The following is a 57,671-nucleotide window of genomic DNA, read 5'->3' on the forward strand; positions in this document are numbered from 1 at the left end:
GACCTAGAACAGAGTATCTATCGGGCTGACCCGCCCAAACTCTCCGGTGCTCGGCGCGGCATAGAGGAATAACCTCGCGCCTTGAAAACTAAAGGCGACAGATAATTTTCTATGTTTGGATAGGTGTTCGGCTGTAGGATGCTGCCGACGTTAGGAGGCGCATCATTCGCGACCGATGCGCTTCACTTTGTTCAGCACATCCTACGGTCCTAAATTAATAAACTTATATGTTTAATTCTCTGGTTGCAATTGTTAATAACCCAAAAGTTAATGCTGCTATTACAATAATTGGTCTTGTTATTGGGGGTATCGGTCTACTTTTAACATTTTATTACACTAAGAAAACCGATATAGTATATCAATTAATTTCAGATAGCTATGTAATAGAAATAAAGGAAAAAATTAGTAAACTTGATGTTTTGTATGATGGAAGAAGCTTGAAAGCGAGCAATCAAACGTTAAGGATGATTGTTTTTAGCGTAACCAACTCAGGGGAGAATACAATTCGCATTGGGGATTACGATCAAAAACTTCCGTTAGGAGTTTCTTTCGACAATGGAGAAATACTTGAGGAACCGAAAATTTCTGGAAGCAAAGAGTATTTTTCTGAAAAATTAGAGCCGCACTTTTTATCAAAGTCTTCGGTATCATTTTCACCAATAATTTTGGAGCCTAGTGACTACTTCACCGTTACAGTCCTGGTGTTGGCTTCAGACAACAACCCCGTGAAAATTATCCCAACAGGTGTTATTGCTGGTCTTGAATCGGGAAGCCCTAGATTGCTTGATAATATTAAAAAAGAAGAATCGTTTTTTAATAAAGCAGTTAATGGAGGCTTCCTTGTTCAGGTCGCTAGGATGCCCATTTATACAATTGCATTTTTTGTTGCCTTAATTACTTTAAGCGGGTTAGTAAGCTTTCCACAAAGCATTGCTTTTTATCGAGAAGATAAAAGGTTTAGATGCGAAAGAATTGGCGTTGTAAATAAATATATTTCTGTCAATAAAATAAAGTATAGCGCGGCGCTGGAATACATTTTTTTAGAGTATTCCGATAGAAGATTGTTTTATTTTTCCGATACAGGGGATAAGCCTGGCAGTTTGTTTGATTTACGAGATTTGACTAATAAAATGACTGATTTATATTCAGGAATCGAACAAGTGCCCAACCCTGTAAAAGAAAAATTGGTTTCCCTTGTAGAGAGCCGAGGAGTTTGGCAAGCAGTGCTAAGGTTATGTAATGTACCTACACAGTTTAATGATCAAATCGCATTTGTTAAGGAGTTACAATTTGAATTAAATAAGTTTGTTGAATATTTGATTCAGAATGATTATCCAATTTTATATTCAATGCGGGATGAGAGCGGGGTTCGGTTTTTAGAGCCGTATAGTGGAAAGCCGGACTTTAATTGGGAGTCATAGCAAGTAGCCTGGTTGAAGATTACCGGAATCCGGGATGGTTTACTCCCCCTATGCCGCGCCGAGCACCGGAGGGTTTGGACGGATTAGCCCGAAAGGGGCGACGCAGGGATGCGTCGCGTTGCATGCAGGGGCTGGGAAGCCCCTTTCAAACCCTTCGGAGCGCAGGATATAAGCGGCATCGGGGTGGCTTTTTCTTTGGGTACTTTCTTTTGGCCAAGCAAAAGAAAGTACCTCGGCTGTCGGGCCGAGACCCGACCTCTAATTAACCCGTCGCGTTAGCGACACAAACTAAACAAGAACCATGACCGATACACCAGACATCCTAAAAACCATCCTAACCAAAAAAGCCGAAGAAGTAGCCCGCCGCAAAAGCAATACGCCGTTGTCGATGTTGCAAGAACTCGCCGGCACCGTGCAAGGCCCGCGCGGCTTTTATTCGGCATTGCGCAGCAAGGCCGACCAGAAAAAGCCGGCGATCATCGCCGAAATCAAGAAGGCTTCGCCCAGCCAGGGCGTGATCCGCGAGAACTTCAAACCGGTGGAAATTGCCGTCGATTATGCGTTTAGCGGCGCGACCTGTTTGTCGGTGCTTACCGACAAAGAGTTTTTCCAAGGTTCGGAAGCCAATCTGCAAATGGTGCGGCAAAATTGCCCGCTGCCGGCGATTCGTAAGGATTTCATGATCGATCCGTATCAAATCCATGAATCCCGCGCACTCGGTGCCGATTGCATCCTGCTGATCGTCGCCGCACTGGATGATGCGATGCTGAAAGAACTGGCCGACACCGCGACCGGCTTGGGCATGGACGTGTTGACCGAAGTACATGATGCGGAGGAACTGGAACGAGCGCTAAAGTTGAACACCAATATGATCGGCATCAACAACCGCAATCTGCGTACCTTTGACGTGTCCTTGCAAACCACACTGGATTTGAAAAACACCATTCCGGCCGACAAACTGATCGTCACCGAAAGCGGTATTCATACTCCTGCGGATGTGAAATTGATGCAGGACAACGGTATTTACACCTTCCTGGTTGGTGAAGCGTTTATGCGCGCTGAGTCGCCGGGGCAAAAAATGCGCGAGTTGTTTTTTTAGGGACGCTCTGATTAAGTCTTTCGACAGGACTACTCATAGCATCTCTGGCTGCGTTCCTACGCGGAACGTGGAAACGATGAAAAATCTTGTCTCGTCGTTCCCGCGAAGGCGGGGACCCAGGAAAATCAAAAGCGTGGTTCCCCGCTTTCGCGGGGAAGACGGATGTTTATCAGTACAACAGCAAATCTGTACCCGGTTAGAGATTACCCGCCCAATTCAATCTCACCAAAATACCGCGCCAAATCAATCCGAATCGGCATGAAATAGACGTTCAAGCCATTCGCCGCCGCCGAGGCGATTACGTCGTTGGCAAATTGGACGTTCCAGTCGTAATCAGGCCGAAAACTCTTCGGAAACTTGACCTTATTTTTGACTTCCCAGTAATTCATGGAGGCCTTGCTGGTGATCGGGCTGATGCCGATGTAAGTTTCCAGGTCTTGCATATGCTCGGCGTAGATGTCGATCATGCGGCTGTCGTAGAACGGCTGAGAGAAAAACCCGCCGGCACCGGCATCGACCTTGCGTTGGATGTAATCGCATTCGTCCTGAACACCGCTGCGGTGCGGATCGAAGCCGGCATAAATATGTAAGCTTGGGAAACGCTGACGCACGGCCCGAATCAAATCGACCACATCGGTATTGTAAAACGACCGTTTCAAACCCTCGGGTGGATCGCCAGATACCAAAAGGACGCTGTCTAGCGCATATTCTTCGATGATGCGGTAGAGATCACCGCTTTCGATTTTAAAATCAATCGCGCGAAAATGCGGAATAAAGCGGTATTTGCTTCGATCGACGCGGGTCGCTAATTCCCAGCTGCGGGTATCGAAGCGCTGGATGTCCGGGACATTGATGATGTTGATACCTTTGTCCAGAGTTTGCACAAAGCCGTATTGCTGGTCGAAGGCCTCTAAGCTGCGAGGGACGATTTCAAACGAAATATTCATCGTGTGGCTGGGTAGTTAAAAGAATTGACTGGAAACGAGCGCCATGCGCAAAGTATGGATTGTAACGCAGTAAAAACAAATCCCGGTGGGAATGACGGACTTCTTTGGTTTAGCTGAAACAGCTACCTGCAAAGAGGTCGAGTCAGTTTGCTCCAGCGGGTTCGCTGAATAGTTAGGTTGGCTCTAAGCCTTTGCTGCCAGTCAAATGCCGTGCGGTATTTTGCCCCAATTATTTTTCGGTTGCGGTGGGGATTTCGCCGCTTTGAACGTCTTAATCAATAGCCACCCCTATTCATCAGATTTATTTAGCCATTCCCGCCCCATCCCGACCTAATGCCCGCCAAACCCTACCACCCGATGTTATGGATTCTTTCAGCCCTATCGGCGGTATGGACCGTTGGCTGTGAATCGCCCGAGCCTCGGGACGCGCATACTTTGGCTTTTCAGGCACCGCAAAACTGGAGCAGTAACCGCCATTTTGCCGAACCGGCCGCGACTGGCTGGTTGGCAACCTTCAATGATGAGCAGTTGACAGTGTTGGTACGCGGCGGCCTGGCCGATAATTTTGATTTGAAAAGCGCTGCGGCTCGCGTCGATGCGGCGCGTGAACAGGCAGTCATCGCCGGCTCCGGACGCTGGCCGCAACTGTACTTAACCCCCAGCTATCAACGCGCAAAAACCAATATTGGAGGCGAAAGCAGCGAATACGGCGAGTTTATGGCAATGTTCAATCTTAGCTGGGAGCTGGATGTCTGGGGGCGGATCAAGGCCGGACAACAAGCTGCGGAAACCGAAGCCGAGGCGACTGGCGACGATTATCGCGCCGCGCAACTATCGTTGGCGGCACGGATTGCTCAAGCTTATTTCGAATTCAGCGAAGCGCAACTGCAAGCGGCGGTAGCGGCGCAGTCGGTCAAGGACCGAGGTGTGATCGTCGACTTGGTGCGCGGCCGCTTCAATAAGGGCTTGACTCGCGGCCTGGATTTACGTCTGGTCCTAACCGATCTGGCGAATGCCGAAGCACAGCTGGCGCAGGCTAGAAACGATGTGCAATTGATAGGCAAGCGCCTACAAACTTTGCTGGGCCGGTATCCGGGCAACGATCCAGCAAAGCAAGACGGGGCAAACGAATTCGATTCGGAGCTATCGTTGCCTCAGCCGCCAACCGCCTTGAGCGCCGGCTTGCCGGCCGAGCTGTTGGATCGCCGCCCGGATGTAATCGCCGCCTTCAAGCGTTTGCGGGCCGCCGACTCACGTTTGGAAAGCGCCGAAAAAGCCTTGCTGCCGCGCGTCACCTTGACCGGTGCCGGCGGTACCAGCAGCGCGGCCTTGACCGAGATCATCGATCCGCGCGCGGCAGCCTGGAATCTGGCCGCCGGCCTGGCCCAGCCGCTGTTTACCGGCGGTCGCTTGCAAGGGGAGATTCGTTTGAACGAAGCCAAAGTCCGGGAAGCGTTTAACCAATACCAAAGCGTGGCCTTGAACGCCTTTCGCGAAGTGGAGCAAGCATTGGCCGCCGAAGCCTGGCTGCGCACCCAGGAGCAGGCCTTGCGCGAAGCGGTGACGCAAACCGAGGCCAGCCGCAAGCTGGCCGTATATTCCTACCGGCAAGGCTTGATCGAAATCCTGACTTTACTCGACAGCTATCGCAGCACCCTCAATGCGCAAAGCGCGCATCTGGCCGTGCAGCGGCAACTATTGAACAATCGTATCAATCTCTATTTGGCATTGGGTGGTGCCGTTTGAATCCGCAAGTACTCAATTTAAAAATTCTGTTACCGATCCTGGTCTTGCTGGCGGCGGCCGGCGCGGCTTGGGCGATTATCGCCGCCAAGCCGCAAACCGTTCAGCAGAGCGCCGAACTGACTATTCCCAAGGTCAACGTGGTCCGCGTCGAGCCGCAAAGTTTGCGGCTGAACGTGATGTCACAAGGCGTGGTGGCGCCGCGCGAGACCATCGATTTAGTGAGCGAAGTCGGCGGTAAAGTGGCGCAGGTACATCCGGCCATGGTTGCCGGCGGGTTCTTTGCCGCCAACGAATTGCTGCTGACCATCGACCCGCGAGATTTCGATTACGCCATCGTCGCCGCCGAAGCGCAACTGGCCGAGGCCCAGCGGGTGCTGATCAACGAACAAGCGCAAGTCGAACAGGCACAGAGCGAATGGCAGGCGCTGGGCGAAGGCGAACCCAGCCCGCTGGCGCTGCGCAAGCCGCAACTGGCCGAAGCACAAGCCAAGCTCAAGGCCGCCGAGGCCGATCTGGCCGAGGCCAAACTCAATCGCAGCCGTTGCGAATTGCGGGCACCGTTTGCCGGCCGGGTGCTGAGCAAGCAAGCCGGTTTGGGGCAATACATCCCGTCCGGTGCGGTGGTGGCGCGGATTTACGCCAGCGACATCGCCGAAATCCGTCTGCCGATCAGCACCGAACAACTGGCGTTTCTGGAACTGCCTTTAGGGCAAAATGCCAAGACAGGCCGCTGGCCGGCGGTGACGCTGAGTGCGGAATTGGCCGGCAAGCCGCAAAGCTGGCAAGGCCGTATCGTCCGCAGTGAAGCGGCGCTGGACGACAACAGCGGCCAACTGTATCTGGTTGCCCAAGTGGTCGATCCGTTCCGGGAAACCCCGGATCGTCCGCCCTTGCTAAGCGGCTTGTTCGTGCAAGCCGAGATCGAAGGCGTGCGCCACGACGGCCTGTTTACCTTGCCGCGCACCGCATTGAACGGTTTGCAACAAGCCAAGCTGGTCGATGCCGAGCAGCGTTTGGATATTCGCCAGCTGCAAGTGCTGCGCCACGACGCCGAGCGCGTCATCGTCAAGGCCGGTTTAAATCCCGGCGACCGCGTGGTGGTGTCGGAACTGCCGGTACCGGTGGCGGGAATGAAAGTCAACGCAGTCGAAGCTCAGCCTGAAGCCGCCCAATGACGCCTGCCAATCAGCGTTTAGGTTTATTGGCCTGGTTCGCCGGCAATCCGGTTGCGGCCAATCTATTGATGCTATTGATTCTGACCGGCGGCGTGCTCGGCATCGTCGGTGTCGATAAAGAAGTCTTTCCGCGCTTCAGCCCCAATAAAATCCTGATCGAAGCGGTATTTCCAGGCGCAGGCCCCTCGGAAGTCGAGGAGTCGGTGTGCGTACCGATTGAGGAAGCCATCCACGACGTGCCGGGTGTTAAGCATCTGCATGGCGAGATCAGGGGCGACAACTGCAAGATCGGCGTGGAAATTCTGCCGGACCATGACCGAATTCAGATGATGGCAACACTGCAAAGCCGGGTGCAAGCCATTCCGCGCTTGCCGAAACAGCTGGAAAAAATCCAGGTGTTGCAAGCCGATCGCGAGGACGACGACGGCGTGATCTGGCTGGCTTTGCACGGCGCCACCGACGCCGCCACCTTGCAGCGCTACGGCGACCGGATTCAGGAACAACTGGCGGCGATTCCGGGTGTCAGTCGCGCCCGCAACTACGGAGAGCTGGCCTACGAAATCGACATCGAAGTGTTGCCGCAACAATTGCGCAAATATCAGCTGACGCTGGACGAGGTGGCGCAAGCGGTACGCAAGGCCTCGGTCGATCTGCCGGGCGGGCTGATCAAGAATCCGGACGGCGAGTTGTTGCTGCGCGTTAGTGGCCGCGCCCGCGATGCCGAGGCGGTCGGCGCCTTGATCGTCAAGACCTTGCCGGATGGCAACCGGGTGCGCTTGGAGCAGATCGCCACCATCAAGGACGGCCTGGAAGAACGCTTGTGGGCCTGGCATCACAACGGCCAGACCGCGCAGGGTTGGGAAATTCACGCCGAACAGGACAGCGTGGCAGTGGCGCGGCGAGTGAAGGCGTATGTCGAAGAGATGCGCGCGCAATTGCCGGAAGGCTTGCGCCTGATTACCTGGTGGGACGATTCGCAAGCTTACGACGAGCGCATCGGCACACTGCTGGAAGACGGTTTGAGCGGTTTCGTGCTGGTCTGTCTGGTGCTGACCTTGTTCCTGCGACTGCGGGTGGCGCTGTGGGCCGGCGTCGGCATCTTCACCTCGGTGCTGGGCGCGTTCTGGCTGATGCCGGCCCTGGATATTTCCTTGAACATGCTGTCCTTATTCGGCTTTTTGTTGGCGATGGGCATCTTGGTGGACGATGCCATCATCATCGGCGAAAGCGTGCATAGCCGGCAAATCGAAGGCCGGCAATCGCCGCTGCAAGCCACTATTAGCGGCGTGCGGGAAGTGGCACTGCCGGTCAGCCTGTCGGTGTTGATCGTGCTGGTAGCGTTTTTACCCGGCCTGTTTTTGCCCGGCTGGGCCGGGCAGATGATGCGGCCGATTTGCCTGGTGATGATATTGACACTGGTGTTCTCGCTGGTCGAGGCGCTGTTGATTCTGCCGTCGCATCTGGTCGGCGACATCGACACCGAGGCCAAACCCGGCTATTTACAAGGCTTGCGCGAGCGGATGAATCGAGGATTGGATCGTTTCGTCGCGCGTATTTATCGGCCGCTGCTGGAAACTGCACTGGCCTGGCGCTATTTGACCGTGGCCTTGTTCATCGCGCTGCTGGCAATTTGCGCTGCGCTGGTCCTTAGCGACCGGGTGCGGCAATCGATTAATCCGGATGTCACCAAGGACAGTTTTTGGGTATCGATGCAGTTGCCGCAGAGCGCGCCTTACAGCGAGACTCAGGCACTGGCGACCCAGGTGGAAAAAGCCTTATTTGCTTTGCGCGACGAACTGGATGGTATGGATCAGGCAGGCGTTAACAGTGTGCAAGCCGCTGATGCCAACGAGCAAAGCGTTATCGTCGGTGTGGAAACCATTATTTGGGAGCATGGCGCCGGTATCTGGCTGGAGTTCTCGGCCGAGGGTCGCCGGCGCTTGAGAGTCGAAGAATTCATCCGCGATTGGCGGCAACACATCGGCGATATTGGTCGGGGCAAGGTCGATTTTATTTATAAAGAAGGCGACGTGCCTTACGACATCGAGTTGCTGCTGGGGGCTGGCGATCCGAGTTTGCTGCCACCCGCCGCTGAGCAACTCAAGAGGCTGCTGCACGAATTTCCGGGCGTTTATGATGTGATCGACTCCGCCGAACCCGGCAAACCCGAAGTACGGCTGGCTTTGAAGCCGGAAGCCGAGCGCCTGGGTTTGCGGCTCGAGCAGTTGGCCGAGCAAGTTCGGCAAGGCTATTACGGTGCGGAAGTACACCGATTCCTGCGCGGCCGTCGCGAAGTAAAAGTGATGGTGCGCTATCCCTTGGAGCAGCGGCAATCGTTGGATGCGTTGAAGGCTCAACCGGTGCGTTTGCCGAACGGCAGCAGCGTACCGCTTAACGATCTGGCCGAGATCAAGCTGGTGCAAGGCTATTCCCGATTGAATCGCGAGGACCGGCACCGGGTTTTGAAAGTGCAGGCCCGCGTCGATCCGACCAAAGCTGACGTCAATGGCATTTACGCCGCGCTGGAAAGCGGCGCCTTGCCGCGCCTGGAACAGGCTTTTCCAGGCTTGAATGTGCAAATCGGCCAGCAGCGCCAGGAACAGGAAGCTATGTTGGCAGCCTTCGGTAAAAACACCTTGATCGCGCTGCTGGTGATCTATGCTTTGATCGCGGTGCCGTTTAAATCTTACAGCAAACCGCTGATCTTTCTGTTGGCGGCGCCGGTGGCCTGGAGCGGCGCGGTATTGGCGCATTGGGCGGCCGGCCTGCCCTTGTCGATGGAGTCGCTGGTGGGCATGATCGCCGCCAGCGGTGTGGTGGTGAACGACAGCTTGGTGCTGCTGGATTACATTCGCCAACACGGCGGTGAAGATACCTCGGTGGAACACCTGATCAGCGCCGCCTGCATCGCGCGTTTTCGGCCGATTTTGCTGGCTTTTCTGACCAACTTTGCCGGATTTTTGCCGACGCTGCTGGAGACCAGTCAGCAAGCGCAATTCCTGATTCCGATGACTTTATCGCTGTCGGCCGGCCTGTTGATCGGCATGGCCGCCAGCTTGATTTTGACGCCGGTCTGTTATGCGATTTTGGGAAATAGCCGGCCGCCGAACCGATAAGGGCATTGGGGCGCTGGCCTCGTTGCTTGAGCCTATCTGTAAAACGCTGCTTGTGGCTCGATACGATCAAAAATCGTGAATAGCAGCTATCTTTAGAATTTCATCTCCTGCCGTTTTGGAAATCGGATCGATTAGCGGCCACGCTTTGCACGTTTGGCGGCGATATTAGTGATGGCGCAGTTGAACCATGACAGGAAATATCCTTAATTTAACGGTGTTGCGACATGCGGCTGCGGTTTAAGAATCCCTTCTCGTTCGGTATGGTGAACGCCGCCGGTTTGGTCGGCGTGCTCGGTTTTGCGCTATTGATGGCGGTGAGTTTGTGGCAGGAACGCGAGCAGAGAATCGCTCATGCCCAAGTGGAAACCGAGAATATCTCGATGGTGCTGGAAGGCCATGCCCAGGCCACCGTCGACAAAATCGACCTGATCCTGACCGACGTGTTGGGGCGCTTGCATGCCGAGGATTTACGCGCCGCGCCCGCTCGCCATGCCGAGATCCGGGCCATGCTCAAGGAAAAAGCCGCTAATTTGCCGGAAACGGTCGCGGTGGAAATCGGCGGGATAGCCGTCTTCGACGCCAACGGCGATAGCCTGTACGACTCGGTGGATGCCCAGCCGCCGATCAATATTGCCGACCGCGAATACTTTCGCGCGCACCGCGAGGGCCGTAGCCGCGGCCTGGCCATTTCGGCGCCTATCCAGATACGGCCGTCCGGCGCCTGGGCAATCACGCTGAGCCGGCGCGCAAACTTTTCGGACGGTCGTTTCGCCGGTATCGTCAGAGTATTCGTGGAATTGGCCGAATTCGAAAATTTTTACCGGACGCTGAATTTAGGCCGCCACGGGGCCGTGGCCTTGCGCGACGCCGAGATGCGTTTATTGGCGCGTCATCCGAGCTTGCCTGCCAATCAAGGTCAGGCCTTGGAAGCGCATCCGATTCTAGCGTTTCTAGCCAAGGGCAACGAACGCGGCGTTTATATCGAGGTCAGTCCGGCGGACGGCGTCAAGCGGCTCTACAGCTTTCGCCGCGTCGGCAACTATCCGCTTTACGTGTTGGCGGCCATCGCCGAGCAGGATTATCTGGAGGAATGGCGCAAGCACTTGTTTTGGTATGGCGGCGCCGGTCTGGTTATCGTGTTGCTGTCGCTGAAGTTGATGCAGGTCGCACGCTACGGCTTGCTGAAATGGCGGAGCAACGAGCGCAAATACCGCTATATCGTCGAAAACGCACCGATAGGTGTGTTCCAGTGCGACGCACTGGGTAAGCATTTCTTCACGAATTCGACACTGGCACGCCAGTTCGATTGCGATTCGGTCGATGATTTCTTGGCTAAGTACGGCACTCCGGAACGGCGGTTTGCCGATCCGGCCAAATTAGCCGAATTCAGCGATTTGTTGCGCAACCAGAAAGAAGTCCGCGAATTCGAAGCCCGAGCGCTGCTGGATGACGGCACCGTCAAATGGTTTTCGCTCTCGGCCAGGAAGGACGAGCGTAGCGGCCTGATCAACGGCTTCACGCTGGATATTACCGGCCGCAAGCAAACCGAGGAGAAGCTACGCATTTCCGAGGAGCGTTTACGCTTGACGCTGGAGGTGGCGCAAATCGGCATCTTCGATTGGGATGTCAGGCGTGATAGCTTCGTGGTTTCGCCGATGTACTACAGCATGCTCGGTTATCGGCCCAAGGATGGCCCGGGAGATCGGGAGGAATGGCTGGACCGGCTGCACCCCGCCGACCGGGAAATGGTCGCGGAGAAAATCGGCAGCGTGCTGGCCAAACGGGCCGACGCCTACAGTTACGAGGCTAGAATGCGCCACGCCGACGGCGACTACCGCTGGCTAAGCGTCAAAGCTTTCAATGTCGAATGCGGCGACGACGGTTCGGTCAGCCGGATCTTGGGCATTCGCCTGGACATCACCGAGCGCAAGCGCAACGAAGAGGAATTGGAGCGCTACAAAAACGATCTGGAACGTCTGGTCGACGAACGCACCGCCGAATTGCGGGAGGCCAGACAACAGGCTGATGCCGCCAACCAAGCGAAGTCGGATTTTTTAGCCAATATGAGCCATGAGATTCGCACGCCGATGAACGCCATACTCGGGCTGACTCGGCTGGCCCTGGATACCGATCTGGACGAACGGCAACAAGATTACTTGCGTAAGGTGTTGAACGCTTCGCAGGCCTTGTTGGGTATTCTTAACGATATCCTCGATTACTCGAAAATAGAGGCCGGGCGCATCGATATCGAAGCCGTCGATTTTTGCCTGGAGGACATCTTGCGCGCGACCGGGGATTTGTTCTCCTTTCGCGCCGAGGAAAAAGGCATCGAGTTGTTCGTCGATATGGCACCGGACGTGCCGGAATGCCTGATCGGCGATCCGTTGCGGCTCAGCCAAATCGTCGACAATCTGGTCGGCAATGCCATCAAGTTTACCGAGCAAGGCGAAGTGCATGTGCGGATCGAAAAACGCGATGCGACGGCCGATTCGGTGTGCTTGCGTTTCGCGGTGCGCGACACCGGCATCGGATTAACCCCCGAGCAAAGCAGCCGATTATTTCAGCCTTTCGTGCAGGCCGATGCCGGCATCACTCGCAGATTCGGCGGCTCCGGACTGGGACTGACCATCTGTAAACGCTTGGTGGAAATGATGAACGGTCAAATCGCCTTGTCCAGCGAGCCGGGCCGCGGCAGTACTTTCGCGTTCACCGTCTGGTTGGGTCTGCCCGACTCCCAGCACCGCGAACGTAAAATCGGCCCGGGTTTGCAGGATTTACGGGCGATGCGCACGCTGGTTGTCGACGATCAGGACACTTCGCTGCTGATTTTGCGTTCGATACTGGAGAACTGGCGCTTTCCGGTGGTTACCGCCAATAAAGGCGAGCTTGGTTTGCGTTTGTTTGAGGCCGCCGAACAGCGTGGCGAACCCTTCGAATTGCTGCTGCTGGATTGGAAAATGCCGGGGATGAGCGGATTGGACTTCGCCAGGGCTATCGCCGGCCTCAAGCCCGACAACCGGCCGCCGATTACCGTGATGGTGACCGCTTACGGCCGCGACGAACTGGCCGGCGCGGCGCGGGAAGCCGAAATAGACGCACTGATCGGCAAACCGGTGACGCCGTCCGACCTGTTCGATGTGTTGCTCGGATTGCAGCGCCACGAAACTCGCCGTACCCTGCCGGTGGCGGCGGTGTTCAAAACCGCCCACGCCTTGCTCGACGGTATTCGCGGTGCGCATATCCTGCTGGTCGAGGATAACGAATTGAATCAGCAAGTTGCCAGCGAGTTTTTGCAGAAGGGCGGATTGCGGGTGACGGTGGCCAATCACGGCCGGGAAGCCTTGGCTAAACTCGAAAACCAGCGCTTCGACGCAATCTTGATGGACTTGCATATGCCGGTGATGGACGGGTTGGAAGCCACGCGCCGGATTCGCGCGCTGCCGGTCGGCAAGGATTTGCCGATCATTGCGATGACGGCGGCGGCAATGGCGCAGGATCGCGCGGCCAGCGCGGCTGCGGGCATGAACGATCACGTCGCCAAGCCAGTCGAGCCGCGCGAGTTGGCCGAAGCCTTGGCGCGCTGGATCCGGCCGGTCGGCGACAGACCTAGTTCGGAACCGGCCGCTATCGAAACGGCGGCCGATGCCGGCGCGGCGGATGGCGAGGCGCTGGCGCGCTTGTTGCCGGGCGTATCGGTGTCGGCAACGTTGTTGCGCATGGGCGGCAACGCCGATTTTTACCGGCGCTTGTTGTTGAAATTTGCCGACCGCCGCGCCGCCGCCGGCAGCGAATTTCGCCGTCTGGCCCAGGCCGGCGAGCTCGATTCGCTGTATCAGCTGGCGCATAATTTAAAGGGCGAAGCCGGTAATTTGGGGCTGGACGCCATCGCGGCTTTGGCCGGCCACCTGGAGCAATTGCTCAAATCCGGCACGACGGCCGGTTTATCCGAGGCTGTCGAGGAATTGGCTCGACAATGCGACGCAATACCGGCGCTACTGGGGGGATTGACGGCGGTCGAGCGGACGGTCGCGCCCGAACCCTCCAAAAGTAGGCACGACGCCGATTGGTTTTGGTCGCGCTTGACTTTGCTGGAACAGCAATTGCGGGCCAAGAGTCTGGACGCCCGCCGCTTGGCGTCCGAATTGGAAAGCGGCATCGCCGACCGCGAACTGCTCGGCGAATTCGCGCCTATCGCTCTATCGATCGGACAATTGCGGTACGATGAGGCATTGAGCGACTTGTCTCGGCTAATCGAGCGTTATCAATCCAGGAACTGAATATGACTACCAATCCCAACCGGCATCGGGTGTTGATCGTCGACGATTCGCTAAGCAATATCGAATTGTTGGATAACATCCTGGGCAAACAGTACGATACCAGCTTCGCGACCAACGGCGCCGAAGCACTGGGTTTGATTGGTCGCTGTCCGCCGAATCTGGTGTTGCTCGATGTGGTGATGCCGGGTATCGATGGTTACGAAGTCTGCCGACGCTTGAAAGCCGATATCGCCAGCCGGGAAATTCCGGTCATTTTTCTGACCAGCCTGGACAGTCCGGTCGACGAGGAATATGGTTTGTCGCTGGGCGCGGCGGATTTCATCCATAAGCCGGTGTCGCCGCCGGTGGTTTCGGCGCGGGTGCGCAGCCATCTGGCGCTGGCCGACAGTAGCCGGGAACTGCGCCGGCATAACGAGGGCCTGGAACTGTTGGTGGCCGAGCGTACCGAAGAGTTGATCAGGCGCAATCGGCAACTGATAGCGGCTCAGGGCTCGATCATTTCGGCGTTTTGCGCGCTGGCCGAAGTGCGCGATAACGAAACCGGTAACCATATCCGCCGCACCCAGCACTATGTTCGCGAATTGGCCGAGGCTTTGCGCACGCATCCGCGCTTTTGCGATTGCCTGAACGACGAATCCATCGAATACATGTACAAAACCGCCCCGCTGCACGACATCGGCAAGGTGGCAATTCCCGATGCGATTCTGCTCAAACCCGGCAAATTGACCGAGGACGAGTGGGTGATCATGAAACGCCATTGCGAGGCCGGCAAAAATGCCATCGTCTCGGCGGCCAAAGAGTTTGGCGAAAACGAAGGCGCTTTTTTAGGATATGCCGCCGATATCGCCTATTGTCACCACGAACGCTGGGACGGTACTGGCTATCCCCAGGGCTTGCGCGGCGACGAGATTCCGGTCAGCGCCCGATTGATGGCGGTAGCGGACGTGTACGATGCCTTGACCACCAAGCGGGTTTACAAACCCGCCTTTAGCCATGAAGAATCGGTGGCATTGATGATGGAAGGCCGCAGCAGGCATTTCGACCCGGACATGGTCGACGCCATGCAGTCGATAGTCGCCCGGTTTCAAGCTATCGCCAACCGTTACCGGGACGATGCCGCTTGATATGGTATTTGATTAACCCGGTTTCACCGGAATCTATACAGTGCCGTTTGACTTGCGGCCAAACGCGCGAACTTAATCGGTGCTGCTGAACGCCGTTAGCACTCCCGCTGAAAATCTTGGAGTGTGCCACAGGCACACAAACTGAAGCTGTAAGGAAATAGCGATCAGATGTGTATAAGCTCATTGGAAGATGATGGTAGGCCCATCAAAGTCTGTTGTCGGAAACCGGCTTTAAGCCACCTCAAGCTGCTTGTATTAAGAGTGCAGGTAGTGAGCGTTGAGGAAAAGCTAATTCATAATTAGTAGGTAGGGTACAGAGAGACGAGTTAAACCGAACCTATGTTGACGCGTCGTTATTCAGAGATTTGACATCAAAACCAGGGGCGTCCAAGACTCTTGGGATGAGTCTGCAAGCGAATCCGAAGGCTGTGCAGGCGGTGTCCGGCGTATAGTGGGCGTGACTCTGTACTGGGCTTTCAATGGGAACTGTGGGAACCAGTCATCATGATGTTAAGGGAGAAATGCAAATAACTCAATTTATGAGCATGAGAGTACCGATGCGTGATACTGGGGCGGAGTTGCCCGTAGTAGCGAGGAAACGTTTGTAATGAACGTGGAGCGAAGGAGCAACATCAGGCTGCCTTTGTTGATGTCACAACTGTCATATGGCAGGAGGATGAGGTGAGCAAGGCAAAGCCATTTGTCATTTCGAAAGGACAGGTCATGCGCGCATTTGAATTGGTGAAAGCCAATGTCGGTGCCGCAGGGGTTGATAAGCAATCGTTGGCAGATTTTGAAAGAAATCTGAAAGCCAATCTTTACAAGTTATGGAATCGGCTGTCGTCCGGCAGTTACTTCCCGCCGCCTGTGAAAGCGGTAGCTATACCGAAGAAAGCGGGCGGCGAACGGATTTTGGGCATTCCCACGGTGAGTGATCGTATTGCTCAAATGGTCGTCAAACTTGAGTTTGAACCCCAGGTTGAACCGCACTTTTTAGCTGACTCTTATGGCTACAGGCCGAACAAATCAGCATTGGATGCGGTGGGCGTTACGCGAGAACGTTGTTGGCGTTACGACTGGGTGCTTGAGTTTGATATTAAAGGGTTGTTCGACAATATACCGCACGATTTATTATTGAAAGCGGTCTATAAACATACGGATACCCCTTGGGTGAGGTTATATATTAAACGTTGGTTGACGGCGCCGATGCAGATGCCAAATGGAGAGTTGATCAGTCGGGGAAAAGGCACGCCACAAGGTGGGGTTGTCAGTCCCGTGCTCAGTAATCTGTTTCTGCACTATGTATTCGACAAATGGTTGCAAAATCATTACCCGAATACAGTCTGGTGTCGTTATGCCGATGATGGTCTGGTGCACTGCCGTAGCGAGGCGGAAGCCCAACACATGCTGGAAGTATTGAAACAACGCTTTCAGTCCTGTGGACTTGAACTTCATCCGGTGAAAACCAAGATCGTTTACTGTAAAGACGGTAGTCGCAAAGGGCAATATGAGCATACATCCTTTGATTTTCTGGGGTATACGTTCAGACGGCGGCTCTGTAGAAATCGCAAGAGAAACAGCGTGTTTGTAAACTTTACGCCCGCAGTAAGTAAAGCGGCGCTGAAGGCAATGCGGCAAAAGATTAGAACGTTACGGGTGCGAACACGTACCGAGTTGAGCTTGGGAGAGATCGCTAAATGGTTGAATCCCATCATCAGGGGGTGGCTAGCCTATTATGGTTGTTATACCCGCTCAGCGTTGTACGGACTATGTCGCCACGTAAATATGACTCTGGTGAGGTGGGCGAGGCGTAAGTTCAAGCCGCTCCGCCAGCACAAGATCAAGGCTATGCTGTTTCTGGAGAAGATGGCAGATCAATATCCAAACTTGTTCGCTCATTGGCGAGCAGGAATGATAGGTGCGTTTGTCTGATGGGAGCGGTATGAATCGAGAGGTTCACGTACCGTTCTGCGAGAGTCTGCGGGGGAAGTGCCTGCGGTCTACTCAACAACGGAGCGCTAGCACAGTGAAGATTTTTAGTCCCCGATAGCCGAGTGCCTGGGTTTGCGGCTCGAGCAGCTGGCCGAGCAAGTTCGGCAAGGCTATTCTCGGCTGAATCGCGAAGACCAGCGCCTTGCCGCACCTGGAGCAGGCTTTTTCGGGCTTGAATGTGCAAATCGGCCAGCAGCGTCAGGAATAGGAAGCTATGTTGGCGGCCTCGGCAAAAACACCTTGATCGTGCTGTTGGTGATCTATGCTTAGATCTGGGTGCCCGTTTAAGTCTTGCAGCAAACCGCTGATCTTTCGATTGGCGCCGCCGGTGGCCTGGCGCGGCGCGGTTTTGGCGCATTTGGTTGCCGGCCTGCGTTTTTAGATGGAGTCGTTGGTGGGCAGGATTGCCGCGAGCGGTGTGGTCGTCAACGACAGTGGATTACCGCCGCCAGCATTGTGTATCGTTACGTGTTACCTTGGGGTAAGGTCGGCGCCATTTAGTTTTTCCGTTCTTTTTAAAATAGCCACACTGATCTCAGAATTTTTCGGCACATTGTTCTTTACTTTGTCACCAGTATTACTAGCCTGTGCCTGCCAATTTTGAGAATGGGTACAGTGATCTTTCCACGCACGGGAGTCCACCATGAACAAACAGACATTCATCGCATCCGCCGTATTCACCACTTTAGTGGGTTGTGCCACGCCGCCGATTGAGCAGAAAGCTACAATCGAAAATGATTTGAGTACCGAATTACCTGCCTCCGCCGCCGGCATATCCTCAGAGCCACTGTACTTTGCTTCGCAACAAGAAGCTGAAGGCGCCTTGGTGGGTTATAACTACGGGCTGACCCTGCTTGCCGATGGCCGAGTTCAGGCATTCGTCTCCGGTTTAAACGGGTCCGGCATGGAAAATCCGTTCGACGTCGTTAGAGCGAAGTCGCAAAGCTCTTCAGCCAAGATTGCCGACTTGGCCGATGCGGAAACCGAAATGGCATTTCCGCACGTTACGCTGACGGAAAAAAAGAACGGTCAGGCGGCAATCGATGCATTGGGCGATAAGCTGGGGGACGTAGCCAAAACCTACGATATGTCCAGCGAACGCCTGGAAGATATCTTGCGAACCGATTCGTCGGCGTGGATCGATGAAAGCGGCCGCCTGCTCTATATCGACGAGCATACCAACGTTACTCAGGGGCAAGGCGAACAAGAAACGGCCACGGTAACCAGCGCGGGTGGCACCGTGGCCGGCGCGACAACGTCCGACCCGTTCGCACTGCACAGCAAACCTGGTTCGAATCGAGTTATCTATTTGGATTTCAACGGCCATGTAGCAACGAATACCGCGTGGAGCACCACTGCGCTTAATGCACAGGCCTACGATATCGACAGCAACCCAAGCGCTTTCAGCAGCACGGAATTAAATAACATTCGCGAGATATGGCAGCGCGTAGCGGAAGACTACGCACCATTCGATGTCGACGTTACCACGCAGGAACCCGTTTTGGATGCCCTGAGACGCACCAGTACCAGCGATGTGCAGTACGGCACTCGAGTAGTGATTACCCGCTCCATGCCGCAACTTTGCAACCAAACTTGCGGCGGTGTGGCTTACGTTAATGTGTTCTCTTACTATTCGGCCACCTACCCGGAACGCTATAGACCCGCCTGGGTGTTCTTCGACAAGTTGGGCAATGGTTATCCCAAATACGTTGCCGAAGCGGTATCGCACGAAGTCGGGCATAACTTGAACCTCAATCACGATGGCAATGCCTCCACCGGCTACTATGCCGGCCACGGTAGCGGTGCAACCGGCTGGGCTCCGGTCATGGGGGTGGGCTATTACAAACCCGTCGCACAATGGAGTAAGGGCGAGTATTCGGGGGCTAACAATCTGCAGGATGATCTGGCGGTGATAAATGCCGCGGGTGCCCCAGTGCGACCTGATGACTTCCCCGATACGACGGGCAGTGCGGCGCCTCTAGCCGGCAGTGCCGGCGCAGTTTCGCAAAATGGCATCATCGAACGTGCGACCGACGCCGATATTTTCGTGTTTTCAACAGGCGGGGGAAGCGCACAGTTCAACGTCACGCCCGATGCAATTGCGCCGAATTTGGATGTGTTGTTAAAGTTAATTGACGTGCAAGGCAATACTGTCGCCCAAGCCAATCCGGTGGATAGCTTGGCGGCATCCTTAAACGTTTCGCTCAACGCCGGAAAATATTTCCTGAAAATCGAAGGCGTGGGTAAAGGCGACCTAATTACTGGCTACTCTGACTACGGTAGCCTTGGTCAATATCAAATTACCGGCAATTACCCCATTATGGCTGCGATTCCTCCCGCAGCAGTGATCACGGCTCTGCCAACTGTCGGCGACGCGCCACTAAATGTGACGCTGAATGGTTCCGGCTCCAGTGCTAGAAACGGCTCGATCTCTTCATACGCATGGAATTTCGGCGATGGTTCCGCGGCAACTAGCGGCGCATCGGTCAGTCACATCTACAACACCCCGGGTGCCTATACCGCAACGCTAACCGTTACGGATAGCAGCGGTTTGAAAACCAGCACTACGCAAAGTATTAAGGCGGCGCAAAGTGTCGTGGCAATGAATATGAAAGTTGCCAGTACCGTGATGACTCGAAAATTGTTAAGCGGAGGTAAATCGCAATGCGTTGCTAACATTGCCGTTAAATCCGGAACAGCATCAGTTATCGGTGCCGGCATCTATGGCACTTGGAGCGGTTCAGTCGCCTCGGGTACTACAAAAACCAATGTGACCGGAGCGAGCTATTCCATTACCGGCACGAAAGGCTCGGCTGCCCTGAGCAGTGCGCTGCTGCCCAAAAATAGCAAGGGTACCTGTGCGTTTACAGTCACCAAGGTAGTCAAGAATGGCTACTTGTACGATGGTAGTGGTGCCATTTCACGTAGTTTGTCCTGGTAAAGTAATGCTAGGGGCGGCTGATTCTTAGCCGTCCCCGGCTTATTCCGGAGTTGTCCCGGTTGACGATAAGAGATCCGAAACCCGGGATAGCCTGAAAACTTTTCCACGTCTGCTTGCATTCCCTACCTGTTATCCCATCGTTCCGAAAAAATTGTTGCCTTGTTCAGCAACGAGCGCCCTAAATAGCCGACTCTGCGCAGTGACGCAAACTGCAAAAGACGCGCAACCCCCTCCCGCGCTAAAATTCCCCTATTGTGCGGCGTCGCACTCAGCCAACTTTTTACCATCATGCTCAATTTCAAAAACATCGCCATCCGTCGCGGCAACCGTTTGCTGTTTAGCGAGGCTTCTTTCACGATACATAAAGGCCAAAAAATCGGTCTGACCGGGGCCAATGGCGCCGGCAAATCCAGCCTATTTGCGCTACTGCGCGGCGAATTGCACGCCGACGAAGGCGATTTTTCCATGCCGCCGAATCTGGAAATCGCGCATGTGGCCCAGGAAACTCCGGCTTTGGAATGTTCAGCCATCGACTATGTGCTGGACGGCGACAGAGAGCTGCGTGCGTTGCAGGCAAAGTTGCATACGGCCGAGCAAGCGCATGACGGTATTAAATTGGCGGAACTACATGCCGCCTTGGATCATGTCGGCGGTTACACCGCTCAGGCACGAGCGTCGCGGTTGCTGAATGGCCTGGGTTTCAGCACCGAGCAGGAAAGCCGGCCGGTCAGCTCGTTTTCCGGCGGTTGGCGCATGCGGTTGAACCTGGCGCAAGCCTTGATGTGCCGCTCCGATGTATTGCTGTTGGACGAACCTACCAACCATCTGGATTTGGATGCGGTAATTTATTTGCAGGATTGGCTAAGCAAATATCCCGGTACTTTGTTGTTGATTTCCCATGACCGCGATTTTCTGGATACCATCACCGACCACATCGTCCACATCGAGCAAAACAGAGCCGAAATATACACCGGAAATTATTCCGACTTCGAACGCATGCGCGCCGAAAAACTGGCTCAGCAACAAACCGCCTACGAAAAACAGCAGCGTGAGATTGCGCATATTCAAAGCTTTGTCGATCGCTTCAAAGCGCAAGCCACCAAAGCCAGACAGGCGCAAAGCCGTATCAAGGCATTGGAGCGGATGGAGTTGATTGCGCAGGCCCATGTTGATTCGCCATTCGGTTTCAGCTTCCCACCACCGAAAAAAATGCCCAATCCGCTGCTAAAAATCGAAGAAGCCGACATCGGCTACGGCGATAAAGTGGTGATTAGAAACGCCAGCCTGTCGATTGCGCCGGGCGACCGTATCGGTCTGCTCGGGCCCAATGGCGCCGGCAAGTCCAGTTTGATCAAAGTACTTTCCGGGCAAATGCCGGCATTGACTGGTAAGCTACAGACCGCTCAAGATTTGCATATCGGCTATTTCGCTCAGCATCAATTGGAATTGCTGAACCTGGAAGAAAGCCCGCTTTGGCATCTGCAAAAGCTGGACAAGCAAGCTACCGAGAAAGATTTGCGCAATTTTTTGGGCGGTTTTGATTTTCGCGGCGACAAGGTCAACGATCCGGTCGGGCCGTTTTCCGGTGGCGAAAAAGCCCGCTTGGTACTAGCCATGCTGGTTTATCAAAATCCGAATTTGCTGCTGCTGGACGAGCCGACTAACCATCTGGATTTGGAAATGCGCCACGCTCTGAGCGTGGCCGTGCAGGAATACCAGGGCGCTCTGGTCGTGGTTTCGCATGACAGGCACTTGCTACGCTCGGTGACTGACCAACTATTGTTGGTGGCTGGTGGCAAGATGCAGCCATTCGACGGTGATTTGGACGATTACAAGCAATGGCTGGCAGAACAAAAGAAAGCGGGCGACGAACCGGTGGCGAACGACAATGCCGGCGGGGTGTCGCGCAAGGATCAGCGTAAACTCGATGCGGAGCGCCGGCAGCGTTTAAAACCGTTGTTGGACGCGGTTAAAAAAGCCGAAGCGGCGGTGGAAAAGTTTCATCAGCAACAGCGAGACCTTGAAGAACAATTGGCCGATCCGGCCATTTATGCCGAGGAATACAAGGAACAATTAAAGCAGTTGCTGAGTCGGAAAGGCCAAATCGATAGCGCGCTGGAACAGGCAGAAATGGATTGGCTGGCAGCGGAGGAAAACCTACAACAAGCGGAGTGATCATGTACCAACTGATGGTGTTGTTTTTTGAGATTTGCATTATGCGCAAAGGGCCGCAGGATGTGCCCGCGTCGCCTTGGTTAGTGCGGCTGATGTTCATACCCTATTTGCTGGTTAATCTATTGATTTTGCTGTTGGACAGCGATTGGTCACATGCTTTGCTGCAAATCAGCGCGGAGACCGTATTAATGGTCGGTTTCTGCTATCCGCTACTCTATTTTTCCGGGAAAACCGCACGTTTTCCGCAAACCCTGACGGCACTATTGGGCTCTGATGTGGTGATTAGTTTGTGTGCCATTCCGGCGGTCGCCAGCCTGAATACCCAGATCAGTCAGGTGGCATACATCGCGATGATCGTGCTGATGGGCTGGCATTGGCTGGTTAACGGCAATATTTTTCGGCATGCCCTGGATAGACCGTTAATGTTCGGCTTAGCCCTGGCATTTTTATATATACTCATTTCCACACAGGTAATGACTTTGTTGTTTACCGAGATTGCCGTTAGCGATTAGGAGGATGTATGACGATATATAAACATATTTTATTGGCTGCCGATTTTTTTGAACATGGCGGTCAAGTTGCCGAAAAAGCCAGGCAAATCGCCGCACAAAACGCTGCCCAATTGAGCTTGGTGCACGTGGTCGATAATTTGCCGATTACCGACCCCGCTTACGGCCCTATCATTCCATTCGATGTGGATTTGACCCAGGAATTGATGGAGGCCACCAAGAAACGCCTGCATGAGTTGGGTGAGAAACTACAGGTTCCCGCCGAACGCCAATATCTGGAAATGGGTAGTCCCAAACTGGAAATCGTCCGGGTAGCCGAAGAGATTCAGGCCGATTTAATCGTCGTCGGTTCGCACGGCCGCCACGGTTTTGCATTGTTGCTCGGCTCAACTGCCAACGGTGTGCTGCATCACGCTAAATGCGACGTACTGGCGGTGCGATTAGCGGATGATTGAGCTGGTTTTAGGCGGTGCTCGTTCCGGTAAAAGCCGCTATGCCGAGCAACAAGCTTTGGCCTCCGGTTTGCCGGTGGTGTACATCGCCACCGCTGAAGCCGGCGATGATGAAATGCACAGCCGCATCCAGCATCACCAACAGCGCCGTCCGCAGCACTGGTTAACTGTTGAAGAGCCTATGGCATTGGCGGATGTGATTAGCGAATACGCCGGCAAACAGCATTGCTTGCTGGTCGATTGCCTGACGCTTTGGTTGTGCAATGTGTTATTCGACAAACAAGGTAATCTGCAAGAACATCGCTATCGGCAACAAGCCGATGCTTTATGCGCGGTACTGGCGACCGGCGGGCAACACGTGATCATGGTCAGTAACGAAGTGGGCTTGGGTGTGGTCGCCGCCGACGCGATGACGCGCCGTTTCGTCGACGAAGCCGGCTTTTTACATCAAAGACTCGCACAAATCAGCGACAAGGTGGTACTGGTCAGCGCCGGTTTGCCGCAAATCCTCAAAAACGTCTAATGTCATTATGAACAGTTTATCCGCGCCGATTGCCGCGCCCGATGCGCGCTATTACCAACAAGCGTTGGACAGGCAAGCGCAATTGACCAAGCCGCCCGGCTCCTTGGGCTTACTGGAAGATTGCGCGGTTAGACTGGCGGCGATGCAACGCCGGGAAATGCCTAAGCTGGAAAAAATCCATGTCAGCGTATTTGCCGCCGATCACGGCATTGCCAAGGAAGGCGTCTCGGCGTTTCCGCAAGTGGTGACGATAGAAATGGTAAAAAACTTCGCGGCTGGTGGCGCAGCGGTGAATGTACTGGCCCGCCATGTCGATGCGTATTTCGAGGTTGTCGATGTCGGACTGATACAGCCGGTGGCTTTAGCCAATGTCATCAGTCATAGAGCCGGCGCAGGCACCGCCAATTTCAAGCGAACCGCGGCGATGAATGACGCCCAGTTAACTATCGCCTTGGCCGCCGGCCAAGCGGCCGTCGCCAGAGCCTTGGCGAACCAGGCTGATTTGTTTATTGGCGGTGAAATGGGCATCGCCAATACCACCAGCGCCAGTGCGCTGGCGGCCGCCAGTTTGCGGATACCGGCCGTTGACATTACCGGCGCCGGCACCGGCCTGAATGCCGGACAAATCAATCACAAAGCCAGCATCATAGACTCGGCCTTACAGCGCCACGAAGCCGCTTTGCAGTCGCCTTTGGCTATTTTAAAAACCTTGGGCGGTTTTGAAATCGCCGCGCTAACCGCAGCCTATATCAGCGCCGCCCAACAGGGTTTGCCGGTGTTGATAGACGGGTTTATCAGCAGTGTCGCGGCGTTGTTGGCGATGGGTATCAATCCCGGCTGCGTGGACTGGTTTTTTTACGGCCACTGTTCCGCCGAAAAAGGCCATGCCCGAGTCCTGCAAGCATTGAACGCCCGACCATTGTTGAATCTGGAAATGCGCCTGGGCGAGGGTAGCGGCGCGGTATTGGCGGTACCTTTGTTGCAAATGGCCTGTCATTTACACAATGAAATGGCCACATTCAGTCAGGCGCAAGTCTCTACCGGCTGAAATAGACTATCCATCGGCAATCTGCTTCAGGTGCAATGGCGGGGTCTTTGGCTTTCCCGTATCATTAGTCGCGAAAAATAAGCTTGGCTAACGGTCGAGCTTGCTTTCCGGCCAGCAGTTGCCACCCACGGCAATCTGCACATAATAATAAAAACATACAACTGATTTGGTAAACAACATGCTAGGACACATAGAAAGTTACGATGAAAGATGCCAGACCGGCGTGATCAAACACGAAGGTCAATTCTACGAATTCCACCTGGATCAATGGACCTCGGAAGCGCCACCCAAACCTGGCGACGATGTGGATTTCGATCATGAAGAAGATAAAGTCACCGACGTCAGCCTGGTCGGCGCTTACCTGATGGAAGCCAAGCCAGTCAAAAGCAAGATGGTCGCTGCCTTGTTGGGTGTTGCGCTCGGCGCGATCGGCTTGCATCGCATTTATTTGGGCTTCTATTTTCTCGGCTTCACCCAAGCCGTAGTCACGCTGATTACCGGCGGTTTTGGCGTAATGTGGGGTTTCATCGAAGGTGTGTTGATTGCCACTGGCCATATCTACAAGGATGCCAAGGGACGTCATCTGAAATAGCCGTGGATGCTTTTCTGGTTGCCTTGCAATTTCTGACCCGCATACCCGTTAGTTTTCGCTACGAGGCAGGCGCTTCCTTATTGGGGCGTTCGGTTTTGTTCTACCCGGCGGTCGGTCTGCTGCTGGGTATGCTCTTAAGCCTGCCGCCGACGTTGTTTGCCGGCAGCTCGCCTATGCTGCTGGCGGCTTTGACGTTGTCTGCTTGGGTATTACTGACCGGCGGTTTGCATCTGGACGGTTTGGCCGATTGCGCAGATGCCTGGGTCGGCGGCCACGGCGATAAACAGCGTAGCCTGCAAATCATGAAAGACCCGGCTTCCGGGCCGATTGCGGTCAGCGTGCTGGTCTTAGTTTTAATCCTGAAGTTTGCCGCGCTGACCGCCATGTTCGAACAAACCCGCCTCACCCCCTTGCTGCTGGCGCCCGTTTTAGGCCGTGCCGCCATTCTGGGTTTGATGCTGACAACCGATTATGTTCGCCCGCAAGGTCTAGCCGAAGCACTATTGCAACAACTGCCAAGGTCCCAGGCCAAGTGGGTGTTGGTGTCAAGTGTATTGATCGCACTGGTCTTCTTAGGTTTTCCGGCGGTGCTGTTTGCGGGCGGCATACTATTTTGGCTCCGGCAATCTGCCTTGTCGCGCTTGGGCGGGGTAACCGGCGATGTTTACGGTGCGGCGGTGGAGCTAACGGAAGCCTCCGTGCTAACGGTTGCAATGCTGCAATGACACAGCAATCGCCGCTTTTGCCGGCAACTCCCGAGCCTACGTTAGATATGAACGACGCCTCAACCGCGCACCGTTTTCCCGACCAACAACTTGCCGGCGTCTATCGCGCCATCGCCGAACGCCGCGACATGCGACATTTTCTCGCCGATCCGGTCGATGCCGAAATCTTGGCCCGCCTGCTACAGGCCGCGCATCAAGCCGGCAGCGTCGGTTTGATGCAGCCCTGGCGCTTTATCCGCGTCACTGATCGCCGTTTGCGCATCGATATTCACGCGCTGGTCGAACAGGAACGCCGGCTCACCGCCGAAGCGCTAGCCGAACGGCACGACGAATTCATGAAGCTTAAAGTGGAAGGGATACTCGATTGCGGCGAGTTACTGGTCGTGGCCTTGCCGGATAGTCGCGAACAACATATTTTCGGTCGGCGCACACTACCGGAGATGGATCTGGCCTCGGCGGCCTGCGCCATTCAAAATCTGTGGTTGGCGGCGCGCGCGGAAGGCCTGGGCCTGGGCTGGGTTTCGCTGTTCGATCCCGACGCGTTGGCGCAATTATTAAAAATGCCGGCCGGCAGCCGGCCGATTGCGGTGCTTTGCCTGGGCCATGTTGCCGAGTTTTACCCCAAACCGATGTTGGAACTGGAAAACTGGGCAACGCCGCAACCCTTATCTGCGTTTGTCTATGAAAACGGCTGGCCCGATGCATCCTAAGCCACCCTTCAAGGCCCTGATGGTGCAAGGCACCACGTCCGATGCCGGTAAAAGCACTCTGGTGACAGCATTGTGCCGTCATTACCGGCGCCAGGGCATCGCCGTCGCGCCATTCAAACCGCAAAACATGGCGCTGAATAGCGCGGTCACTATCGATGGCGGCGAGATCGGCCGCGCTCAAGCCGCGCAAGCCGCAGCCTGCGGTCTGCCACCGCATAGCGATATGAATCCGGTGCTGCTGAAACCCAACACCGATACCACCGCGCAAGTGATCATTCACGGCAAAGTCTTACAAAACCAGTCGGCCAGCCAATATCACGATTATAAGAAAGTCGCTAAACAAGCGGTTCTGGAATCGTGGCAACGCTTGAGTGCTCAGTACCAGATGCTTATCGTCGAGGGTGCCGGCAGCCCAGCCGAGATTAATTTACGTGCCGGCGACATTGCCAATATGGGCTTTGCCGAGGCGGTGGATTGTCCGGTGATTCTGATCGCCGACATTGATCGCGGCGGGGTGTTTGCGCACTTGGTCGGCACGCTGGAATTACTCTCGGCCAGCGAGCAGCAACGCGTGATCGGTTTTGTCATCAACCGCTTCCGGGGCGACATCGCGCTATTAAAACCCGGCTTGGACTGGCTGGAACAGCGAACCGGCAAGCCGGTGTTGGCCGTGCTGCCGTATTTGCACGATCTTTATCTGGAAGCCGAGGACGCCTTATCCACTCGGCATGCCCAACAGGGCCAAACCGGGGCTTTTCATATCGTCGTGCCGCATCTGCCCAGCTTCAGCAATCATACCGATTTCGATCCGCTGCAATTGCATCCCGGCGTTCAGGTCAGCTTTGCGAAAAGCCCCGACCAAGTAACCGGCGCCGACTTGATCGTGCTGCCCGGCAGCAAATCGGTGCGTGGCGATTTAGCTCGGCTTAGAGAACAAGGCTGGGACACGTTTATTAGTCGCCATCTGCGTTACGGCGGCAAACTGCTGGGGATTTGCGGCGGCTTTCAGATGCTGGGCAAGCACATAGACGACCCGCTGGGGCTGGAAGGTCCAGCCGGGCAATCTGCGGGTCTGGATTTGTTGGATATGCAGACGGTTTTACAATCCGAAAAATGCTTGAGACAAACCGCCGGCACTTTCTATGGGCAGGTCACGCCGGTAGCGGGCTACGAAATTCATCTGGGTGTCAGCAGCGGCCCCGCCTTGTCACAACCCTTATTTTCGCTTGCGGAAGGCAACGATGGTGCTGTCTCGGCCGACGGACAGGTAGCGGGCAGTTATCTGCACGGCTTGTTCGATTTGCCCACAGCCAGCGATGCACTATTAAATTGGGCTGGCTATCGTCAAGCTCAAGCGCCGGATTTCAACGCTTTGCGCGAAGCCGGTATCGAGCGCTTGGCCGATTGCTTGGCAACGTATTGCAATTTCCCTTTGCTGGAAGCGCGGACCGCATATTCCTCCCCAAACCACCCACCCATTCCGACGTAATTACGCCAGTATTGAATGACAGCTTTTGGACGAGATGAATTGTCGGAATCGACCCTTCGGAGACATTCAAAGTTTTTCCTCTAATGTCGGCAGCAATACATTTAGTTGCCATTCAACTCAAAGGTAAGGAGCTCGCCGGGGACAGACCATGGAAAAAGCCACAAACCGTTGATATTGAGCCAACCCACAAAAGCATCCTGAACCAGTGCGTCCCTTCGACCGCTGGGTTAGGTTTAGCTACGCGAATCTTGCAGCCGCAAGCCAAACCAACACATACCGGAATTCCTTCGATACCCATGCTGGAACAGCCAGAGAAAAACGTTTTAACACCAACATTCGTAAAAACTGGTCTAACATTTATACTTTGTCTCTATATTACCGCTTCAAAAATTTATGTGGAAAAAATCGATAACTTTACTCATCTTAATCGGCCAAACCGGCTGTGATATCGAGTGGAAACAGAAACCGGATAAAGTTAAATGGGCCATGGTGGATACTGGAAAACTGCGGACCACGTTTTACGATACCTTTAAAAAAACCGTTCCATATCCTCCGGAACTGCTTACCAGCGATGAAATCTCCCGAATGCAGGAACTGACCAAAAAACAAATCTCTCAGTTGGAACAGGATGGGAGAGAAAACTGCCGCAAAAACGTTGACGGAAGCGCAAAATCGCTACCGAACAGAACCGATGAAAACGAAACCATCATTATGCCATCCGGGGAAAAAATCATTCGTCCTAAGCGACATCAATACCCGTCAGAAGCAGTCCGGCCAACTGCCTCCGCGAGTAATGCATTTTATGAATGTATCGCGAATATTCAAAAAGACCCGTTAATTACCGAGCTGCAAAACAAACTACGAAGCGTATACGAAGCGAACATAGCCAGAGGGAAATTTGATCAGGAGACCCGAAAGAAATTTGACGATTTCTTAAAAACCGCGGTTGATAAATATGCGCAAAGCAAAGACTTTCAGCTGATACTCAACAACAATCCCGAGAATATCCTTTACAGTGCCGACAAAATTTATATACAAGCGACCGACGACGTTATTGCATTTATATCCGACAATCAATTGCTAACCCCCCCAGCCGATACCAACCTAGAAAACCAAGTCCGCTAAGCCAATGCATCGATCAATCCGAATCATGTTTGCGATACTTCTATTATGCGCCGCGTGCGGCAGAACCGAACGTACCGAAGCCCGGCTGCCTGCCGAAGAAGTATTGGGCGCCGAATCAGGCGGTTACAACCTGTTTTATAAAAACACTCGAGAAGGTGCGACGGCCATCGGCCAAATATTTTCCATCCCTAAAGGGCATCCAAATTTAATATACGTCGGATTTTTATATCGAAAGTATAAAAATATTAACCCAGCGCCGCAAGCCAATCTGAAACTGATAATATCGGAATGGCAGAATGATAGACCCGTTCGCCCTACTTTATGGGAATCTGAAATCAAAACGGTGATGGGGGAATCCATCGGCGACTGGTTGGAATTCAACTTGCCGAGCGTAAAACTAAAGCCAGGCGTCAAATATATCGCCTGGTTGACATTATCCGATCTGGAAAATGCGGATGACGCGAGTTTGTCGATAGTCAATATGGGGCCGAGGACCTTAACTCCTATGCCAACTACCGGAGAGCCATGGAATGCCGAATGGAAATTCGCCTACGCAGAAGGACAAAGGGCTATGTGGAGGCACGGCAATCCAGACGGTATCACCGATTACATGACGGAATATCCTTGGAAAACGGACGCACCCGGCCACAATTTGCATTTCAATATGCTATTTGAAAACCGGGCCAAATAACTAAAAGAGAATTGCCATACGATCCAAGACATAAAGCAAGTAGCCTCGATGAAATAGAGGATTCGAAGACCAATACCTTTCAATTGTCGATGTTCGTCTGATGAGGGATGGCCAGCAGAGACCCTCGATTCCGCTTGAGGCTACGTAAGACCAGCTCCGGTCGTGCAATGATAAACACTATCAGGCGGCTATCCATTCCACTGCGGTCACTGAAGCCAAAGCACGATGGTCAGGTTTTTAACCGATCCAAGCCGTCCAAAATCTGGCTGGATTTGTATCGGAATGCCTAGTGGTTGTTAGCCGAATATGCACAGTTTCGCTCAGGCCTCTGATTCCAGTCGTTCCAGCAACTGCACTATTTGCAGATTAGCTTCGCGTAACGTACTGAAATCCTCGCCGCCATTTTTGCCGTCCAATCGATGACGTTGGAGTTTTTCCGCCAGCTTTTGTTGTCGGGATTGGGCCCGCTCCAGTTGCTCCAGTAAACGCGCATCGATGCCGCGTTCGTGTTTGAGGCGTTCCAGCCACCTACCCAGATGCGATTTTTTCGAGTTCAGGATAGGCCAGCGCGGGCTGCTGTTGGCTGGTGGTTGCAGGCATTGTTCGAGACGACGCAGCCAATACTGCTGCTGAAGTTTCAGTAATTCCAATTGATTTTGCCAATTAGTCAGCGAAAGTCTGGCGCAATCAGTCCAGGCCGGATGGTTGCGATAACTGTTGACCCAAGCCGATACCGCATCGGCCGGCATCGCTTCGGCGATGGCGCAACCTTGGGCGATGCTGCATCCCAAATCGATCAGAAAAATGCCGTGTTCTATATCTTCCACGCCTTCGGCAACCGCTTCGCGTTTGAAGGCCTTGGCTAAGGCAATCACGCTTTCGACAATGGCCATGTCATCCGGGTCGTCTATCATGTTGCGGACAAAACTCTGATCGATCTTTACCGTGTTGATGGTCAAATGCCGCAAATGCGCCAGCGACGAATAGCCGGTGCCGAAATCGTCCAGCGCACAGGGCACGCCCAGGTCGTGATAGCATTGTTTCAGGGTCTCGCCCACCGAGATCAAATCCTCCAGTACGCTGCTTTCCAGTACTTCCAGCTCCAATTGCCGCGAGGGAATTTGCGGGTATTCCGTCAGCAAGGTTTCCAGGGTTTTGATGAAATCCGGCCATTGTAGATGGCGTGGCGATATGTTTACGCTGACTTGCAGATTCAGACCAAGATCATGCCAGATCTGCAATTGCTTGAATGCTTGTCTTAGCACCCAATTGCTCAGGTCGATTTCCAATGTGGTATTTTCTACTATCGGCAGAAATTCGGCTGGCGGCAGCAGACCGCGCTCCGGATGATGCCAGCGGATCAGGGCTTCCGCGCCGACAACTTGGCCGGTTTTGATATTGACCCTGGGTTGGTAGTACATGCAAAACTGGTTGTCCATCAGCGCCTGACCGACCTCGGCCAAGGCTTGCTCCAGGCGGCTGGGGCGATGATTGATGCTGCTCGATTGTCCGGGCAAATGGTCGTAAATGCGATAGCGGTTGCGGCCATCCAATTTAGCCTGATACATGGCTTGGTCGGCGTGACGCAACAGAATATCCGGATCTTCCAGATCAAGGGGATAGATGGTGACGCCGCTGCTGGCGGCAATCCGCACATGCCGGTTTTCCAACTCGAAAGGTTCGGCCATGGCTTGATGAATACGGGTCAAGGCATCTTCGCATTGCTGCACCGATTGCAAGTTTTCGAATAACAACGCAAATTCATCGCCACCCAGCCGGCAAACCGTGTCGCCTTCGCGCAGCTTTAACTTGATGCGTTTGGCCACTTCCACCAACAACTGATCGCCGGTCTCGTGGCCGAAGTTATCGTTGACTTGCTTGAAGCCGTCCAAATCCAGATAGCACACCGCCAGCAATGATTCGGCCCGTTTGCTGTGGGCGATAGCCTGAGCAAAGCGGTCGGCAAATAAGGCGCGATTGGGCAATTGGGTGAGTGGATCGAAATGCGCCAGTACTTCCAGCGCTTGCTGTTGTTGCTTGCTTTCGGTGATGTCCGAGAACAAACCCAGATAATTGATGATATTACCGGCGTCGTCGCGCAAGGCAGAAACCGTTAATAATTCGGCATACAAATCGCCGTTTTTCCGGCGATTCCAGACTTCGCCTTGCCAATGCCCGGTCTGGTTTATGACCTCCCACATGGCTTCATAAAACTCCGGCGCTTGCCGGCCGGATTTTAAAAAGCTCGGGTTTTGCCCAAGAGCTTCCTCGCGGCTGTAGCCGGTGATATCGGTGAAGGCGGCGTTGACATCAATGATAGACGCGTTGATGTCGGTAATGATGATGCCTTCGTGAGCGTCCGAAAATACCCGCGCCGATAGCCGCAGTTTTTCCTCGGCCGCTTTGCGTTTGCTGACGTCATGGACAATGCCGCGCATCCGCACCGGTTTGCCGTTACCGTCCCGCTCGACCTGACCGACCGAGCGCATCCAGCGCTTTTCGCCGCTAGGGGTTTGAATACGATATTCCACATCGTAATTGGCGCCGCACTCAAGGTGCTCCCGGGTTGCTTCCAAAATTAAATGCCTATCTTCCGGGCAAACCACGTCCAGGAAATCGTTCCAGGTATGCAGTGCTTTATGCGGAAAACCCAATTCAGTGGTGACGATTTCCGACCAGAACTGGCGGTTTTTCAATAAATCCGCTTCCCAGATGCCGACGCCGCCATAAATTTGGCTGATACGAAAGCGTTCTTCGCTTTCTTTTAGCGCCAGCTCGGTCTGTTTGCGCGCGGTAATGTCCTGCACCAACACCACAAAACGGTCGGGACCGGCTTTATAGCTATCGATGGCATACCAGCGGCCCAGATCGGCCACGCAGTTTTCGAAATGTTGGGGCTCGCCGCTGGTATCCAGACCGTCGAAGCTGCTGATCCAAGCACATTCGGTGTTGGGCAGCACTTGCTTGACGGTTTTGCCTATCCAGTTGTCGCGGGCAATGCCGGTCATTTTTTCAAAGGCCGGATTGATATCCAGATAGCGATAATCGACAATTTTGCCGCTGTCATCGCGTATCACCTGATGCAATGCAAAACCCAGCGACATATTGGTATAAAGTCTGGCTAGGTCAGCCTCGCTACGTTTGCGGGCCTTGATTTCCTTACGCAGCCTGAATACCCAGTAGACGAAAAACAACAGGGCCAGCAGGACCACGGCGGCGGATCGCAACAACGCGTCAACGCGAATGCCTTGCTCGACCTTCAAGGCCATCCAGCGGTTAATAATGGCATCGTGTTCGGCTTGACTGATACTGGCCAGGGCTTTTTCCAGCAGCGACAGCAATTGTGGATGGGATTTGAGTGCGGCCATCCGGGTTTCGTTGAGGTACCCTGGTTGGCCGGCAATATGCAGGTTTAAGAAGCCTTGTTGCTTGATCGCATAACTGGCCGAGGCCGCATCGCCGATATATGCATCCACCTTACCTTCGGCCAGTAGATTCAGCGCTTCTTGTACCGAGGGGGCAGTCAGCAGCTGTATCCCTGGGTAGTCTCTGTTTAGCAATTCCTGAATAAAATAACCTTGTTCGATAGCGACATGCCGCCCCGTCAGCAGTTGCAAGGAGTTAATATAACCACTGTTTTTGTCGCCGATGATCACAGTCGGCGTACTAATATAGGGCTGGGTGAAATTCAGATACTGCTCTCGATCCGGGGTTTTGGTCGCCCCGGCGATCATGTCCAGTTCGCCGCGCTTGGCCATGTCCAGCACTTCCTGCCAGGACTTGTCCATGATCAAAACGAACTTCACCCCCAATCTCTGCTCGATTAGCTTTAGATGCTCGGCAATCATGCCTTGATGCTCGCCAGCCGCGTCCAGCCATTCGTATGGCGGAAAATTTCTATCTATACCCACTCGAATTTCAGCATGTTCAGCCAGCCACTGCCGTTCCGCGTCGCTCAATTGCAAAGCGCTGGATTTACTACCACCATAAACAAAATCATTGAGCTGGCCATCGCTTAAAGGATGCGCTAATTTCAGGTTGGCATAAATGTCGGCCACCCGGCGTAAGCGGGCAGCCTCTATCTGCCCAAGCGGGATGTAGTCCGGCATGATCAGCTTACGGGTTTCCTCTGCTTCGTAGCGCAGTTGCTCCGGACTAAGTTTGCTTGGGTATTTGTTTTGGATGAGATCGATCAGCAAATTGGGGTGAGCCAGCGCATATTCCCAGCCTTTCAGACTGGCTCGGAGGAAGCGCTCGGCGCGGCCCGGATGCTGCTGTAGCTCTTTGCGACTGGTGAAAAGCAAGTCGCCGTAAAAGTCGATACCGTAATTTTGCGGATTGATAATGTTGAATTTGATGCCGGCGGCGCGAAAGCTAAAAGGCCGGTCGGTGATATAGCCGGACATCACATCGACTTTATCCGCGATAAAGTCTGCGTTGTTAAAGGTCTCGGCAATTTTTTGATAACGGCTTTCGTTCAGATTGGCTTCGGCCAGTAAGGCACGAACCTGCGCGTTATTCTCGCCGACCACATCGTACATAATGCGCTTGCCGGCCATTTCGTAAGGGCTGACGATGCCGGACGATTGTTTGCTGAACAGCACCAGCGCGTCGTGCTGAAAAATGGCGGCCAAGGCCGCGATAGGCTTGCCGTTGGCATACTGGGCGATGACGCCGGAATCGCCGATGCCATATTCGGCTTGCCCGGAGGCGACTTGTTCGATGTAGTCCTGATCAGGATTGCGCGCGCGTATCTCTACCTGCAAGCCTTCCTCGGCATAAAAGCCTTGCTCGATAGCCGCGTAATAGCCGGCAAATTGGAACTGGTGAAACCATTTTAATTGCAGCGCTACTGTTTCCAGCGGCCGATTTGCTGCGGGCGTGACGGCGACGCTGGACGTACAAAACAGTAAAAAAAATACCGCGGACAGTCCGAAAATGGTTTTTTTCATAAATGCCAGTGGTGGCCTGTTTTGAAAGTAGGGTTATTCTACATCCAAAGGCAAACGGGCCAGGCGGATTTAGTCGGCTGTCGCGGAAGTGAACAACGATTGAAATTTATTTTTGCCGGCGTTGGATTTACGCTGCTGGGTATGCGCCAGCGCGAGTTTAGCCTCGTTTTGCAACTGGCTATCGGCAAACACTTGCTGCTTGCGCAACGGAGCCTGGATGGCCTTGTGCAAATATTCCTCGGCTTCCGCGCTACGATCCTGTTGTAGTAAATAATCGGCGTAAAAGTAATTGGCGTCGATACCGTTAGGATTAATTTTCAAGCTGGCTTTCAACATTTGCTCGGCGAGCTGATTATCCCCAAAAGATACCGGCCAGCCAGGCACCATGTAATACAGCGTGCCCAGCGTGACATAAGCCGCACCATCCAAGGCACTGGGATTTTGGGCAATGGCTTCTTCCAACAGCGTCTTGGCGGTTTGCAGGCTGGACAAGGCACTCAGAGAGGATTGAAACGCCGCATTGGTGGCGATAATCGTCGCTTGCCAGATTTTCGGCTCGGCGGAATTCGGGTAGCGTTTGGTCAGTTCGGCGGCTTTTTCCAGCAATTGCGGATAGGTTTGTCTCTGCCGGGTTTCGTCGCTTTGATAATAAACGCTGGCCCAATCGCTTTCCAAATGGGCGATAGCGGTCGTCAGCTCCGAGGCTCGCAGCGGACCGGCAAAAAGTATCAATAAAACAACAATAGTAGCTTTGCTCATACATTCAATATAGAGCATTGCATTTTGGATTTCAATACGTCCTTTAAATTATTGTTTTAACAATGTATTGCCTATGACCAAAATTCGCTAAGCGCCAGGCTTTGGTGAGGATGGTTAGCTCTATGTTTGTAGTGCTGTAGCGACTCTGTGAATATCTTGTCCCAGTTTTGCAACAACCGGCGCAAAAACCCGAAAATGGCAGCTTTTATCGCGTGCCTGGATTGTTGCTTGTTATTTGCCCCAATCCTTGAACGGATGCTTGCAGAGATTATTGTTGTAGTATCGTAGATCGTCAGTAACTTCCATGCCGACCCAGTCCGGCTTAACAAAGGCCTCGCCCACTGCCGATAATTCGATTTCGGCGACAATCAAACCTTGGTTATCGCCCATAAACTCGTCAATTTCCCAAACATGCCGGTCGCGATAAACAAAATAGCGGATCTTTTCGACCAGCGGCTTGTGACATAGCTCGTCGAGAATACTATTGGCGTCGCTTAACGGAATTTCGTATTCGAACTCCTGACGATGGGTGCCGATAGTGGCGCTCTTGATGTTCAGCCAGGCCTGGCTGTCGGAAATCCGCACGCGCACCGAACTGAGCGGACTGCTGCTTAAATAGCCCTGCTTGTAATGTACGGAATGATCAATTTCACCGCGCCAGTCGTCGTTCGCCAGTAAAAACTTATGTTCAACTTCAAGTGCCATGCCGTTGCTCCTCAGGCTTATAAATATGGTTTGTTTGAGTGGCTTATTATGCCGGAATAGCGTCCGGCTTGGCTGTGCGGGCGTTGTTTGGCTAAAGTTAGTCTGATAACACTTGGCCCCATCAAATAAAAGGATTCATGAAAGCCATTAACTCGCGTCGCTTTTTTTCATACTTTTTATGCCTATTCGTTTTAAGCGGCATACCTTTGACGGGCCTGTCTGAAGTCAAACTTCAAGCGCCGGTCATTAGTCAAGGGGACTCACTGGTCCGCGCGGACCGAGTCCGAGCACTGTACGGATTAAATGGTGCGGGAATAACTATTGGTGTGATCAGCGATAGCTATAATTGCCTGCGCGGCGCGACTGCCGGCCAACAGCAAGGCGAATTACCGGCTGAGGTGGTTGTCTTGCGCGAAGCCGACTGCCAAAGCGAACACGCCATTGACGAAGGCCGGGCGATGTTGGAGGTGATTCACGATTTGGCGCCCAACGCCAAACTGGTATTTCACGCCATGGGCAATAACGCCATCGACTTCAACCAGGCGCTGAATCGGGTAGCCGACAGCGGCGCGCAAATCATTGTCGATGACGCCGTGTTTTTCCACGAACCGATGTTTCAGGACGGATTGGCGGCGCAGACTATCGATCAACTGGTATTCGAGCGTGGGATTGCCTATTTTTCGTCCTCTGGAAATGTCGGGCAAAACACCTATCAGGCCGCGTTTTCCGATAGTCAGACTTACCCGATGGGGTTGAAACAGGGTTCTGCCCACGATTTTAATCCACACCCAAAACAAATCGATACCTGCCAAAGCATCGCCGTCGGCGCCGATATTTTTACGGTGTTGAGCTTGCAGTGGGACCAACCGGCCAAATCCATTGCCGGCAACACCGGTTCGGCCAGTGATTTGGATGTCATTTTTTACGACGATCCTGCCTGCAAGCAACCCAGTACCGAGCGAGTGATTGGCGGCTCAACCGATAATCTGGGTGGCGATTCCATCGAAGTGGCAGGCTACGACAACAAAGGCAATCCTCAACGAAAGACCCTTGGTATCCGTATCTTCCTGGTCGCCGGTCCGGCACCGGGCCTGATCAAGTATGTGTTGAGCGGCAGCTCTTTGCCCAGCGAGCATCCTTCGATCCTTGAGTACGCGACATCCAATGCCCTGAGTTCGGCGTTTGGTCATGCGAATGCCAGCGGCGCTTTCATCGTCGGTGCGGTGGAAACGGCCTCAGCTAAAATTGGGTTATGGCAAACCAGCTATTACTCTTCCCATGGCGGCGTGCCGATAGTGTTTGATCAACAGGGCGCTCGATTAGATCAGCCGTTAATTCGCAGCCATGTCGATGCCGTTGCGCCCACGAATATCAACACCAGTTTTTTTACCAACACCCGGCCTGACCTTGAGCACGACGGTAAACCCAATTTCACCGGCACCTCGGCGGCGGCACCTCATGCCGCAGCGGTTGCCGCCTTGCTATTGCAGGCCGCCGCACAAAAAGGCCTGGAGCTGAAGCCGCCACAGCTTTATCGATCGTTGCGCGACAGTAGTGTGGACTTGGGCAAGCCGGGTTTCGACTTCGCCACCGGCTACGGATTGATTCAAGCCGACCGGGCTATCAAATTGTTATTCGGTGAACGATAACCCGCCGGTTTTGGTGCATTGGGAAAAACAAGCATTGAGCTGAATAGCAAGCGGCTTCAGCTAAACCAAAATTCCGTCGTGCCCGCTTCCTGGCAGGCATGAAGGTTAGCTGAAGCCGCTTACTAGTCAGGCTTTTCCTTATCCATCGCGGCAAAGATAAAGGAACCGCGAAATTATTTTCCCTATAACTTATTGATTTGCCGTGTGACAACGTTGCAAAGCCTGCATTGTCTATTGTGCAGAGGAATTCTTTATTATTACCCAGCGTGTCTTACGACTCCACCAATTCTGCGGGTTCATCCCATTGAAATCAGACGGTTATAATTTGGCCCCGGATTGGTTCACCCTCAATCCCACCAAAATTCACACCCTGCTGCCGCCCTTCAAAATTTATAGAAAATCCCCACCTCAATTCTTAAAAAGAATTGTCGGTAGCCCGTTGTCTTTCCTTATAAATCAAGGGATTGTGTACTCAAATTTCAACAACAAGGAGTACATAGCAATGATTACGAAACGGAGCAACTCAAAAAACTACTATTCGGAATTCACCCTGAACGGTCGGAAGTACATCAAGTCGACCAAAACGACCGACAAGAAGCTCGCCACCAAGATCGATCTGGAGTACTACAAACAAGCCGTCGAACAATCGAAGCTGGTAGGTAAATCCATTTCGCTGAAGGAAGGACTGAAGCTTCATCACAACTATTCCAAAGACAACACCGCCTACCAAAAATCCGTGGTCAGCGTTTCCAACTGGTTAAACGACAACTTCGACACGGACCTTCCGATGACCCGAATCGATAACAGTTTCCTGTATCAATTCGTCAACAAACGCGGCTTGGAAAGCAAGCCGTCCGCGGTCAAACACAACCTCGGAGTCATTACTCGAACCATTAAATTGTGTAAAAAACTCGGCTACGACGTCTGCACCGTCGAACCGCCCACGGTCAAGGTAAAAAATACCAAAACCCGCGTACTCACCAAGGACGAAGAAACCAAGCTGCTAGCAAGTTTTCTCGTCGATAAAGGTCCAGGCATCACAAAAGCCAATAGACTGACTTCACCTATGATGCGGAGAATAATCAGTATATCTGTCCAGCGAGTAAGTGTCTGAAACCCGCTTGGCGCAGCAAACAGGCAAACCCTTAACGCTATCGCGCCAGCCAATTGGATTGCCAAGGCCTGTCCGCTCAAAGAGCAGTGCTGTCCTAACATGGCTAATCGTCAAATCGATCAAAGCCCCCCATGAATCAGCCCGTGATGTCACTCGAGCCATTACCAAAACCGATGTTTATAAGCAGTCACGCAAGGAGCACAAGAAGGTGGAAATGCTGTTTGCTCATCTCAAACGCATCTTGAAAATGGATAAGCTGCGGTTACGAGGCTTCAGTAATGCCAAAGATGAGTTCCTACTGGCAGCGACTACCCAAAATCTAAGGCGAATGGCGAAGAGGTTGATCATCAATGAGTCAGTACCCCAATTGATACCCACATAACGGCAATATAAACCGTATTTACGCACCGGAAAGCAAAAAACTCACATGCCAGCTTCTGCAAAACCACAGCAATCAATCAAAACGCCCTTCCGACTTATTCTCAAAATACCGCCTTTTTCAACACAATCGGCCGAACTCAACCGACAAAATCAAGCACCCAACCCAAATTTTTCAGTCACCCCACAATAACTTCCCTCGGCAATCCCGGATTTTAGTAATCCAGGCAATTGACGCCCAGGCCGCGATCGCCGAAGATCAAGGCTTTTTCAGGAGCTGTGATGAGCGCCAACGACTTTATTCTCTCCTCCGCCGGCGTGCGCATGCCGGGCATTATTTACGGTACAGCCTGGAAGCAGGAGCGGACAGCCGCGTTGGTGGAACAGGCAATAACACTAGGGTTTCGCGGCATCGACACGGCTTGCCAGCCCAAGCATTATCACGAGGCCGGCGTTGGCGAAGGTGTGCTGGCCGCTTGCCGCGCATTGGGCTTGCAGCGCTCCGAGCTATATTTGCAAACCAAATTCACGCCTTTAAACGGCCACGATCCGCTGCGCATTCCTTACGACGCCAAGGCCAGCTTGCCCGAGCAAGTCGCGCGGTCCTTCCAAGTGTCGTTAAAAAATCTGCATACCGATTATCTGGATGGCTTGGTATTGCATTCGCCGCTGGCGGATCGCGAACAATTAATGGAGGTTTGGCAAGCGTTGGAAGTTATCCAGCAAAGCGGCGCTGCCAAGCAACTGGGCATCAGCAATTGCTACGATCCGGCCTTGTTCGAGTTTTTGTACGAAAACGCGACAGTTAAACCCGCCGTATTGCAGAACCGGTTTTATGCCGATACCGGCTACGATAAACAGCTGCGGGCGTTTTGTCGGCAACGGCAAATCGTCTATCAAAGCTTTTGGACGCTGACGGCCAACCCCAAAATTCTCGCGGACTCCGCTGTGAAAGCGTTGGCGGAAAAATACCAGCGCGGCCCGGCGCAGATATTCTTCCGCTATTTAACGCAGATTGGCATCGTGCCTTTAACCGGCACCACATCCGCCGAACATATCAGCGAGGATTTGGCTATTTTCGAGTTTGAGTTGACCAGCGCGGAATGTGCGTCCGTGACAGCCTTACTGTAAAGCCAAGCCGCTCGCAGTTCGACAGAGCTAAAAATCAATGGCCAATTTCCCGCTCCTGGCGAACTAGGGAAATTGCAATGCCTCTCTATTCATCCAGCCCATCATCAACTGATTTGCCCGGTTAATGGTCTAGGCTTTTATAATAGCGGCAACCTTGCCTCTCCAAGCCTCTAAATGTCATGCTGATTAACCGTTATCTGCGTAAATTCGCCTACTTATGCAGCGGGCTTTGCCTGGTGCATATGAACGTGCTTGCTCAAGGAAATCCGGCAGACATCGAAGCGACCAACGAATTGCTACCCTTAAGTTGGGAGGAACTTACCGAGCTGGAAGTATCCAGCCTGGCGCGGCAGGAACAAACGGTCAAGGACAGCCCGGCCGCCGCATTCGTGATCACCTCGGAAGACATCCGCCGCTCCGGGGCCACCAGCTTGCCGGAGGTGTTGCGCATGGTGCCCGGCATGAACGTCGCCAAAATCAACGCCTGGAATTGGGCGGTGAGTGCGCGCGGTTTTAACGACCTATATGCCAACAAACTGCAAGTGATGATAGACGGCCGTAGCATCTACGACCCATTAATCAGCGGCGTCTATTGGGGCCAGCAAAACCCGTCGCTGCCGGACATTGAGCGCATCGAAGTGTTACGCGGCCCCAGCGGCAGCTTGTGGGGCGCCAATGCCGTGAACGGCACCATCAACATCATCACCCGTTCGGCTCGTGATACTCAAGGCGGTTTGCTCAATGCCGGCGGCGGCACCGAGGAACGCGGTTTCGGCGGGATTCGTTACGGCCAAAAGTTGTCGGAATCCACCTTTCTGCGCGGCACGATCAGCACCATGGTGCGCGACGCCAGCATCGACTTGGCCGGTAGGCAAGACACGCACGACACCGGCGATACCGAAACCGCCAATTTTCGCCTGGATAGCCAACTCAGCGCCCAGGACAAATTGATGGTGGAAGCCAACGTCTCCCGCTACCGGCTGGGCGGCTACTACATCGGCAAAACCTCGACGACCGCGCCGCTGTGGCAAAACGACGATTTCGGCAGGGACGGTGTGACCGGCAGTTTGCAGGGCAACTGGTCGCATCGCACCGACAGCGGCCACGATTGGCGGCTGAATATGGCGTTTACCCAAACCGAATGGCAACTGGCGGTGAATCGGATGAGCCGCTCGCATTACGATCTGGATTTTCAACACACCTTGCCTGCCATTGATAACCATAAGCTGATGTGGGGTTTGAATTATCAAAACATAGATGACAGCTTCGACAATACGCTAACCCTGGGTTTCGAGCCGAATCAATTCACTCAGCATAATGTCGGCGTGTTTCTGCAGGATCAAATCGATTTGTCCAACGATCTGACCCTGACGCTGGGCAACCGGGTCGAACATTTCACTTTCACCGGCTGGGAAACCGAACCGAATGCCCGACTGCTGTGGACGCCCAACAAGCAGCACAGCGTGTGGGCTGCTGTCTCTCGGGCCGTGGTGTTGCCGAATCGGGCCCAACACAGCATTCGTTTGTTCAAACAAATCCCCGATACCAACCGCTTTTTCGAAGCCAAAGCCAACCCGGATATGCTGACCGAAAATCTGCTGGCCTACGAATTGGGTTGGCGCTGGCAAATATCCAATAGCCTGGATCTCGATAGCGCCTTGTTTTACAACATCTACGACCGGATGCAAGGCACCAAGTTTACCGGCGTCACCTATAACGACCCGACATACGGCACCATCAAACAGGCGACCGTGGCCAATTACCGGCAAGTGGACAGTTACGGCCTGGAATTGGCCGTCAATTACCGGGTAAATCACGATTGGCGGCTGCAAGGCTCTTACAGCGCCAACCAGTTCTCGGTCAATTACGATAAAAATCAGCCCTGGTTTCGCGATCCGCTCACCGAAGAACATTTCAATCCGCAACACAATGTCTCGCTACGCTCTTTGTATAACCTGACCAGCGAAATCGAACTGGATGCCTGGGCGCGGTATGTCGATGAAGTGTATATCGATAGACGCAGCATTCCGGCCTATATCTCGCTGGACTTGCGGCTGGGTTGGCACCCGCACAAAAATCTGGAGTTATCGATAAGCGGGCAAAATCTGCTGGATGATCAACATCCTGAATTCAGCGACGTGCTTTACATACCGGTCGCCAGCCAGATTCAACGCGGCTATCTGGCGCAAATATCCTGGCATTTTTAAGACGGTTGATAGCGCCAATGCGTCTGCTCACCCTTTTGCTACTCAGCATCTGCGTTTGGTTCGCCGGTTTCGCGCGCGCGGAAGAAAATAGCCAAAGCCGCGAGTTTCAATTAAAGACTGCCTATCTGTTTCATTTCGCCGAGTTGGCACAATGGCCCAACCCCGCGCCGGTGACGATTTGTTTGCAAGGTCGCAGCCTGTTACGCGCCTATCTGCCGGTTTTGGAAGGTCAGCAAATCAACGGTAATGCCGTTCATGTCAATCTGGCTGACGCCCCCGATGTCGCCCAATGCAGCATCTTATTTCTAAGCGACCTGGCCGGATTATCGCCGGTATTGACCGAGCAAGCCCGACAACACCATGTATTGTTGGTCGGCGACGTGGAAAATTTCGCTAACCACGGGGGTATGGTGCAATTTACGCTACGCGACAACAGGTTAAAACTGGTGGTAAATTTAGCCGCGGTGAAATCAGCCGATTTAAAGCTGAGTTCGAAATTACTGCGGATGGCCGAAATAATAGAATGACAGCGTCAACAGATCCTCGCATTTCCATCAGCCGCAAGCTGGGTAAAATCCTGCGAGTGATGGTGATGTTAAGCCTGATGGTGGCGACGGTATCGTTGTCGATTCGGGAATATTCGGCTTTGCAGCAGACCATAGGCCAGAAACTGACCTTGACCGCCAATATGATCGGCCAAAACAGCAGTTTTGCCTTGTTGTTCGACGATAATCAAACCGCCCAGGAAGTACTGGATGCGCTGGCCCACGATCCGGACATCATCGCAGGGCAAATCCAAACCCCCAGCGGCGTCACACTGGTCCGTTATGAAAAACCCGCCACCAATTGGCACGGCTGGTGGCCGACCTGGCTGTCGAAAACCCGGCAGATCACACAGCCGATTTTGCATAAAAATAAACAGATTGTCGGCCACATTACCCTAGTTGCCGATCTGAAACGCTCCTATCACTCCTTGCTGTTCAACACTGTGATTAACACCGGCATCATCTTGATAGCCCTCAGTGTGGTAGCGTTGTATGTACAGCGTTTGCAGCGTTCGTTTTTAGGTCCCTTGCTGAAATTGGCCAATACCGCACGGCAAATCGAGAAAGACCACGATTACAGCCGGCGCTCCGATTATTCCGGTAACGACGAAATCAGCGATTTGGCCGAAGCCTTTAATAATATGTTGGCGCAAATCCAGGCGCACGAGACCGATTTGGAAAGCCAGGTTCTCAGCCGGACCCAGGAGCTAGAGTTGGCCAAACAGGACGCGGAATCCGCCAATCAGGCCAAGGGCCAGTTCCTGGCCAATATGAGCCATGAAATCCGCACGCCGATGAACGCGATTGTCGGCTTGGTGGAATTGTGCCTGAACAGCGAACTGAGCTTTAAACAGCGCGAATATCTGAAACGGGTGGAGTCGTCCGCGCATTCCTTGATGACACTGATCGGCGACATTCTGGATTTCTCCAAAATGGAAGCCGGCAAGATGCAGATGGAAACCATCCCCTTCCTGCTGGAAGAAATGCTGGAGCACGTGTTTTCGACGATGTTGCAACTGAGCGCGAACAAGGGCATTCAACTGATCAGGCCGCCCGCAGGACCGGAGTATCATGCGGTGATCGGCGACCCGCAACGGCTGCGGCAGGTTTTGATCAATCTGATCGGTAACGCCATCAAGTTTACCGAGCACGGCGAGATAATAGTCAGCTTCAGCGAAATCAGCCGCGACACTCACTCGGTGCGCTTGCAATTCGCGATCAGCGACACCGGCATCGGCATCACCGCCGAGCAGCAAACCAAGCTATTCCAGGCCTTCAGTCAGGGCGACAGCAGTGTAACCCGCAACTACGGAGGGACCGGCCTCGGTTTAATCATCTCCAAACAGTTGATAGAACAGATGGGCGGCAGTATAGAAGTCAGCAGCAAACCAGGCATTGGCTCCACCTTTACCTTTAACGTGCTGCTTGGGGCCACCGATTTGAATACCATCCGCAATTTCCAAATCCGCCGTCACCGCACCAGCATAGACATCGGAAAATTGGCGCGGCTGCACGGGCGGCGGGTTTTGCTGGTGGAAGACAACGAAATCAATCGCATCGTCGCCATCGAGCTACTGGAACAAGCGCAATTACAAGTGGATATTGCCGAAAACGGCGAACTGGCCTTGGATAAGTTGCGGCATACCGACTACGACTGTGTGCTGATGGATGTGCAAATGCCGGTGATGGACGGCTATCAGGCTACTCGGCTGTTACGGCAAATCCCGGCTTGCCGCGACATACCGGTCATTGCGATGACCGCCAACGTGATGAACGGCGATCATCAACACTGCCTGGCCGCCGGCATGAACGACTTCATAGGCAAACCGATTCTGCCGGCCACGCTTTACGAGGCTTTATTGAAATGGATTAAACCCGTTGCCGGTCATCCTTTGGACATCGGATAGAGTTGTTCCAACGTCCTATTTTCCCCAAGGCATCACCGGCACCGTAGACACGCTGTTGGCCGGCGCCCCTTCAATCACTCTGCGGCTAATTGCCAGATAAACCAGGGTGTTGTGCTTGGCATCCCACAACCGGGTAATGTTGGTAGACTTGAAAAACAGCGAGGTGCTTTCCGAAAACACTGTTTCTTCCGAACCCAGTTTGGCCGGCAATGTGATAGGACCGATTTGCCGGCAAGCCAAGGAAAACTCCGACGGATCTTCCGACAGGCCCAAGCCGCCGGAAATACCGCCGGATCTGGCCTGACTGATATGGCAAATCACGTTGGGGATTTTCGGATCTTCGAACACATCGACGCAAACTTTGTGATTGGCGCCGATCAGTTTCCAGGCCGTGGTCACGCAACCCACTTCATCGGCCTGCGCCGCACCGGCCAGCATTAGCAATAGGCCGCAGCATAAGCGGCCGCCACGTTTTAAGGATATTTTCAGCATAAATTTCTCCCAGACAGTGAGTTGATGGAGGCAGACGGGCTCAGGGTAACAAGCGCCAGTCGCTAAAACAAGCCGCCTGACCGACATAGCGTTGCGCACTATCGTAAACATTCCAGACCACCGCCTGCTCGATCAAAAAGCGTTTGCCGGATTTGGCGATACGCACGCCGGAATAATTGTCGATATAACCCTGGCTGGCGACTTGATTCAGCAAGCGTTCGCGCTCTTCGCGGTTGACCGGTTCCGCCGAAAAACGCGACGGCATGCCGACAAACTCCGGCCAAGATAACTCGAATAAGTCCTGCGCAGTTTGGTTGGCGTAATTAAATAAGGGATCGGCGTCGGTGTTATGCGACAGCAAGGCGAAATCGGCCTGATAGACTTGCCGGCCTAGCGACAAGCTTGCGGACTTTTCCAGCAAGGGCTTGCCCAGTAACTGCCGATAACTGTGCAACAACAATTGGATATGGGTTTCGTAAAAATCGTTTTCCGGACTGGGTGCTGGCAAATCGAGCATGGCAATCGGTTACACACCGGGATGGTAAAGTTCTTTTTTATAAACCGCGCTGATTTGCCGGCCGTCCCACACATAACAATAATGCGCGCCTTGCTTGACCGGCGCCAGCAAGCGGGGTTTAAAGACCGCCACGCATTCGCCGCCCGCCGCCCGCACGCTGGAATAGACGATACCGTCTGCGCCGTCCGCGCGCAACTGCCTGGCCAAGGCCTGCGCGGCTGCATAATTGCCGGTGTCGGCATCGTAAATATCAGGCATTTCAACTTGCAGATCGCGAATATCGTGTAGATCGGCATTCAAATCGGAGGCATAACTGCGCATGTCGATTTCAAGCGGTGCCTGTTGAGTCGCGGCCATAAACCGTTTGCGATGAAAGCAGGTCTCGGCTATCGCGGTATCGATGTCTTTGGCAGCGTAATACACGCCGTAACTGCCGTCGCAAAACCGGCTACCCTCCGGATTCAGATGAGTAAACGCCGCCATGATCGGCGTAGTCCCCGGTCCGGAAATACGGTCCGCCGCCGCGACCAAACTAATTTCGCCGGCTTCGTCGCGCAAACGGTCGTTAGTCAGCGCTTCGATGGCAAACACCACGCCCAGATCGGCCGGGTTGGCCACTCTATCGAACAAGCCGGTCGGCGGAAACCGGCTGGGAATCAGTCGCCAGCAAGGTCGCCAGTCTATCCGGCTGATCTTGGGCACCGTCATTAGGCCCAACCGCACTGCGCATCCAGATACTGGCGCACCACGTATAAATCCGCCACCCGCCCGGACAACATGCGTTGCAACGCGGTTTGCCCGGAGAACAGCGCCGCGTGATTGGGCTGGTGCAACCAACCATCCGCCGCTTCGGGTTTAGGCAGCAAAATCTGCAAGGCCTTATAAATGCCGAAGATATACGACAGCCTTTCCAATTTATCGCCGTTAAGACTGGCCGTTTCCGGGTTTTTCTTCCATTTAAAATAGGTGCTGCGCGAATCCAGCCCCAATAGCACCATGGCCTGTTCGACATTCAAACGCCAGACGTCGGCGATATTGAAAAACGTCCGTAACGCGGCACCGGCCACCATCGCGCTATCGGCGGGTAATTGCGCATGAGCGGTTGACAACATAAGCCCTCCAAAACAACTTATCTAAACTTTACTTTAAAATAAGTCTATTTATGGACTTTGTCAACAACTGGGCGGAAGCAATATCAAACAAGCTCCCGAACCAACTCAGCCAATATCCGCAGACCACACTCGGCTTGTTCTTCATCAGCGTGACTGAAATTCAGGCGCAGCTGGCCACTGGTCTCTACGTCCATCGGCAAGAAGGCTTCGCCGGGCATAAACGCCACGCCTGCTTTTATGGCTTTGGGCAACAGCTGGCGGGTATCGACTTGATGGTTCAGCGTCAGCCAGAAAAACAAACCGCCGGGCGGGGTTTGCCAACTGGCCAGATCGGAAAAGTGACGGCGCAGCGCGGTTTCGAACGCATCGCGGCGCTGGCGATAATGTCCGGCCAATTCCACCAACTGCTGGGTTCGGGCTGGATCGTTCAGTTGTTGCAGCACCAACCATTGACTAATGCGATTGCTGTGTAAATCGGCCGCCTGCTTCAGCCGGGTCAAAAAAGGCATTAGTTCCGGCGACGCCACCAGATAGCCCAGGCGCAAGCCCGGTGCCAAACTTTTCGAAAACGATCCCTGATAAATCCACGGCGCGTGTTGCAAGCGGGCGCAAACCGGGGTGCGCTCGCAGTCGTCATAAACCAGATCGCGGTAAGGGTCGTCTTCAAACAACGGAATATTCGTCGCATCGCAAGCGGCAGCCAAGGCAGCACGCTCCGATGCATCCAGGCAGCGCCCGCTGGGGTTCTGGAACGTCGGAATTGCATAGGCAAACGCCGGCTTTTCCTGCTTAAAAGTATCCGGATCGGGCGTTCCAGCATCGTAAGCCACGAAGCGGGCGCCGAAAAAGCGAAACACCTGCAATGCCGCCAGATAAGTCGGCGCCTCCACGGCCACCGGCGTGCCGGGATCGATGAACAATTTAGCGACCAAATCGATGCCTTGCTGCGATCCTGACAGGATCAACACTTGTTCAGCTGAACATTGCAGCCCCAAGCTTTGCATGTCTTCGGCGATCCGCTCGCGCAATTCCACTTCGCCTTCGCTGGCACCGTATTGCAGCACGTGCTGCGGCATGGCTTGCAGGTTGAATTGAGGAAAGCTGTCCAGCGAAGGTAAGCCACCGGCAAAGGAAATCATGCCGGGTCGGTCGACGACGGCCAGGATTTCGCGGATCGGCGAAGGATGCAGATCTTGGGTACGAGTGGAAAAGCGGATAGGGTGTTGCAGTAAAAATGAGTTCATGGCAGGCGTTGATAAACGTCAATAAAGTTGACCTATAGCCATGCTAATAGCTACCTGCCTATAATGTCAACATGGTTGACCAAATATCCACTATCGATAATCCCCCTCTTGATGAAACATTGACGCCGGACATGCGCGAAGCAGCGTTGCGCCTGGCTATCGAACAGTTTTACTTCGGCTACCGCGCCTTTACCGTACAGCCGGACCGCATCCTGGCCGAGCGCGGTCTGGGGAGAGTGCATCACCGAATCTTGTATTTCGTCGGCCGCAATCCGCGGATTTCCGTGAACGCGCTGCTGGGCATGCTCAGCGTCAGCAAACAAGCCTTGAACGCACCGTTACGGCAACTCTTGGATATGCAGTTAGTCATGATAGACACCGCCACGCACGATAAACGAGTACGCGAACTAAGCTTAACGGCGGCCGGAGCGGAACTGGAAGCGCAACTCACCGGTACCCAAATGCAACAGCTGCAAACAGTATTCGCACAAGTCGGCGCCAACGCGGAGGCGGGCTGGCGTCAGGTTATGCGTAGCTTGAGCGGACAAGGCTGAAAGCCAATAGAGGAGAAACGACGGTGCGCGAGAAAATCGACGCCATCTACCAAAGCGAATCCCGCCACATACTGGCAACCTTGATTCGGCTGCTCGGCGATTTCGATGTTGCCGAGGAAGCGCTGCACGACGCGTTTCGCGCCGCACTCGAACAATGGCCGCGCGACGGCGTACCCGCCAATCCGCGCGCCTGGCTGGTCTCCGCCGGCCGCTTCAAGGCCATCGACGGCCAGCGCCGGCAAGCCCGCTTCGACATGCTGGAAGATGCCGATACTTTGGCCGATCCGGCCAGCGAAACCAACGATACGGATGACGAAGGTCTGGAAGACGACCGCCTGCGGCTGATCTTCACCTGTTGCCATCCGGCATTGTCCCCCGATGCGCAAGTCGCATTGACGCTACGCGAGGTTTGCGGCCTGGCGACCGAAGAAATCGCCCGTGCCTTCCTGACACCAACACCAACGCTTGCCCAGCGCATCGTCCGCGCCAAAACCAAGATCCGCGACGCCCGCATTCCTTACCAAGTACCCGCGCCCGCCGAACTAGCCGACCGCTTGGACTCAGTGCTGCGGGTGGTTTATCTAGTGTTCAACGAAGGTTACTCTGCTTCGTCCGGCGCTACGCTAACCCGGCACGATTTGTCGGAAGAAGCGATACGCTTGGGACGTTTGTTGGTCGAATTACTGCCGGAACCGGAAGCGCAAGGCTTACTGGCCTTAATGCTGCTGCACGAATCGCGCCGGGCCGCCAGAGCCACAGCCGACGGCGAACTGATTTTATTGGATGACCAAGACCGCAGCTTGTGGGATAGGGAACGCATCGCGGAAGGTTCGACACTGGTGCAGCGGGCCTTAGTGTCGCAGCGCTTTGGCCCTTATGCCGTGCAAGCCGCCATCGCCGCAGTTCACGCCAATGCCGGCCATGCCGCCGCCACGGACTGGCCGCAAATCGTCGCACTCTACGACGTCTTGTTGCGCATCGATGCCTCGCCGGTGATCGAATTAAACCGGGCTGTAGCAATAGCAATGCGGGATGGACCTGCAGCCGGGCTTGCTTTGATCGATGCCATTTTACAGAACGGCGACCTTAGCGATTATCACCTGGCACACGCGGCGAGGGCAGACTTGTACCGGCGTCTGGGCAGAACCGACGAAGCGATCACAGCTTACGAGCAAGCCCTGGCTTTAACGCGGCAGGAACCGGAGCAACGCTTTTTGGCGCGCAGATTGCGCGAAGTCCGTGCCGAGTGACAAGATTAGTGAAACATGGGTGATTGCTTTTAAAGTGGTATGTCATTATTTGCGTCGCGCACCAGACGCGCTTTTTGACACAACAAATGAAAAGTTTCGCGCCCCATCGTACTGATAAAGCAAGTTCGGCCAAAACCCACCCGACGTAAAAAAAATAGGTGCCACGCGCCACGAAATTGCGAAGATACGCCACCATCCCCATTCCTTGCGCCAATTGAAGTCGGGCCATTGTAGCCTCGATGCAGCGTTAGCGGAATCGAGGGCGTCGGCCTGCCGGCCATCAAACCCACATCGGCAATTAAAAGGAACTGGCCTTCGAAACCTCGATTCCATCGAGGCTACTTGCTCCTTTAACTCCCGCGCAATAGGCGCAAGCTTGCGAACGTCCTAATTAACGCGATTGTTAGCTGTTTCTGACGACGTTGAAAAAAGAGCATGGCATATCAGACCCAAGAAAAGTTAAAGGATTTTTGGGGCCAAGTACATATTCAGGCCACTTTTCAGATAGCTTTTGAACAGTTTGATCATCAAAATTGATAGAGCGATGAACCGTCATTGAATTCTCAGTAATATCGATCAGATAATCGACTATTTCACAAACCTTTTCACTGCCAATTATTGCAGGAATCGTTATTCGAGCTGAACTTGAGAATGTGTCTAGGCAGATATGAATTAATACCTCCTTATACTTACTTGTTTCTGTTAAAAATTTTGAATAGTCGAACTGTCTGTTATCTCGCAATTGGATATTAACGTCATATATATCCTGATGCTCCATCAATCAATGTCGCCTTTTCAGCCCACCGCCGCCTGAGTGAATTGATAGATACAATGTATCTCAGTGCTTGGGGAGCCGATCCGATTTTCGTCCACTCATTTGGAGCAACTTCTTTAAACGAAAATGGATCAAGATCAACATACTTCTTGGCAACAGCATCCCTCTCAGGAGGTAGTATTGGCTGCAAATCATTATAATCAGTACAGAACTTCCAGAATCCATTATCAATATCCCTCATCAGTTGCAACAATCGTTCAATGTCATCCGCGTGGCCACTTCTAAAATGGGCAACCCTGTTCCTTATATGTACAATCTCACCTAGTTTGACTTCCCATATCTGCTTCGGAGGTAAATACTCCGAAAACAGATCCCAGTTATTTTGAACTAGTCCAACAAGTTCAGTAAATGTAGTAAAACTTAGCGGGTTATCATCGGCTGTAGGTATATGCGTAAAAGCTTTATCTGCTTCATAGATACTTTTAGTTTTATTGAAGTTAAACCAATTCCTACCTTTCTTCGTCTTTAATTCAACATACACCATTTCCCTCAGCCATTTTTCAAGCTGCCAGAGGCGCGCATACAAAATGAGGGCGCCTTCGTCGACCTCTGATATTTTATCCAATTCTGAGAACATAGAACCTTATCCAGTTTGGCGACTAACTAGTAATTAGATGATTTCCGTATATTTATTGAAAATACTCTTTGAAACGATAATTTTTTGATATGCATATAATTGTCCCTTCTGTATATCATCGGTGACGAAAAAATTTTGTCTGGTAATGATCCAATTCCCGCCTTTGAATCACGTTAGGTGATAGGCAGAAACGGGTCGGCAAACGTTATTCAGCGTACCTGAAAACAGTCATTCCGGAACCTCTGCTTTCAGAAAACCCCAATGTCTAGTACTTGTAGGTTTCATGCCAGTACAGTTGCATACCAAGTCTCCCAATCAATCTCTAGTAACCAAAGCCAATCGGTTTTTTCATGAGTTGTGACAACCGGCAACCGGAGAATAGTTATCTGGCTTGCCGGGCTAAATACTGCATTTCTTTGGCCCCGGCCAGGTAATGGCGATGAAACTCCCCTAGGCTCGGTTCGGAAACGGTTTTCTCTAAATAACTGTTCAACACCGGCAGTTGCTGCCGGGCAATCTGTTGGGCATTGGGATGGCGAATTGCGGTAAGAAATGACGAGAGGCTGGTCACCACTTGTCCGCCTTTTGGTTTGAGCGACACTTTGGCGAGGTTATCGACCAGCTGCGGCGTGTACTTCAACATATAGTCGGCATAGCGGCGGATCTGCGGAATCTGTTCCTCCAATTCCTGCCGTTCTGCGTCGAAATCTTCGCGAAGCAGAATTTTCTTGTCGGCAAACACCACTGGCGCTGACTCCGAGGTATCGCAAGCCCAACCGGGTTGCGGCTTTAATAGCTCGGCTTGAAATTGCTCGTCACGATACGGGTAAAACGGCATGGTTCGGCAGCGTGAGGGTTTATCGGCGTGAATCCCGCAAAGATTATCGGGCGCCAGCGCCGGACACGGAAACGACGGTGGAATATAGGCGGTGGGTACTATCAATACCGCCAGTTCTTTCTTGTTGGCCAGCTTTATCGTGGCTCCCAGCCGCGACACCATCGCAAAGTCTTTACCGCCTTGCCGCACCGGTGTCCAGACCATGGCCAACGGAAAGCGGTCGGCATGCTTAAACGCATCGTTTACCGTCAGCGGCAACTGTCCATAACAGCATTTGCCGCACGCGGTGCAGAGAAAACGCTGCGTCATTCCTGCTCTAATTCAGTCGTGGTGCCGCAGCATTTTTTGGCTTTCTTGCCCGACCCGCACGGACAGGGATCGTTACGCCCCACTTTGCTGACGACCCGCTGAGTCACCTTGGGATTGAGATCGCCGCTGACATACAGCCACTCGCCGTTTTCGCGGCGGAAACTGGCCAACTCGGTTTGCACCCTATCCTGTTTGTCGCGGCGAAATTTTATGGTGAACTCGACTTGCGCCGTATCGCCGGTTTCCGTGGCGTTACGGATTTCCAGGCTGCGCCACTCGCATTCTTCCGCCATCCGCTCGGCTTCCGCCCGATTAAAGTCGTCTTTAATTTCCGGGGCATGAGTACGCTCGATATGATCCAGCTTTCGTTGTACGAAGGCCGTGTAACGCGAACGCATCAAGGCTTCGGCGGTGGGCGCCAGCGCACCATCGATGATAGGGCCGCAGCATTCGGCATATTCCAGTTTGGAGCCGCAAGGGCATAGCGTCATCGTTGATCTCCGGTCAGATTGTGAAAAATTGAGGTCGATTTGTTCATGGTAAGCGACAGCCGGCTTCGGCTCAACGCTAATGCGCGAGAAACTGTAACTATCACTACCACGGTTTTTCGTCAGTTAATCTCAGCAATAGGCTGATGCAAAGGCGCATTAACAAAAAACTTTTGTATCTATTCAGCAATTGTGAGGGGTAGGGTGGATAAGTCGTGCGCATCCACCAAGGTTGCCGGATGCGCACGACTTATCCAGCCTACGATTGCTTTAGGCTGTATTGACTGAATAATTACAAACTTTTTGTCTAAGCGCGTTTTGGCTGTCGAATTTGCCCAGACCCGAACGACTATTCGGTACAAACACTATTTTTAGCCCGAGGAATTGACTATGAAATACCTATGCCTGATTTGCGCCGAAACCGTGATGGAGGGAATGTCGGATGACGCGGCAGCGAAACATTTTGATGAATACACCGAATTTACCCAAGCCATTCGCGACAGCGGCCATTACCTGAGCTGCAATCGGCTGCTGCCGGCCAATGCCGCCATCACGCTGCGAGTGCGCGGCGGCAAAGTGAGCATTACCGACGGCCCGTTCGCGGAAACCAAGGAACAGCTCGTCGGGTATTATTTGATCGAAGCCGACGATCTGAACGAAGCCATCCAGGTGGCCGCGCGGATTCCCGGAGCGAAACTGGGTTGCGTGGAAATCCGGCCGGTAGCGGAAGATCCGAAAACCTTGGAAGCACTGGGGCTGGTTAAATGAAATGCGGCCCGGACCTGGCGGACGAAAAAAATTTTGACGCGTTGTCGATTTAAGCAACCGCCGTTCGACTAAGGATGCAAGCCATAGTTATCAAAACTCAACTCCAAACGAGGAAAACCCGATGACCACCATTAAACCCATACCCGACGGCTACCACTCGCTTACCCCTTATCTGGTGGTGCAAGACGCAGCACAGGCTCTAGAATTTTATAAAAACGCCTTCGCGGCCAGCGAGCTATCCCGCCTGAATACGCCGGACGGCAACATAGCTCACGCCGAATTCAAAATAGGCGATTCAATATTCATGCTTGCCGACGAAAATCCGCACTGTACCGATCATTCGCCGGTAACCCTGGGAGGCACGCCGGTCAAGCTGTTCTTGTACATCAACGATGTCGATGCGGTGTTTACCGCCGCGATCAAGGCCGGGGCCACGCAAACCATGCAGCCCACCAATCAATTCTGGGGCGACCGGATGGGTGCGGTGAGCGATCCATTTGGCCATCAATGGATGATTGCCACGCATGTCGAAGATGTCGACCCCAGCGAAATGCCCAGCCGCATGGCCGCATTTTTCGCGGCGCAAGCGGCGGGCGGCGAAACTGCATAACACCGGCAACCGGTATTTCTATCAATTTTGTAAAAGGAGCCGATATGGCCACACAAATTTTCGTCAACTTAGCCGTGAAAAATCTACCTAACTCCATGGCCTTTTTTACCAGACTGGGTTACACCTTCAATCCGCAATTTACCAACGACGATGGAGCTTGCATGATCGTCAGTGACGATATTTTCGTGATGTTGCTGACCGAGAATTTCTTCCAATCCTTCACGCCCAAAGCCATTTGCGACGCCACAAAAAGTACGGAAATGTTGCTGTGCCTATCGGCGGAAAGCCGGGAAAAAGTCGATACCATGGTCAGCACGGCCATCGCCGCCGGCGGCACGCTTTACAAGGAACCGCAAGATCACGGCTTTATGTATGCTCACGGCTTTCAGGATCTGGATGGCCACATCTGGGAATATTGTTACATGGAGCCCGGCGCGGTGTGCCAAGGCTGAAGGAGACCGGCATGAAATATATGTTAATGATTTATCTTGAAGAACACAGCCTGGACGAAGCCGAGCGGCAAGCCTGTTATGTCGAGTCCACCCAACTCGCGCACAAACTCAAAGCCGACGGCCAATATTTGGCCGCCAGCCCCTTACAGCCCACCGCCATGGCTACCAGTGTGCGGGTACGCGACGGCAAACGCTTCGTCACCGACGGCCCGTTTGCGGAAACTCGCGAACAACTGGGCGGCTACTATCTGGTCGACGCTCAGGATCTGGACGCCGCCATCGCTATCGCCGAACAGATTCCGATGGCGCGCAAGGGCACCGTCGAAGTGCGGCCGCTGATAGAGATTCCTGGCCTGCCCGGCGATTGAACCTACCAAGCTTTAGGAGAAAACCATGATCAAAGCCATCCTTATCGTTTTACTCGTAATACTCCTCGCAATGCTGATCTACGCGGCGACCAAACCGGATACTTTCCGCGTACAACGCTCAATCACTATCAAAGCGACCCCGGAAACGATTTTTCCGTTGATCAACGATTTGCACAGCATGCAGACCTGGTCGGCTTGGGAAAAAGTGGATCCCGGCATGAAGCGGACATACAGAGGCGCAACCAGCGGGCCGGGTGCGGTCTATGAATGGGAAGGCAACCAGGAAATCGGCCAGGGGCGCATGGAGATTATTGACGTGACACCGCCCGCGAAAATAAGCATCCGCATGGATTTCATCAAACCGTTTCCGGCGCAAAACACCCTAGAATTTGTTCTGCAAACCGAGGGTAACTCGACCCACGTCACTCAGGCGATCTTCGGCCCCAGCCCTTATATTTCCAAAGTAATGAGCCTGGTGTTCAGCATGGACAAGATGATAGGCGGGAAATTCGAGGAAAGTTTGGCCGAGCTAAAAGCCACTGCCGAAAAATAATCAGCTATTTCAATTACAGAGGAAAAGCCATGAATCCAACAGAACAAACAGCTGAATCGCGGGAACTTGGACTGACGCGTTTGATCGATGCGCCAGCCGAGAAACTCTATAGAGCATGGACCGAACCGGTGCTGCTCAAGCAATGGTTTTGTCCGAAGCCCTGGACCGTGGCCTCTGCCGAACTCGATGTCAGAGCCGGCGGCACCAGCATCATCGTGATGCGCAGCCCGGAAGGCCAGGAGTTTCCCAACCAAGGTATCTATCTTGAAGTTGTGCCAAACGAGCGTTTGGTGTTCACCGACGCCTACACCAACGCCTGGGAACCCTCCGCCAAACCCTTCATGACCGGCATCGTCACGTTTACGCCTGAAGACGGAAAAACCCGTTACACCGCTCGGGTGTTGCATTGGAGCGCGGTAGATCGGAAAACCCACGAAGAGATGGGTTTTCACGAAGGCTGGGGCAAGGCCACCGACCAACTGGCCGAGCTGGTAGCCAGTTTGTAAGCCGGGAAACCGGTCATTACTTTTTATATTTTACCGAGTAAACACCATGCCAAAAATCACCCCATTTTTATGGTTCGACGACCAAGCCGAACAGGCGATGAATTTCTACGTATCCATTTTTAAAAACTCGAAGGTCTTGAGCGTCAACCGTTACGCCGATGCCGGGCCGGGACCGAAAGGCAGTGTGATGACCGCCAATTTCGAGCTGGATGGGCAAGTATTTACTGCGCTCAACGGTGGGCCGATGCACTCGTTTTCCCCGGCGATTTCGTTTGTCGTACACTGCGAAACTCAAGCGGAAGTTGATTACTATTGGGAAAAGCTTTCTGAAGGTGGGAAGACCAATCAATGCGCCTGGCTGGACGACCAATTCGGCGTTACTTGGCAGATCGTGCCGAATATCCTGATCGAATTATTGAGCGATCCCGATCCGGTAAAAGCCGGACAAGTGATGCAGGCCATGCTAAAAATGACGAAAATAGACATAGACACTTTAAAACGAGCCTACGAGCAATCCTAAATGAAACATCTATTTGCCGCTCTGCTATTACTACTTGCCGGCCGGGTTGACGCTATCGAATGGCTGGACAGTCCGGAGCTTGGCAAACTATTCAGCGATGCCGGCGTGCACGGCACTTTCGTGGCCTACGATGTCGATGCAGATAGGCTAATCGGCCACGACCAGCTCCGCGCGGAAACCCGCTTCATCCCGGCCTCGACGTTCAAGATAGTCAATAGCTTGATCGGCTTGTCGGTAGGTGCGGTCGGCAACGTAGATGAAGCGCTGCCATACGGCGGCCAACCACAAATGATCAAAGACTGGGAGCGGGATATGGGCTTGCGCGAGGCGATCAAGCTGTCCAACGTACCGATTTATCAAGCACTGGCCCGGCGCATCGGCCATGCGCGGATGCGCGAAGGGCTTGTCAGCCTCGGCTACGGTAACACCGAGATCGGCGCTAAGGTCGATAGAT

The 57,671-nt window shown here is 53.5% G+C and carries 48 protein-coding genes and 1 pseudogene (1 of these 49 running past the window's edge); 37 read left to right on the forward strand and 12 right to left on the reverse strand.

What is annotated here, in order from left to right:
- Positions 1–227 precede the first annotated feature (227 nt).
- Together A1332_RS19295 and trpC are read left to right on the forward strand one after the other, a co-directional pair.
- Positions 228–1,421, forward strand: coding sequence for a hypothetical protein (locus A1332_RS19295; RefSeq protein ID WP_064010051.1), 1,194 nt, complete (start codon positions 228–230; stop codon positions 1,419–1,421).
- A gap of 301 nt (positions 1,422–1,722) precedes the next feature.
- Positions 1,723–2,520, forward strand: coding sequence for an indole-3-glycerol phosphate synthase TrpC (gene trpC, locus A1332_RS19300; RefSeq protein ID WP_064010052.1), 798 nt, complete (start codon positions 1,723–1,725; stop codon positions 2,518–2,520).
- A gap of 203 nt (positions 2,521–2,723) precedes the next feature.
- On the opposite strand, the gene A1332_RS19305 is transcribed toward trpC, so the two are convergent.
- Positions 2,724–3,467: a methylenetetrahydrofolate reductase gene (locus A1332_RS19305; protein ID WP_064010053.1), complete on the reverse strand. Its 744-nt coding sequence runs from the start codon at positions 3,465–3,467 to the stop codon at positions 2,724–2,726.
- A gap of 333 nt (positions 3,468–3,800) precedes the next feature.
- Here A1332_RS19305 and A1332_RS19310 point away from each other — a divergent pair, with 333 nt between their 5' ends.
- The 18 genes from A1332_RS19310 to A1332_RS19400 all read left to right on the forward strand — a co-directional run bounded on the left by A1332_RS19310 (position 3,801) and on the right by A1332_RS19400 (position 29,877).
- Positions 3,801–5,213, forward strand: coding sequence for an efflux transporter outer membrane subunit (locus tag A1332_RS19310; protein WP_064010054.1), 1,413 nt, complete (start codon positions 3,801–3,803; stop codon positions 5,211–5,213).
- Positions 5,210–6,388, forward strand: a complete 1,179-nt coding sequence (locus tag A1332_RS19315) for an efflux RND transporter periplasmic adaptor subunit (RefSeq protein WP_064010055.1) — start codon at positions 5,210–5,212, stop codon at positions 6,386–6,388. Before A1332_RS19310 ends, A1332_RS19315 begins: the two co-directional genes overlap by 4 nt.
- On the forward strand, positions 6,385–9,504 hold the full coding sequence (locus A1332_RS19320; protein WP_064010056.1) for an efflux RND transporter permease subunit: 3,120 nt from the start codon (positions 6,385–6,387) through the stop codon (positions 9,502–9,504). The genes A1332_RS19315 and A1332_RS19320 overlap by 4 nt, the downstream gene beginning before the upstream one ends.
- A gap of 224 nt (positions 9,505–9,728) precedes the next feature.
- Positions 9,729–13,781, forward strand: a complete 4,053-nt coding sequence (locus A1332_RS19325; RefSeq protein WP_064010057.1) for a response regulator — start codon at positions 9,729–9,731, stop codon at positions 13,779–13,781.
- Positions 13,782–13,783: 2 nt separating this feature from the next.
- Positions 13,784–14,905, forward strand: a complete 1,122-nt coding sequence (locus A1332_RS19330) for an HD domain-containing phosphohydrolase (protein ID WP_064010058.1) — start codon at positions 13,784–13,786, stop codon at positions 14,903–14,905.
- 681 nt (positions 14,906–15,586) lie between these two features.
- The gene (gene ltrA, locus A1332_RS19335; RefSeq protein WP_064010059.1) at positions 15,587–16,837 is read left to right on the forward strand and encodes a group II intron reverse transcriptase/maturase; all 1,251 of its coding nucleotides are present in this window, start codon (positions 15,587–15,589) and stop codon (positions 16,835–16,837) included.
- A 703-nt stretch (positions 16,838–17,540) separates the two neighbouring features.
- The gene (locus tag A1332_RS19345; RefSeq protein ID WP_064010061.1) at positions 17,541–19,838 is read left to right on the forward strand and encodes a PKD domain-containing protein; all 2,298 of its coding nucleotides are present in this window, start codon (positions 17,541–17,543) and stop codon (positions 19,836–19,838) included.
- Positions 19,839–20,126: 288 nt separating this feature from the next.
- Positions 20,127–22,013, forward strand: a complete 1,887-nt coding sequence (locus A1332_RS19350) for an ATP-binding cassette domain-containing protein (RefSeq protein WP_064010062.1) — start codon at positions 20,127–20,129, stop codon at positions 22,011–22,013.
- A 2-nt stretch (positions 22,014–22,015) separates the two neighbouring features.
- Entirely contained in the window at positions 22,016–22,525 is a 510-nt protein-coding gene (locus A1332_RS19355) for a hypothetical protein (RefSeq protein ID WP_064010063.1), read from the forward strand.
- Positions 22,526–22,533: 8 nt separating this feature from the next.
- Positions 22,534–22,977, forward strand: coding sequence for a universal stress protein (locus A1332_RS19360; protein ID WP_064010064.1), 444 nt, complete (start codon positions 22,534–22,536; stop codon positions 22,975–22,977).
- Positions 22,970–23,497, forward strand: a complete 528-nt coding sequence (gene cobU, locus A1332_RS19365) for a bifunctional adenosylcobinamide kinase/adenosylcobinamide-phosphate guanylyltransferase (RefSeq protein WP_064010065.1) — start codon at positions 22,970–22,972, stop codon at positions 23,495–23,497. The genes A1332_RS19360 and cobU overlap by 8 nt, the downstream gene beginning before the upstream one ends.
- A 7-nt stretch (positions 23,498–23,504) precedes the next feature.
- Complete coding sequence (gene cobT / locus A1332_RS19370) at positions 23,505–24,545, forward strand: nicotinate-nucleotide--dimethylbenzimidazole phosphoribosyltransferase (protein WP_064010066.1); 1,041 nt, start codon at positions 23,505–23,507, stop codon at positions 24,543–24,545.
- 178 nt (positions 24,546–24,723) lie between these two features.
- Positions 24,724–25,137 carry a TM2 domain-containing protein gene (locus A1332_RS19375; protein WP_064010127.1) on the forward strand — a complete coding sequence of 138 codons (414 nt, stop codon included), beginning with the start codon at positions 24,724–24,726 and terminating at the stop codon, positions 25,135–25,137.
- Positions 25,138–25,139: 2 nt separating this feature from the next.
- A complete protein-coding gene (locus A1332_RS19380) occupies positions 25,140–25,862 on the forward strand; it encodes an adenosylcobinamide-GDP ribazoletransferase (protein ID WP_064010067.1) in 723 nt (240 codons plus the stop codon).
- A 47-nt stretch (positions 25,863–25,909) separates the two neighbouring features.
- Positions 25,910–26,572 carry a 5,6-dimethylbenzimidazole synthase gene (bluB, locus tag A1332_RS19385; RefSeq protein WP_064010129.1) on the forward strand — a complete coding sequence of 221 codons (663 nt, stop codon included), beginning with the start codon at positions 25,910–25,912 and terminating at the stop codon, positions 26,570–26,572.
- Positions 26,544–28,061, forward strand: coding sequence for a cobyric acid synthase (locus A1332_RS19390; RefSeq protein WP_157204056.1), 1,518 nt, complete (start codon positions 26,544–26,546; stop codon positions 28,059–28,061). Before bluB ends, A1332_RS19390 begins: the two co-directional genes overlap by 29 nt.
- A gap of 393 nt (positions 28,062–28,454) precedes the next feature.
- On the forward strand, positions 28,455–29,186 hold the full coding sequence (locus A1332_RS19395) for an OmpH family outer membrane protein (RefSeq protein ID WP_064010068.1): 732 nt from the start codon (positions 28,455–28,457) through the stop codon (positions 29,184–29,186).
- Positions 29,187–29,211: 25 nt separating this feature from the next.
- Entirely contained in the window at positions 29,212–29,877 is a 666-nt protein-coding gene (locus A1332_RS19400) for a hypothetical protein (protein WP_064010069.1), read from the forward strand.
- Between the two features lie 320 nt (positions 29,878–30,197).
- Here the strand turns inward: A1332_RS19400 and A1332_RS19405 are convergent, their stop codons facing one another.
- From A1332_RS19405 to A1332_RS19415, 3 genes are all read right to left on the reverse strand, one after another.
- Positions 30,198–34,829: an EAL domain-containing protein gene (locus A1332_RS19405; protein WP_064010070.1), complete on the reverse strand. Its 4,632-nt coding sequence runs from the start codon at positions 34,827–34,829 to the stop codon at positions 30,198–30,200.
- Positions 34,830–34,898: 69 nt separating this feature from the next.
- Positions 34,899–35,588 carry a tetratricopeptide repeat protein gene (locus A1332_RS19410; protein WP_064010071.1) on the reverse strand — a complete coding sequence of 230 codons (690 nt, stop codon included), beginning with the start codon at positions 35,586–35,588 and terminating at the stop codon, positions 34,899–34,901.
- 231 nt (positions 35,589–35,819) lie between these two features.
- Positions 35,820–36,293 carry a CYTH domain-containing protein gene (locus A1332_RS19415; protein WP_064010072.1) on the reverse strand — a complete coding sequence of 158 codons (474 nt, stop codon included), beginning with the start codon at positions 36,291–36,293 and terminating at the stop codon, positions 35,820–35,822.
- Positions 36,294–36,430: 137 nt separating this feature from the next.
- Between A1332_RS19415 and A1332_RS19420 the strand changes: the two genes are divergently transcribed.
- The 7 genes and pseudogenes from A1332_RS19420 to A1332_RS19450 all read left to right on the forward strand — a co-directional run bounded on the left by A1332_RS19420 (position 36,431) and on the right by A1332_RS19450 (position 45,224).
- The gene (locus A1332_RS19420; RefSeq protein ID WP_064010073.1) at positions 36,431–37,942 is read left to right on the forward strand and encodes a S8 family peptidase; all 1,512 of its coding nucleotides are present in this window, start codon (positions 36,431–36,433) and stop codon (positions 37,940–37,942) included.
- A gap of 502 nt (positions 37,943–38,444) precedes the next feature.
- On the forward strand, positions 38,445–39,056 hold the full coding sequence (locus tag A1332_RS19425; protein WP_064010074.1) for a hypothetical protein: 612 nt from the start codon (positions 38,445–38,447) through the stop codon (positions 39,054–39,056).
- A pseudogene (locus A1332_RS19430) lies at positions 38,999–39,438 on the forward strand (transposase); the annotation flags it as partial. The gene A1332_RS19425 and the pseudogene A1332_RS19430, both read left to right, overlap by 58 nt.
- 278 nt (positions 39,439–39,716) lie before the next feature.
- Positions 39,717–40,565: an aldo/keto reductase family protein gene (locus A1332_RS19435; RefSeq protein ID WP_064010076.1), complete on the forward strand. Its 849-nt coding sequence runs from the start codon at positions 39,717–39,719 to the stop codon at positions 40,563–40,565.
- Between the two features lie 179 nt (positions 40,566–40,744).
- Positions 40,745–42,772, forward strand: a complete 2,028-nt coding sequence (locus tag A1332_RS19440; protein WP_064010077.1) for a TonB-dependent receptor plug domain-containing protein — start codon at positions 40,745–40,747, stop codon at positions 42,770–42,772.
- Between the two features lie 17 nt (positions 42,773–42,789).
- The gene (locus tag A1332_RS19445; protein WP_064010078.1) at positions 42,790–43,299 is read left to right on the forward strand and encodes a YfiR family protein; all 510 of its coding nucleotides are present in this window, start codon (positions 42,790–42,792) and stop codon (positions 43,297–43,299) included.
- A complete protein-coding gene (locus tag A1332_RS19450) occupies positions 43,296–45,224 on the forward strand; it encodes a hybrid sensor histidine kinase/response regulator (RefSeq protein ID WP_064010079.1) in 1,929 nt (642 codons plus the stop codon). Before A1332_RS19445 ends, A1332_RS19450 begins: the two co-directional genes overlap by 4 nt.
- 15 nt (positions 45,225–45,239) lie before the next feature.
- Here the strand turns inward: A1332_RS19450 and A1332_RS19455 are convergent, their stop codons facing one another.
- From A1332_RS19455 to A1332_RS19475, 5 genes are all read right to left on the reverse strand, one after another.
- On the reverse strand, positions 45,240–45,716 hold the full coding sequence (locus A1332_RS19455; RefSeq protein ID WP_064010080.1) for a CreA family protein: 477 nt from the start codon (positions 45,714–45,716) through the stop codon (positions 45,240–45,242).
- Positions 45,717–45,756: 40 nt separating this feature from the next.
- On the reverse strand, positions 45,757–46,233 hold the full coding sequence (locus A1332_RS19460) for an MEKHLA domain-containing protein (protein WP_064010081.1): 477 nt from the start codon (positions 46,231–46,233) through the stop codon (positions 45,757–45,759).
- A 9-nt stretch (positions 46,234–46,242) separates the two neighbouring features.
- On the reverse strand, positions 46,243–46,941 hold the full coding sequence (locus A1332_RS19465) for an RES family NAD+ phosphorylase (RefSeq protein WP_064010082.1): 699 nt from the start codon (positions 46,939–46,941) through the stop codon (positions 46,243–46,245).
- Positions 46,941–47,345 carry an MbcA/ParS/Xre antitoxin family protein gene (locus tag A1332_RS19470; protein WP_064010083.1) on the reverse strand — a complete coding sequence of 135 codons (405 nt, stop codon included), beginning with the start codon at positions 47,343–47,345 and terminating at the stop codon, positions 46,941–46,943. Before A1332_RS19470 ends, A1332_RS19465 begins: the two co-directional genes overlap by 1 nt.
- Positions 47,346–47,428: 83 nt before the next feature.
- Entirely contained in the window at positions 47,429–48,589 is a 1,161-nt protein-coding gene (locus A1332_RS19475; protein ID WP_064010084.1) for a PLP-dependent aminotransferase family protein, read from the reverse strand.
- Between the two features lie 71 nt (positions 48,590–48,660).
- Here A1332_RS19475 and A1332_RS19480 point away from each other — a divergent pair, with 71 nt between their 5' ends.
- Positions 48,661–49,143: a MarR family winged helix-turn-helix transcriptional regulator gene (locus A1332_RS19480; protein WP_064010085.1), complete on the forward strand. Its 483-nt coding sequence runs from the start codon at positions 48,661–48,663 to the stop codon at positions 49,141–49,143.
- Between the two features lie 23 nt (positions 49,144–49,166).
- On the forward strand, positions 49,167–50,393 hold the full coding sequence (locus tag A1332_RS19485) for an RNA polymerase sigma factor (protein ID WP_064010086.1): 1,227 nt from the start codon (positions 49,167–49,169) through the stop codon (positions 50,391–50,393).
- Between the two features lie 755 nt (positions 50,394–51,148).
- Here A1332_RS19485 and A1332_RS19495 read toward each other — a convergent pair.
- The 3 genes from A1332_RS19495 to A1332_RS19505 form a co-directional block, all read right to left on the reverse strand.
- A complete protein-coding gene (locus A1332_RS19495; protein WP_064010088.1) occupies positions 51,149–51,805 on the reverse strand; it encodes a Swt1 family HEPN domain-containing protein in 657 nt (218 codons plus the stop codon).
- A 382-nt stretch (positions 51,806–52,187) separates the two neighbouring features.
- A complete protein-coding gene (locus tag A1332_RS19500; protein WP_064010089.1) occupies positions 52,188–52,952 on the reverse strand; it encodes a YkgJ family cysteine cluster protein in 765 nt (254 codons plus the stop codon).
- On the reverse strand, positions 52,949–53,443 hold the full coding sequence (locus tag A1332_RS19505; RefSeq protein WP_064010090.1) for a YchJ family protein: 495 nt from the start codon (positions 53,441–53,443) through the stop codon (positions 52,949–52,951). The genes A1332_RS19500 and A1332_RS19505 overlap by 4 nt, the downstream gene beginning before the upstream one ends.
- Before the next feature lie 387 nt (positions 53,444–53,830).
- On the opposite strand from A1332_RS19505, the gene A1332_RS19510 reads away from it, so the two are divergent.
- The 8 genes from A1332_RS19510 to blaOXA form a co-directional block, all read left to right on the forward strand.
- Positions 53,831–54,208 (forward strand): YciI family protein, encoded by a 378-nt coding sequence (locus tag A1332_RS19510; protein WP_064010091.1) that lies wholly within the window; start codon positions 53,831–53,833, stop codon positions 54,206–54,208.
- Positions 54,209–54,329: 121 nt separating this feature from the next.
- Positions 54,330–54,818 (forward strand): VOC family protein, encoded by a 489-nt coding sequence (locus A1332_RS19515; RefSeq protein ID WP_064010092.1) that lies wholly within the window; start codon positions 54,330–54,332, stop codon positions 54,816–54,818.
- A 44-nt stretch (positions 54,819–54,862) separates the two neighbouring features.
- The gene (locus A1332_RS19520; protein WP_064010093.1) at positions 54,863–55,270 is read left to right on the forward strand and encodes a VOC family protein; all 408 of its coding nucleotides are present in this window, start codon (positions 54,863–54,865) and stop codon (positions 55,268–55,270) included.
- An 11-nt stretch (positions 55,271–55,281) separates the two neighbouring features.
- Positions 55,282–55,638: a YciI family protein gene (locus A1332_RS19525; RefSeq protein ID WP_064010094.1), complete on the forward strand. Its 357-nt coding sequence runs from the start codon at positions 55,282–55,284 to the stop codon at positions 55,636–55,638.
- Positions 55,639–55,663: 25 nt separating this feature from the next.
- Positions 55,664–56,191, forward strand: a complete 528-nt coding sequence (locus A1332_RS19530; RefSeq protein WP_064010095.1) for an SRPBCC family protein — start codon at positions 55,664–55,666, stop codon at positions 56,189–56,191.
- Between the two features lie 29 nt (positions 56,192–56,220).
- The gene (locus tag A1332_RS19535) at positions 56,221–56,697 is read left to right on the forward strand and encodes an SRPBCC family protein (RefSeq protein ID WP_064010096.1); all 477 of its coding nucleotides are present in this window, start codon (positions 56,221–56,223) and stop codon (positions 56,695–56,697) included.
- Between the two features lie 46 nt (positions 56,698–56,743).
- Positions 56,744–57,217 carry a VOC family protein gene (locus tag A1332_RS19540; RefSeq protein WP_064010097.1) on the forward strand — a complete coding sequence of 158 codons (474 nt, stop codon included), beginning with the start codon at positions 56,744–56,746 and terminating at the stop codon, positions 57,215–57,217.
- A protein-coding gene (gene blaOXA / locus A1332_RS19545) for a class D beta-lactamase (protein WP_064010098.1) crosses the window boundary here: on the forward strand, positions 57,218–57,671 show its 5' portion. 329 nt of this gene lie beyond the right edge of the window; the window shows 454 of its 783 coding nt (coding positions 1–454); it begins with the start codon at positions 57,218–57,220; its stop codon lies beyond the right edge, outside the window.

The organism is Methylomonas methanica (assembly GCF_001644035.1).
Classification (GTDB): Bacteria; Pseudomonadota; Gammaproteobacteria; order Methylococcales; family Methylomonadaceae; genus Methylomonas; species Methylomonas methanica_A.

What these genes read in the sequence shown, in the direction of transcription:
- A1332_RS19450 (WP_064010079.1), top strand. Translation starts at nt 43,296, where the DNA reads ATGACAGCGTCAACAGATCCTCGCATTTCCATCAGCCGCAAGCTGGGT.
- A1332_RS19525 (WP_064010094.1), top strand. Translation starts at nt 55,282, where the DNA reads ATGAAATATATGTTAATGATTTATCTTGAAGAACACAGCCTGGACGAA.
- A1332_RS19445 (WP_064010078.1), top strand. Translation starts at nt 42,790, where the DNA reads ATGCGTCTGCTCACCCTTTTGCTACTCAGCATCTGCGTTTGGTTCGCC.
- A1332_RS19425 (WP_064010074.1), top strand. Translation starts at nt 38,445, where the DNA reads ATGATTACGAAACGGAGCAACTCAAAAAACTACTATTCGGAATTCACC.
- A1332_RS19505 (WP_064010090.1), bottom strand. Translation starts at nt 53,443, where the DNA reads ATGACGCTATGCCCTTGCGGCTCCAAACTGGAATATGCCGAATGCTGC.
- A1332_RS19310 (WP_064010054.1), top strand. Translation starts at nt 3,801, where the DNA reads ATGCCCGCCAAACCCTACCACCCGATGTTATGGATTCTTTCAGCCCTA.
- A1332_RS19530 (WP_064010095.1), top strand. Translation starts at nt 55,664, where the DNA reads ATGATCAAAGCCATCCTTATCGTTTTACTCGTAATACTCCTCGCAATG.
- A1332_RS19320 (WP_064010056.1), top strand. Translation starts at nt 6,385, where the DNA reads ATGACGCCTGCCAATCAGCGTTTAGGTTTATTGGCCTGGTTCGCCGGC.
- A1332_RS19470 (WP_064010083.1), bottom strand. Translation starts at nt 47,345, where the DNA reads ATGTTGTCAACCGCTCATGCGCAATTACCCGCCGATAGCGCGATGGTG.
- A1332_RS19295 (WP_064010051.1), top strand. Translation starts at nt 228, where the DNA reads ATGTTTAATTCTCTGGTTGCAATTGTTAATAACCCAAAAGTTAATGCT.
- A1332_RS19495 (WP_064010088.1), bottom strand. Translation starts at nt 51,805, where the DNA reads ATGTTCTCAGAATTGGATAAAATATCAGAGGTCGACGAAGGCGCCCTC.
- trpC (WP_064010052.1), top strand. Translation starts at nt 1,723, where the DNA reads ATGACCGATACACCAGACATCCTAAAAACCATCCTAACCAAAAAAGCC.
- cobU (WP_064010065.1), top strand. Translation starts at nt 22,970, where the DNA reads ATGATTGAGCTGGTTTTAGGCGGTGCTCGTTCCGGTAAAAGCCGCTAT.
- A1332_RS19405 (WP_064010070.1), bottom strand. Translation starts at nt 34,829, where the DNA reads ATGAAAAAAACCATTTTCGGACTGTCCGCGGTATTTTTTTTACTGTTT.
- A1332_RS19520 (WP_064010093.1), top strand. Translation starts at nt 54,863, where the DNA reads ATGGCCACACAAATTTTCGTCAACTTAGCCGTGAAAAATCTACCTAAC.
- A1332_RS19355 (WP_064010063.1), top strand. Translation starts at nt 22,016, where the DNA reads ATGTACCAACTGATGGTGTTGTTTTTTGAGATTTGCATTATGCGCAAA.
- A1332_RS19390 (WP_157204056.1), top strand. Translation starts at nt 26,544, where the DNA reads ATGAAAACGGCTGGCCCGATGCATCCTAAGCCACCCTTCAAGGCCCTG.
- A1332_RS19400 (WP_064010069.1), top strand. Translation starts at nt 29,212, where the DNA reads ATGTTTGCGATACTTCTATTATGCGCCGCGTGCGGCAGAACCGAACGT.
- A1332_RS19345 (WP_064010061.1), top strand. Translation starts at nt 17,541, where the DNA reads ATGAACAAACAGACATTCATCGCATCCGCCGTATTCACCACTTTAGTG.
- A1332_RS19360 (WP_064010064.1), top strand. Translation starts at nt 22,534, where the DNA reads ATGACGATATATAAACATATTTTATTGGCTGCCGATTTTTTTGAACAT.
- A1332_RS19420 (WP_064010073.1), top strand. Translation starts at nt 36,431, where the DNA reads ATGAAAGCCATTAACTCGCGTCGCTTTTTTTCATACTTTTTATGCCTA.
- A1332_RS19325 (WP_064010057.1), top strand. Translation starts at nt 9,729, where the DNA reads ATGCGGCTGCGGTTTAAGAATCCCTTCTCGTTCGGTATGGTGAACGCC.
- A1332_RS19480 (WP_064010085.1), top strand. Translation starts at nt 48,661, where the DNA reads ATGGTTGACCAAATATCCACTATCGATAATCCCCCTCTTGATGAAACA.
- A1332_RS19375 (WP_064010127.1), top strand. Translation starts at nt 24,724, where the DNA reads ATGCTAGGACACATAGAAAGTTACGATGAAAGATGCCAGACCGGCGTG.
- A1332_RS19350 (WP_064010062.1), top strand. Translation starts at nt 20,127, where the DNA reads ATGCTCAATTTCAAAAACATCGCCATCCGTCGCGGCAACCGTTTGCTG.
- cobT (WP_064010066.1), top strand. Translation starts at nt 23,505, where the DNA reads ATGAACAGTTTATCCGCGCCGATTGCCGCGCCCGATGCGCGCTATTAC.
- A1332_RS19435 (WP_064010076.1), top strand. Translation starts at nt 39,717, where the DNA reads ATGAGCGCCAACGACTTTATTCTCTCCTCCGCCGGCGTGCGCATGCCG.
- A1332_RS19395 (WP_064010068.1), top strand. Translation starts at nt 28,455, where the DNA reads ATGTGGAAAAAATCGATAACTTTACTCATCTTAATCGGCCAAACCGGC.
- A1332_RS19535 (WP_064010096.1), top strand. Translation starts at nt 56,221, where the DNA reads ATGAATCCAACAGAACAAACAGCTGAATCGCGGGAACTTGGACTGACG.
- A1332_RS19440 (WP_064010077.1), top strand. Translation starts at nt 40,745, where the DNA reads ATGCTGATTAACCGTTATCTGCGTAAATTCGCCTACTTATGCAGCGGG.
- A1332_RS19455 (WP_064010080.1), bottom strand. Translation starts at nt 45,716, where the DNA reads ATGCTGAAAATATCCTTAAAACGTGGCGGCCGCTTATGCTGCGGCCTA.
- A1332_RS19460 (WP_064010081.1), bottom strand. Translation starts at nt 46,233, where the DNA reads ATGCTCGATTTGCCAGCACCCAGTCCGGAAAACGATTTTTACGAAACC.
- A1332_RS19410 (WP_064010071.1), bottom strand. Translation starts at nt 35,588, where the DNA reads ATGAGCAAAGCTACTATTGTTGTTTTATTGATACTTTTTGCCGGTCCG.
- A1332_RS19515 (WP_064010092.1), top strand. Translation starts at nt 54,330, where the DNA reads ATGACCACCATTAAACCCATACCCGACGGCTACCACTCGCTTACCCCT.
- A1332_RS19475 (WP_064010084.1), bottom strand. Translation starts at nt 48,589, where the DNA reads ATGAACTCATTTTTACTGCAACACCCTATCCGCTTTTCCACTCGTACC.
- A1332_RS19510 (WP_064010091.1), top strand. Translation starts at nt 53,831, where the DNA reads ATGAAATACCTATGCCTGATTTGCGCCGAAACCGTGATGGAGGGAATG.
- A1332_RS19500 (WP_064010089.1), bottom strand. Translation starts at nt 52,952, where the DNA reads ATGACGCAGCGTTTTCTCTGCACCGCGTGCGGCAAATGCTGTTATGGA.
- A1332_RS19305 (WP_064010053.1), bottom strand. Translation starts at nt 3,467, where the DNA reads ATGAATATTTCGTTTGAAATCGTCCCTCGCAGCTTAGAGGCCTTCGAC.
- bluB (WP_064010129.1), top strand. Translation starts at nt 25,910, where the DNA reads ATGAACGACGCCTCAACCGCGCACCGTTTTCCCGACCAACAACTTGCC.
- A1332_RS19330 (WP_064010058.1), top strand. Translation starts at nt 13,784, where the DNA reads ATGACTACCAATCCCAACCGGCATCGGGTGTTGATCGTCGACGATTCG.
- A1332_RS19465 (WP_064010082.1), bottom strand. Translation starts at nt 46,941, where the DNA reads ATGACGGTGCCCAAGATCAGCCGGATAGACTGGCGACCTTGCTGGCGA.
- A1332_RS19415 (WP_064010072.1), bottom strand. Translation starts at nt 36,293, where the DNA reads ATGGCACTTGAAGTTGAACATAAGTTTTTACTGGCGAACGACGACTGG.
- A1332_RS19540 (WP_064010097.1), top strand. Translation starts at nt 56,744, where the DNA reads ATGCCAAAAATCACCCCATTTTTATGGTTCGACGACCAAGCCGAACAG.